Annotated in this window: 57 protein-coding genes and 1 other RNA gene (2 of these 58 running past the window's edge); 18 read left to right on the top strand and 40 right to left on the bottom strand. The window is 63.5% G+C overall.

All coding sequences use genetic code 11. The features are described from left to right. Nucleotides 1–302 carry the 3' end of a DUF1932 domain-containing protein gene (locus tag JQ574_RS15150; RefSeq protein ID WP_212207001.1) on the top strand. The gene continues 631 nt to the left of window position 1, outside the view, so only the last 302 of its 933 coding nucleotides appear in the window; its start codon lies off the left edge, out of view; its stop codon occupies nucleotides 300–302. A gap of 184 nt (nucleotides 303–486) precedes the next feature. Here JQ574_RS15150 and JQ574_RS15145 read toward each other — a convergent pair whose 3' ends face one another. Together JQ574_RS15145 and JQ574_RS15140 are read right to left on the bottom strand one after the other, a co-directional pair. Continuing rightward, nucleotides 487–2154, bottom strand: coding sequence for a sulfatase-like hydrolase/transferase (locus tag JQ574_RS15145; protein WP_312014664.1), 1668 nt, complete (start codon nucleotides 2152–2154; stop codon nucleotides 487–489). A gap of 101 nt (nucleotides 2155–2255) precedes the next feature. Further along, entirely contained in the window at nucleotides 2256–3968 is a 1713-nt protein-coding gene (locus JQ574_RS15140; RefSeq protein WP_212207000.1) for a sulfatase-like hydrolase/transferase, read from the bottom strand. 588 nt (nucleotides 3969–4556) lie between these two features. On the opposite strand from JQ574_RS15140, the gene JQ574_RS15135 reads away from it, so the two are divergent. Then, nucleotides 4557–4751: a hypothetical protein gene (locus JQ574_RS15135; RefSeq protein ID WP_212206999.1), complete on the top strand. Its 195-nt coding sequence runs from the start codon at nucleotides 4557–4559 to the stop codon at nucleotides 4749–4751. A 30-nt stretch (nucleotides 4752–4781) separates the two neighbouring features. Here the strand turns inward: JQ574_RS15135 and JQ574_RS35120 are convergent, their stop codons facing one another. Continuing rightward, a complete protein-coding gene (locus tag JQ574_RS35120) occupies nucleotides 4782–4883 on the bottom strand; it encodes a Cir/Yir/Bir family protein (RefSeq protein ID WP_249119361.1) in 102 nt (33 codons plus the stop codon). A gap of 13 nt (nucleotides 4884–4896) precedes the next feature. Next, a complete protein-coding gene (locus tag JQ574_RS15130) occupies nucleotides 4897–5121 on the bottom strand; it encodes a response regulator (protein ID WP_212383645.1) in 225 nt (74 codons plus the stop codon). Nucleotides 5122–5397: 276 nt separating this feature from the next. Here JQ574_RS15130 and JQ574_RS35115 point away from each other — a divergent pair, with 276 nt between their 5' ends. Together JQ574_RS35115 and JQ574_RS35110 are read left to right on the top strand one after the other, a co-directional pair. Then, nucleotides 5398–5781, top strand: a complete 384-nt coding sequence (locus JQ574_RS35115) for a Crp/Fnr family transcriptional regulator (protein WP_249119360.1) — start codon at nucleotides 5398–5400, stop codon at nucleotides 5779–5781. A 36-nt stretch (nucleotides 5782–5817) separates the two neighbouring features. Further along, entirely contained in the window at nucleotides 5818–6093 is a 276-nt protein-coding gene (locus JQ574_RS35110; RefSeq protein WP_312014665.1) for a helix-turn-helix domain-containing protein, read from the top strand. 30 nt (nucleotides 6094–6123) lie between these two features. Here JQ574_RS35110 and JQ574_RS15120 read toward each other — a convergent pair whose 3' ends face one another. The 3 genes from JQ574_RS15120 to JQ574_RS15110 form a co-directional block, all read right to left on the bottom strand. Beyond that, entirely contained in the window at nucleotides 6124–6366 is a 243-nt protein-coding gene (locus JQ574_RS15120) for a hypothetical protein (RefSeq protein WP_249119358.1), read from the bottom strand. Nucleotides 6367–6377: 11 nt separating this feature from the next. Then, the gene (locus tag JQ574_RS15115; protein WP_212206997.1) at nucleotides 6378–6560 is read right to left on the bottom strand and encodes a hypothetical protein; all 183 of its coding nucleotides are present in this window, start codon (nucleotides 6558–6560) and stop codon (nucleotides 6378–6380) included. Between the two features lie 145 nt (nucleotides 6561–6705). Beyond that, nucleotides 6706–7404: a TetR/AcrR family transcriptional regulator gene (locus JQ574_RS15110; protein WP_212206996.1), complete on the bottom strand. Its 699-nt coding sequence runs from the start codon at nucleotides 7402–7404 to the stop codon at nucleotides 6706–6708. Between the two features lie 111 nt (nucleotides 7405–7515). On the opposite strand from JQ574_RS15110, the gene JQ574_RS15105 reads away from it, so the two are divergent. Continuing rightward, a complete protein-coding gene (locus JQ574_RS15105) occupies nucleotides 7516–8136 on the top strand; it encodes a hypothetical protein (protein ID WP_212383643.1) in 621 nt (206 codons plus the stop codon). A gap of 33 nt (nucleotides 8137–8169) precedes the next feature. Here the strand turns inward: JQ574_RS15105 and JQ574_RS15100 are convergent, their stop codons facing one another. Both JQ574_RS15100 and JQ574_RS15095 read right to left on the bottom strand, forming a co-directional pair. Further along, on the bottom strand, nucleotides 8170–8409 hold the full coding sequence (locus tag JQ574_RS15100; RefSeq protein WP_212206994.1) for a hypothetical protein: 240 nt from the start codon (nucleotides 8407–8409) through the stop codon (nucleotides 8170–8172). A 7-nt stretch (nucleotides 8410–8416) separates the two neighbouring features. Further along, nucleotides 8417–9268, bottom strand: a complete 852-nt coding sequence (locus JQ574_RS15095; protein WP_212206993.1) for an SDR family oxidoreductase — start codon at nucleotides 9266–9268, stop codon at nucleotides 8417–8419. A gap of 570 nt (nucleotides 9269–9838) precedes the next feature. Between JQ574_RS15095 and JQ574_RS15090 the strand changes: the two genes are divergently transcribed. Continuing rightward, nucleotides 9839–10978 carry a DUF2336 domain-containing protein gene (locus JQ574_RS15090; protein ID WP_212206992.1) on the top strand — a complete coding sequence of 380 codons (1140 nt, stop codon included), beginning with the start codon at nucleotides 9839–9841 and terminating at the stop codon, nucleotides 10976–10978. A gap of 148 nt (nucleotides 10979–11126) precedes the next feature. On the opposite strand, the gene ilvC is transcribed toward JQ574_RS15090, so the two are convergent. From ilvC to miaA, 8 genes are all read right to left on the bottom strand, one after another. Then, a complete protein-coding gene (gene ilvC / locus JQ574_RS15085; RefSeq protein ID WP_192737974.1) occupies nucleotides 11127–12146 on the bottom strand; it encodes a ketol-acid reductoisomerase in 1020 nt (339 codons plus the stop codon). A gap of 146 nt (nucleotides 12147–12292) precedes the next feature. Next, nucleotides 12293–12895 carry a LysE family translocator gene (locus JQ574_RS15080; protein ID WP_212206991.1) on the bottom strand — a complete coding sequence of 201 codons (603 nt, stop codon included), beginning with the start codon at nucleotides 12893–12895 and terminating at the stop codon, nucleotides 12293–12295. A gap of 7 nt (nucleotides 12896–12902) precedes the next feature. Continuing rightward, nucleotides 12903–13793: an EamA family transporter gene (locus JQ574_RS15075; RefSeq protein ID WP_212206990.1), complete on the bottom strand. Its 891-nt coding sequence runs from the start codon at nucleotides 13791–13793 to the stop codon at nucleotides 12903–12905. 6 nt (nucleotides 13794–13799) lie between these two features. After that, nucleotides 13800–14498: a class I SAM-dependent methyltransferase gene (locus JQ574_RS15070; protein ID WP_212383641.1), complete on the bottom strand. Its 699-nt coding sequence runs from the start codon at nucleotides 14496–14498 to the stop codon at nucleotides 13800–13802. 3 nt (nucleotides 14499–14501) lie between these two features. Next, on the bottom strand, nucleotides 14502–15044 hold the full coding sequence (gene ilvN, locus JQ574_RS15065) for an acetolactate synthase small subunit (protein ID WP_192737977.1): 543 nt from the start codon (nucleotides 15042–15044) through the stop codon (nucleotides 14502–14504). Nucleotides 15045–15063: 19 nt separating this feature from the next. Then, a complete protein-coding gene (locus JQ574_RS15060; protein ID WP_212207169.1) occupies nucleotides 15064–16050 on the bottom strand; it encodes a threonine dehydratase in 987 nt (328 codons plus the stop codon). Between the two features lie 5 nt (nucleotides 16051–16055). After that, nucleotides 16056–17831, bottom strand: coding sequence for an acetolactate synthase 3 large subunit (locus JQ574_RS15055; protein ID WP_212206988.1), 1776 nt, complete (start codon nucleotides 17829–17831; stop codon nucleotides 16056–16058). A gap of 406 nt (nucleotides 17832–18237) precedes the next feature. After that, the gene (gene miaA / locus JQ574_RS15050; RefSeq protein WP_212207168.1) at nucleotides 18238–19167 is read right to left on the bottom strand and encodes a tRNA (adenosine(37)-N6)-dimethylallyltransferase MiaA; all 930 of its coding nucleotides are present in this window, start codon (nucleotides 19165–19167) and stop codon (nucleotides 18238–18240) included. Between miaA and serB the strand changes: the two genes are divergently transcribed. Then, nucleotides 19166–20059 carry a phosphoserine phosphatase SerB gene (gene serB, locus JQ574_RS15045; protein WP_212206987.1) on the top strand — a complete coding sequence of 298 codons (894 nt, stop codon included), beginning with the start codon at nucleotides 19166–19168 and terminating at the stop codon, nucleotides 20057–20059. The two genes, miaA and serB, sit on opposite strands and share 2 nt — an antisense overlap. Before the next feature lie 123 nt (nucleotides 20060–20182). Here the strand turns inward: serB and JQ574_RS15040 are convergent, their stop codons facing one another. The 17 genes from JQ574_RS15040 to JQ574_RS14960 form a co-directional block, all read right to left on the bottom strand. Then, nucleotides 20183–21373, bottom strand: a complete 1191-nt coding sequence (locus JQ574_RS15040) for an ABC transporter permease (RefSeq protein WP_212206986.1) — start codon at nucleotides 21371–21373, stop codon at nucleotides 20183–20185. Between the two features lie 2 nt (nucleotides 21374–21375). Further along, complete coding sequence (locus JQ574_RS15035) at nucleotides 21376–22536, bottom strand: ABC transporter permease (protein ID WP_212206985.1); 1161 nt, start codon at nucleotides 22534–22536, stop codon at nucleotides 21376–21378. Further along, nucleotides 22533–23213 (bottom strand): ABC transporter ATP-binding protein, encoded by a 681-nt coding sequence (locus JQ574_RS15030; RefSeq protein ID WP_212207167.1) that lies wholly within the window; start codon nucleotides 23211–23213, stop codon nucleotides 22533–22535. The genes JQ574_RS15035 and JQ574_RS15030 overlap by 4 nt, the downstream gene beginning before the upstream one ends. A gap of 50 nt (nucleotides 23214–23263) precedes the next feature. After that, complete coding sequence (locus JQ574_RS15025) at nucleotides 23264–24319, bottom strand: efflux RND transporter periplasmic adaptor subunit (RefSeq protein WP_212206984.1); 1056 nt, start codon at nucleotides 24317–24319, stop codon at nucleotides 23264–23266. A gap of 300 nt (nucleotides 24320–24619) precedes the next feature. Further along, the gene (locus tag JQ574_RS15020; RefSeq protein ID WP_212206983.1) at nucleotides 24620–24937 is read right to left on the bottom strand and encodes a hypothetical protein; all 318 of its coding nucleotides are present in this window, start codon (nucleotides 24935–24937) and stop codon (nucleotides 24620–24622) included. A 222-nt stretch (nucleotides 24938–25159) separates the two neighbouring features. Beyond that, a complete protein-coding gene (locus tag JQ574_RS15015) occupies nucleotides 25160–26677 on the bottom strand; it encodes a Do family serine endopeptidase (RefSeq protein ID WP_212206982.1) in 1518 nt (505 codons plus the stop codon). A gap of 160 nt (nucleotides 26678–26837) precedes the next feature. Beyond that, on the bottom strand, nucleotides 26838–27038 hold the full coding sequence (locus JQ574_RS15010) for a DUF2065 domain-containing protein (RefSeq protein WP_212000174.1): 201 nt from the start codon (nucleotides 27036–27038) through the stop codon (nucleotides 26838–26840). A gap of 92 nt (nucleotides 27039–27130) precedes the next feature. Further along, on the bottom strand, nucleotides 27131–28039 hold the full coding sequence (hflC, locus tag JQ574_RS15005; protein ID WP_212206981.1) for a protease modulator HflC: 909 nt from the start codon (nucleotides 28037–28039) through the stop codon (nucleotides 27131–27133). Beyond that, on the bottom strand, nucleotides 28036–29181 hold the full coding sequence (gene hflK / locus JQ574_RS15000; protein ID WP_212206980.1) for an FtsH protease activity modulator HflK: 1146 nt from the start codon (nucleotides 29179–29181) through the stop codon (nucleotides 28036–28038). The genes hflC and hflK overlap by 4 nt, the downstream gene beginning before the upstream one ends. A gap of 169 nt (nucleotides 29182–29350) precedes the next feature. Beyond that, entirely contained in the window at nucleotides 29351–29878 is a 528-nt protein-coding gene (locus JQ574_RS14995) for a dihydrofolate reductase (RefSeq protein WP_212383639.1), read from the bottom strand. Further along, complete coding sequence (locus JQ574_RS14990) at nucleotides 29878–30363, bottom strand: GNAT family N-acetyltransferase (protein WP_212383637.1); 486 nt, start codon at nucleotides 30361–30363, stop codon at nucleotides 29878–29880. Before JQ574_RS14990 ends, JQ574_RS14995 begins: the two co-directional genes overlap by 1 nt. Before the next feature lie 8 nt (nucleotides 30364–30371). After that, nucleotides 30372–31166 (bottom strand): thymidylate synthase, encoded by a 795-nt coding sequence (locus JQ574_RS14985; RefSeq protein ID WP_212206978.1) that lies wholly within the window; start codon nucleotides 31164–31166, stop codon nucleotides 30372–30374. A 182-nt stretch (nucleotides 31167–31348) separates the two neighbouring features. Then, nucleotides 31349–32335 carry a tripartite tricarboxylate transporter substrate binding protein BugD gene (locus tag JQ574_RS14980; RefSeq protein WP_212206977.1) on the bottom strand — a complete coding sequence of 329 codons (987 nt, stop codon included), beginning with the start codon at nucleotides 32333–32335 and terminating at the stop codon, nucleotides 31349–31351. Between the two features lie 117 nt (nucleotides 32336–32452). Continuing rightward, nucleotides 32453–34018 carry a tripartite tricarboxylate transporter permease gene (locus JQ574_RS14975; RefSeq protein ID WP_212206976.1) on the bottom strand — a complete coding sequence of 522 codons (1566 nt, stop codon included), beginning with the start codon at nucleotides 34016–34018 and terminating at the stop codon, nucleotides 32453–32455. Nucleotides 34019–34025: 7 nt separating this feature from the next. Further along, nucleotides 34026–34526 (bottom strand): tripartite tricarboxylate transporter TctB family protein, encoded by a 501-nt coding sequence (locus tag JQ574_RS14970; protein WP_212206975.1) that lies wholly within the window; start codon nucleotides 34524–34526, stop codon nucleotides 34026–34028. A gap of 105 nt (nucleotides 34527–34631) precedes the next feature. Further along, nucleotides 34632–35165 (bottom strand): chromate transporter, encoded by a 534-nt coding sequence (locus tag JQ574_RS14965; RefSeq protein ID WP_212206974.1) that lies wholly within the window; start codon nucleotides 35163–35165, stop codon nucleotides 34632–34634. Further along, nucleotides 35162–35782 (bottom strand): chromate transporter, encoded by a 621-nt coding sequence (locus tag JQ574_RS14960; protein ID WP_212206973.1) that lies wholly within the window; start codon nucleotides 35780–35782, stop codon nucleotides 35162–35164. The genes JQ574_RS14965 and JQ574_RS14960 overlap by 4 nt, the downstream gene beginning before the upstream one ends. Before the next feature lie 78 nt (nucleotides 35783–35860). On the opposite strand from JQ574_RS14960, the gene ssrA reads away from it, so the two are divergent. The 5 genes from ssrA (at nucleotide 35861) to JQ574_RS14935 (ending at nucleotide 39201) form a co-directional block, all read left to right on the top strand. After that, nucleotides 35861–36219, top strand: a transfer-messenger RNA (tmRNA) gene (ssrA, locus tag JQ574_RS14955). A 237-nt stretch (nucleotides 36220–36456) separates the two neighbouring features. Then, entirely contained in the window at nucleotides 36457–36984 is a 528-nt protein-coding gene (locus JQ574_RS14950) for an SspB family protein (RefSeq protein WP_212206972.1), read from the top strand. A gap of 79 nt (nucleotides 36985–37063) precedes the next feature. Next, nucleotides 37064–38482 carry a class II fumarate hydratase gene (gene fumC / locus JQ574_RS14945; RefSeq protein ID WP_212206971.1) on the top strand — a complete coding sequence of 473 codons (1419 nt, stop codon included), beginning with the start codon at nucleotides 37064–37066 and terminating at the stop codon, nucleotides 38480–38482. Between the two features lie 273 nt (nucleotides 38483–38755). After that, nucleotides 38756–38944: a DUF4169 family protein gene (locus JQ574_RS14940; RefSeq protein WP_192738001.1), complete on the top strand. Its 189-nt coding sequence runs from the start codon at nucleotides 38756–38758 to the stop codon at nucleotides 38942–38944. Continuing rightward, nucleotides 38941–39201: a ribbon-helix-helix domain-containing protein gene (locus tag JQ574_RS14935; RefSeq protein WP_212206970.1), complete on the top strand. Its 261-nt coding sequence runs from the start codon at nucleotides 38941–38943 to the stop codon at nucleotides 39199–39201. The genes JQ574_RS14940 and JQ574_RS14935 overlap by 4 nt, the downstream gene beginning before the upstream one ends. A gap of 78 nt (nucleotides 39202–39279) precedes the next feature. On the opposite strand, the gene JQ574_RS14930 is transcribed toward JQ574_RS14935, so the two are convergent. Beyond that, entirely contained in the window at nucleotides 39280–39873 is a 594-nt protein-coding gene (locus JQ574_RS14930) for a tetratricopeptide repeat protein (protein ID WP_312014666.1), read from the bottom strand. A 244-nt stretch (nucleotides 39874–40117) separates the two neighbouring features. On the opposite strand from JQ574_RS14930, the gene JQ574_RS14925 reads away from it, so the two are divergent. Beyond that, nucleotides 40118–41692, top strand: a complete 1575-nt coding sequence (locus JQ574_RS14925; RefSeq protein WP_212206969.1) for an ABC-F family ATP-binding cassette domain-containing protein — start codon at nucleotides 40118–40120, stop codon at nucleotides 41690–41692. Between the two features lie 100 nt (nucleotides 41693–41792). Here the strand turns inward: JQ574_RS14925 and JQ574_RS14920 are convergent, their stop codons facing one another. Further along, nucleotides 41793–45521, bottom strand: coding sequence for an AsmA-like C-terminal region-containing protein (locus tag JQ574_RS14920; RefSeq protein WP_212383634.1), 3729 nt, complete (start codon nucleotides 45519–45521; stop codon nucleotides 41793–41795). A gap of 171 nt (nucleotides 45522–45692) precedes the next feature. Further along, the gene (locus JQ574_RS14915) at nucleotides 45693–46925 is read right to left on the bottom strand and encodes a cytochrome P450 (protein WP_212206967.1); all 1233 of its coding nucleotides are present in this window, start codon (nucleotides 46923–46925) and stop codon (nucleotides 45693–45695) included. Nucleotides 46926–47065: 140 nt separating this feature from the next. On the opposite strand from JQ574_RS14915, the gene JQ574_RS14910 reads away from it, so the two are divergent. After that, entirely contained in the window at nucleotides 47066–47677 is a 612-nt protein-coding gene (locus tag JQ574_RS14910; protein WP_212206966.1) for a TetR/AcrR family transcriptional regulator, read from the top strand. 5 nt (nucleotides 47678–47682) lie between these two features. On the opposite strand, the gene JQ574_RS14905 is transcribed toward JQ574_RS14910, so the two are convergent. From JQ574_RS14905 to JQ574_RS14895, 3 genes are all read right to left on the bottom strand, one after another. Continuing rightward, nucleotides 47683–48975 carry an MFS transporter gene (locus tag JQ574_RS14905; RefSeq protein ID WP_212206965.1) on the bottom strand — a complete coding sequence of 431 codons (1293 nt, stop codon included), beginning with the start codon at nucleotides 48973–48975 and terminating at the stop codon, nucleotides 47683–47685. 151 nt (nucleotides 48976–49126) lie between these two features. Continuing rightward, nucleotides 49127–50104: an NAD(P)-dependent oxidoreductase gene (locus JQ574_RS14900; protein ID WP_212206964.1), complete on the bottom strand. Its 978-nt coding sequence runs from the start codon at nucleotides 50102–50104 to the stop codon at nucleotides 49127–49129. Between the two features lie 24 nt (nucleotides 50105–50128). Next, on the bottom strand, nucleotides 50129–52171 hold the full coding sequence (locus tag JQ574_RS14895; RefSeq protein WP_212206963.1) for an adenylate/guanylate cyclase domain-containing protein: 2043 nt from the start codon (nucleotides 52169–52171) through the stop codon (nucleotides 50129–50131). Between the two features lie 221 nt (nucleotides 52172–52392). Here JQ574_RS14895 and JQ574_RS14890 point away from each other — a divergent pair, with 221 nt between their 5' ends. The 4 genes from JQ574_RS14890 to JQ574_RS14875 all read left to right on the top strand — a co-directional run. After that, nucleotides 52393–53124, top strand: a complete 732-nt coding sequence (locus tag JQ574_RS14890; protein ID WP_212206962.1) for a cytochrome c biogenesis CcdA family protein — start codon at nucleotides 52393–52395, stop codon at nucleotides 53122–53124. A 146-nt stretch (nucleotides 53125–53270) separates the two neighbouring features. Beyond that, nucleotides 53271–53735 (top strand): DoxX family protein, encoded by a 465-nt coding sequence (locus JQ574_RS14885; protein ID WP_212206961.1) that lies wholly within the window; start codon nucleotides 53271–53273, stop codon nucleotides 53733–53735. Nucleotides 53736–53844: 109 nt separating this feature from the next. After that, nucleotides 53845–55638 carry a thioredoxin domain-containing protein gene (locus tag JQ574_RS14880; RefSeq protein WP_212383632.1) on the top strand — a complete coding sequence of 598 codons (1794 nt, stop codon included), beginning with the start codon at nucleotides 53845–53847 and terminating at the stop codon, nucleotides 55636–55638. Between the two features lie 21 nt (nucleotides 55639–55659). Further along, nucleotides 55660–56156, top strand: the beginning of a protein-coding gene (locus JQ574_RS14875; protein ID WP_212206959.1) for a hypothetical protein. The gene runs 679 nt beyond the window's last position; only the first 497 of its 1176 coding nucleotides appear in the window; it begins with the start codon at nucleotides 55660–55662; its stop codon lies off the right edge, out of view.

Genomic DNA, 56156 nt, shown 5'->3' with positions numbered 1-56156 from the left:
TGCTGGCGTCGCTCACAGAGACCTTTCCCGGCATCGACTGGGAAAAACAGGGCGCCTATTTCTTCCAGCGCGTGATCGAGCATGGCCGCCGCCGAAGCGAGGAGGTTCGCGAGGTGGCTGAAACCGTGCGCGAGGCCGGGCTCACGCCATGGTCGGCGGAAGGCACCGCGGAACGCCAGGCCTTTATCGCCGATCTCGCCGACGAAGGCCTGTTCGGCGCGAAAGGCACGGACGCGTTTGCCCGGAGCGCCGACTGGCGCGTGGAAGCCGACCGGATCCTTGCCGCCGTGAAGAAGAAATGAACAGCGCTGCCACGAACGTGAGAAGTTTCGCCAGGGTCTCCGTGCCCCCGGACGCAGCGCAGCGCGCTTGCGGTGCGCTGCAGAGCCGGGGCCCACATTCTAATCGCGCCTATCGCCATGGGTCCCGGCTCTGCGGAGCAGCGTAAAGAACGCTGCACCGCGTCCGGGACACGGAGCGTTCAGATTACAGCCCCCGCACCAGGCCGGCGTCGATCAGGAGGCGGTTGAAGCGCCTGGCTTCGGCGCCGTCCTTGCAGGCGTAGAACACGCCCTTGCAGCGCAGCATGATGCTCTTCTGCTCCCTGAACGACGGATCGAGCGGAACGCCGGCCGCGTCCTGGATGACGAGCGGAATGTAGGCGGCATCGAGGGTTGCGAGGGCCGACGACAGATCCGGCGGCTGGAAGTTGATTCCATCCAGCGCATAGTAGGTCGAGAAGTAGCGCGGATCCGCGCTCATCAGACGTTGCCCCAGCAGTTTCCGGTCGATGCCGGGCTCGAGCAGTTTCTGCGAGATTGCCGGTTGATGATCGCCGAAGCGCAGCACCAGGAACGACTGGTCCGGATAGTCGCGCGCCAGCCGTTCGGTGAAATCGCGGTAGTCCTTTGCCGTCATGCTCTGGCGGCGAATATACTCGTCGATCTCCGGCGTATTTCCCGGCGGCTTCCAGTCCGGCGTCAGATCGGGCCGGTAGACGCTGGTCCAGGGAAAATGATTGGCCGTGAGATACACGAACATGAAGACCGGCGACTGCGACGCTTGCTCGTCAGCAAACGCCTTCAAGGCCTGATCGAAGTAGAACTTGTCGGGCTGCATGTCCTCATCGACGCCCATGTCGGCCATGTCGATAAAGCGCTCGACGCCGACACCCTTCTGGAACGCCCGCGCGCTGAGGAAGTCGCCATAGGTCGGATAGAGCGAGACGGTCTTGTAACCGCAGCGCTGCAGCGCTTGCGGCAGGCCACGCTCGATGCGGTTCGCGGTGATCCTCGTGACGTAGAACTTCAGATCGCCGAACGATTTCGCCGACATGCCGGTCAGCACATTGAACTCGGTGTACCAGGTCGGGCCGCCCGTCGCCTCCGCGATCATGGTCCGTCGCTTGCCGTCAGCGGACTTGAAGTAGTCGGAATAGCCTGGCGGAACCTTGACGCCGGGTGCTGCGGTGATGTCGAAACTCGACTCGTCGAGCAGCATGATGATGTGCGGGCGCTTGGCAGTGGTATCGCATTTTTCGTCTGGCGGCAGCGCCGGCCGGGCTGTGGCGTGCGCTCCCGGGGCCAGGCCAAGCGAACCGCTCGCCGGCGGATCGGCCTCGATCCATCCGGTCGAGGCCAGCCGCGACACCGCGACCACGCCCGAGCGCGCGAGGTTGGAAATATGATTGATGCCCTGGAACGGCTCCCAGGGCTGCTCGGGCGCAGCGACCGATATCGCCGACATCGACACGGTCGTGGCGGCAAGAACCGCCAGCACCGGGCCGCGAGCTGCACGAAGCGGATCGGCGCGCCAGATCGCCCACAGCAGTGGAACGGCAATCACCGCCGCCACGATCAGCTGCGTCCGCAGCTGTGGAAACACCGAGAGCAGGAACGAAAGCGTATCGCGATCGACGATCAGGAAATCGAGGAAGGTCAGAGATAGCTGCAGAATGTCGAACTTGAAGCGCGACAGCACGATCAGCAGCACCACCAAAACCAGCGCCAGCGCCGCGGCGACGCCGGGCCGCCGCAGCACCAGCAGCAACAGGCAATTCACAAAAACCCACGCCAGCAGCGCGAGCGTGATCCCAACGAATCCGTATTCCGTGCTGAACAGGACAGCCAGGGCCGCCAGATGCAACGCGGCCACCACGCCGACGCCGGCATAGAACCAGACCCCGCGCGATGCCGTATCGCCGGTCCGGCTTGCTGCAGGTTTGGCGGAGGCTGGAATGCTGCCCTCCCTTGTTGCTAGAGGTTTTTCACGTAACCGGCGTCGATCAGGAGCCGGTTGAAGCGTCGGGCTTCCGCGCCGCCCTTGCAAGCATAGAACACGCCCTTGCAGCGCAGCATGATGCTCTTCTGCTCCGAAAAGGAGGGATCGAGCGGGATGCCGGCGGCCTCCTGGACCACCAGCGGCAGATAGGCCGCGTCGACGGTCTCCATCACCGCAGGGCTCTTGACCGGTTCGAAGTTGATGGCATCGATCGCATAATAGGTGGTGAAATAGCGTGGATCGTAACTCTCGAATTTCTTGCCGGCGGCGGTCTCGTCAATCCCGGGATCGAGAACGTGCGACGAGAATTCGGGCTGATGGTCGCCATAGCGCACGATCAGGAATGGCTGCGCCGGGAATTTCTTCTTCAAGCCGGCGACGAACGCCGAATAGTCGTTGGCGCTCATGGTCTGCCGCCGCACATATTCATCGACCGCGGGCGCGTTGCCGGGCTTCGACCAGGATGGCGTCAGGTCCGCACGAAACGGCGTCTCCCATGGGAAATGATTGGCGGCGAGATAGACGAAAATGAACTGCGGGTTCAATGCTGCGTTCTGCGACAGCAGGTTCAGCGCCTTGTCATAGAAGAAGCTGTCGGGCTCGATGCCCTTGGCGCCGAGATCGCGTGCATCGTAGAATTTCTGGATGCCGGTGGTGGTGTGGAAGCCGCGGGCGCTCATGAACGCGCCGTGGGCGGGATAGAGCGAGGTCGTGCTATAACCGCAGCGGCGCAGCGCCAGCGGCAAGCCGCGCTCGACGCGACCCGCTGCGATGCGGGTCACGAAGTAGGAAAAGCGGCCGAACGAGCGCGACGAAAGCCCGGCCAGCACATTGTATTCGGTGAACCAGCTCGCCCCGCCGCTGCTTTCGGCCACAAACTTGCGCGCCTTGCCGTCGAAGGAGTCGAAATGGCTGCCGTAGCCCGCCGGAACCTTGACGCCCTGTGCCTGGCGAATGTCGAAGCTCGACTCATCATGGACCATGATGATGTGCGGCCGCCGCCCCGCCGGGGCGCATGAATCCACCAGCGGCAGCTTGAGGCGACCGGCGGCGACGGCATCGGACTCCATGAAGCCGTAGTTGACGAAATCCGAGACCGCGGTAACTCCGGAACGGGCGAATTTGGACAGATAGCCGTCGGGATAGTAGCCGCGCCAGGCATCGTCCGGCCAGGCAAAGGCGTATCCGGTGAGCGCGGCAAGGCAGGCGAGCATTCCCGCCAGCGCCGGCAACCGGCGAATCCGGAACGGATCGAGCCACCACAGCGCATACATCAGCGGGATCGTCACAAGGCCCGCCGAGATCACCGACCAGCGCAGGTTCGGAAAGATCGTAAACAGGAATGCCGCACTGTCGCGATCGATCACCATCAGATCGACGAAGTTCGCGGTCATTTGCACCACGTCGTGCTTGAGGCGCGACAGCAGCACCAGCACCACCACCAGAGTCAGCGACAGCGCGCCCGACAGCGCGGGCCGGCGCAGCAGGGCGATGAACAGCAAGTTCAGGATGCCCCAGGACAGTGCGAAGCACAGGCGCGAGCCGAAATCGGCCTCTGTCTGCAGCATGATCGCCAGCGCGGCCATATGCGGTGCGGCGACGGCCGACAGCCGCCAAATGCCGATCGCGGCAATGCCGGCGGTAACCGCAGCGGTGGCAGAGGAACCTGGGTTTGGCGCGGGCGCCATGGGCGGGACGCAACACTACCCGGCGCAATGCAAATGCCTTGGCTGGCGACGGCCAGGAGACGCACGACGCAGCCGGAACCTGGATCGTGTCATGAAAACGTAGTGTAAACGTCATGAACACGCAATGAATTTGCCGTTGCGACACAAAGCTTTAGTGAATCGTCGGCCTCGCCACTGACTTCAGGCCAGCTCCTACCAAAGGCGGAGGACCGTCACGGGCGAAACCTGATTTTCGTGACTTTTTGGTCAGATATCAGACAGACAACCGTTTCTGGACGGCGGTATTTTTGGGCATGCCGAGGACCAGAGCTGATCCAGAGCTATTCCCGATCCACCGTCCGCGCTGCCCTGACTGCCAAACGCGGATGGTAACGGTTGCCGTGTCGGCGGGACCGGAAGGTTTCGAGCATCGAAATTATCAATGCCCGAAATGCGCCCACGCCGAAACCAGGATCGAGGCGATCGACCCGCTGGATACGACGGCCGTGGATGGGACAGTTCGCGAGCCGGGACGGTTGCCCCCGCAGGAAGCCGCGCCAGGCCCGGTCTTCGATAATCCGACCAAAACCCAGCCGAAGCGTTAGATCCATGGCCAGACCGATCAAGAATCCCCGCCCCAAGCTCGATCTCGAAACCGAAGCGCTGGCAGCGCTTGAAGCAGCCCGCACCATGGCCCCCGGCCCGGAGCGCACCGAGGCGATGAAACGCGCCGGCATTCTGCAAAACGCCGTGGACATGCGGGGCATGCTGTTTGCGAAGCGGGGCCGGCCACCGAAGACCTGAGCCAAGCCAGACCGTCAGCCACAGAAAACGTCAGCCCGCCCCGAGGAAAAACAGGATCGCGAAGAATATCGAGACGGCGATCACGATGGTCCACGCCGAGGCGCCCGCGACCCGGATCGCGATCTCCGTCAAGCTCAGGTCTTCATCAAACCGGCGGCCGGACATTGGTCGTCAGCCGCACGACGGCTTCCGATTTCAGCGGGTCGGCAACCGTCATGGTCTCGATCGCGTTGCATTTCGGGCATTCGAAAGTCCGCTCCTCCGACCCGTCAGGCAGAGGCGCTAATCGGGCCAGCATCATCCGGGTGAGGCACCTGCCGCAGCACGGGCGTTCGATCGAGGAAAGGGGGACGTCCGGCATTTTGGACATGATCCTTCCTTCATGCATATCTCGCCGGCTGAGTTTGATAGGGCCCTGCTCGTCCCGGCGCGCCAAGCGGCATCCTAAGGTTCCCGAGCCCGTTGTAATCCTGTCCGGATCGTTCGCCGAATGAGCTCGGGCGTCTGTCCGCTATCCGACATAGTGGGATTATTTCCTTACTATGTCCGGTAGTTGACGTACCGTCCGGCAATTATCGGGTATCCCGCGAAGGCACCGATAGCTGAGAGTAGTTCGCGCTCCCGCCTGTCAGCAGGAGCGCATTTCATGAACAATCAATTGCTCAGCCTTTTCCCGCCGTCCGACATGAAACTTCTCGGTCCGCATTTGAAGGCCGCACAATTCGACCAGCACCGGGTGTTGTTCGAGGCGAACCAGCGAATCCGCCATGTCTACTTTCCGACCAGCGCCGTGGTGTCGCTCGTGATCACGCTTTCGACCGGCGAAATGGTCGAAGCGGCCATGATCGGCAAGGACGGTGTGGTGGGTGCTTCCGCAGCGCTTGACGGGAAGATCGCGGTGAGCCGCGGCATCATTCAGCTCAGCGGTGAAATTGTCGTATGCGACATCGAAGCCCTGAAATCGGTCGCCATGCAAAGCCCAAAACTGCTTGCCCTGCTCATGCGGCACGAACAAACGGTCTACGCCTAGGCCCAGCAATCCGCGGCATGTTTTGCCACGCACCAGGTGGAAGCGCGGTTCTGCCGCTGGTTGCTGCGCGCGAGAGATTTGTCCGATAGTGACTACCTGCCGTTCACGCAGGAATATCTCGGTGAGATGCTGGGTGTCAGACGAACGAGTGTGACCGCGGTGGCCAGGACATTGCAGGAGACGGGTCTGATCAAATATGCCCGCGGCAAGATCCAGATCGTGGATGCAGTAGCACTGCAGGCGAGTGCCTGCGAATGCTACGGTTCGGTCAAGACGCATTACGAAAGGCTGCTCGGGCCTCTCAAGAAGTAACCGGCGGACTGATGCGTTGCGGATGCCGCTCTATTGGTTGCATGGCTTCAGCGTCTTGACCGCGGTTTCCGCCTCGGCTCGCGTTTTGTAGATCGTGTCGCTGGCCACCGTGATGTTGGGTGTATCGGTGCGAGGGGTCTTGTCGACCACCGTGCAGGTCTTCGTCAGCGAGTTCAGCACGACGTAGAATGCGGGGGCGTTTCGCGCCGGCTGGGCGAGACCGGCACCGTTTAGGGTCAGCACGAAGATCGCGCAGAACAGGCTTCGTTTCATGGCAGTCTCCGTTAGCCGCTTCCGAGACGAACAAGGCTCAGGACGAGCACCAGCAGAATCGCGCCGATAAGCCCGCCAAAGAAGATCCACTTTCTCAGCGGCGTATTGAGGATCACCTCGGCGCCCCGCGCCTTGTCGGCGGGATAGGATTCTTTTGGCGGTGGTGCGGGTTGCGCAGGACCTTCTCTGACCACGGGCGTCCTCCCGGTTCAGGATGCAGTCTTTAAATTGTGCAGCAGCGAACGGTGGCGGAACGCCTTGCCGCGCCTTGTCAACGCGCGGCGAGATTGCCGGTTCCGGCTTCCTGAGGGACGCGCGGCGGAAAGCTCCTCAAACGCATCAAGCGGATTTGCTGGGAACTTTGGCGATTCCTTCGATGAAGAGATCGAGGATAGCTTCGGCGGTTCGCTCGGCATCCGCGCCGGCGACGCCCCAGCGCGGAAAATGACCGTCGATATTCATCCGGGCGAAGCCATAGACCAGCGCCCGGCCGGCGATCTGCACCTGTTTCAGGTCCGCCGAGCGCAATTGCCCCTGTGCAAACGCCTCCGCCAGCGTGCGTTCGGCAAGGTCGATCAGTTCGGCATTGTCCTGCGAGACGCCGGCCGTCTTGTCATGATCAAAAAAACGGCGGCTGGAAATGATCTCGAAATGGGTCGGGTTCTTCATCGCCCAGCGCAGGTAAGCAAGCCCCAGGCAGCGGAACCGGCCCAAAGGATTGTTGGCCGGTGCCTCGGCCAGCGCCGCTTCGATCTCGGCCCGGAACCTGCGCTGCGCCTCCTCGGCGACCGCGTTCATGAGGGCGTCGCGGCTGGGAAAATGCCGGAACGGCGCCCCCGGCGACACCCCGGCGCGGCGGGCGGCCTCGCGGACACTGACCGCGTCAGGACCGCCCTCGCCGACCAGTTGCAGCGCGGCGTCGATCAGGACCCGGCGCAGATCGCCATGATGATAGGGCTTTGGCGCCGGCGCGCGCGCCGCGGGGCGGCGCGGCCTAGCCGGCAGTTTGGCGGACGGAGGCTTGGCCGAGGAACGCATCGTCTCTCCTAACATCACCCCCTTGTGAATGTAAGCATCGATTACACGGATTGACGATGCGTGACGCGCATATGTAACTGGTGATTACATTTACCTGCAGCGGAGCGCGCGATGTCGGAAAGTCGTCAAAACTGGTTCGAGGGCTGGCGGCTGTTTGCCGTGCTGGCGCTGACCCTGCTCGCGCTTAGCGTCTGGATTGCCGGCATGCGGCAATTCGAGGTCGATGGCGTGCGCATGGTGATCCGCTTCACGGCGCGGACCTCGCTGCTGTTCTTTTGTCTCGCCTTCAGCGCCGCCGCGCTGGCGCGGCTCTGGCCCAATGCCTGGACGCGATGGCAGCGCCGCAACCGCCGTTACCTCGGCGTGACCTTCGCTGCCTCGCACGGCATTCATGCGATTGCGATCGCCGCCTTCGCAATGATGGATCCCGCGGGCTATGCGGCCGCGACCTCGCCCGCCTCCTACATTTTCGGTGGCATCGGCTATGCCGTCATCATCGCGATGACGGCAACGTCATTCGATCGGTCAGCCAAGGCCCTCGGCGCGAGCGCCTGGCGCAGGCTGCATCTGATCGGCGGTTATTATCTGCTGTTTCAGTTCGCGGTCTCGTTCGGCAAGCGAATTCCCGACATGCCGCTATACGCGCTGTTCCTGATCCCGCTGCTGGCGGTGTTTGCCTTGCGGATGATCAGCATGGCCGCAGCGCGAACGCCGCGCACGCAGGCGGGATGACGGCCGCACCGCCTGCGCGCTTGTACGGCGATATCAGATCAGATGAAACGTGCGGCCCAATCGGCGATGAATCGTGATCACGGCGCGATCGACGTCGCTGATCAGGCTGTCGCCGAGCGCGACGCTCGGGATTTCCCAGTTGCGGCCGCCGCGGACGCCCGGCACCGGTTGAAGACCGGTGATGCGCGCCGTTTCGCATCCCGGTTGATCGCCAAGCGCCTCGTTGACGAGTTCGGTCAGTTCCGCGTTGGTCTTGCCGATTGTTTCTGTCACCGCGTCGTCATGCCTGCGGCGTCAGGCCGAGGCGCCTGGCGATGATCTTGTCGACGGTACGCTTGGGCAGCAGCGCCGCCGCCAGCACCTGAAGCGGATCGGGCACGATCGAATAGCGGACCTTGGGATTTGGCAGCGTCAGCGCGTCGAAGATCTTCGCGGCGATTTTCTCCGCGGGCAATCCGATCGAACCAAGCTGCAGCATGTAGGCGCGGACCTTCTGCAACGATGGAAAGAACGGCGAGTTCTTGTAGCCGGATATGTCGACTTCCTCGGCCTTGCTCCAGATCGGCGTTTTTACCGCGCCGGGCGCGATGATGATGACGTCGATCCCGAACAGCATCAATTCGCGGCGCAGGCTCTCCGACAGTCCCTCGATCGCGTGCTTGGAGGCGGCATAGGCCGACGTCATCGGGGCGCCATTTTTCCCCGAGACCGAGGAGATCATGACGACGCGCCCCTTTGGTCCCTTCAGTGCCGGATCGGCGCCGAGCAGCGGGCCGAACGCCTGCGTCGCGATAACCGGCCCGATCACATTGACCTCCATCTGGCGGCGGAATTCGTCGGCCGCGAGTTCAAGCACGGGACCCGCCACCGCGATGCCGGCATTGTTGACGAGGCCCGCGAGCGTTTCGCCATTCAATTGGGTGCGCACCTCGCGCGCGGCGGCCAGCACCGCGGCCTCGTCGGTGACGTCGAACCGAAGCGGCGCGAAACTGTCGCCGAACTCAGCCCTGAGGCGGTCCGCGTCGGCCTGCTTGCGCACACTGCCGAACACGCGAAAGCCACGATCGAGCAGCAGTTTCGCGGCAGCCCAGCCGATCCCGGTGGATGCACCGGTAATGACGACGGATCTCATGATTGTCTCCCCTCCGTGAGGCGGGGTTGATGTAATCCGGATCGAGAGAAGTGCAATGCGCGGCGGCGGCGGCCAAAATTCCCGTCACGACGGGGTGCGTGCGCTCCGTTCTTGCAGGAGGGGTTGAGGAACGCAGTCCGGCAGCGTTAACAGAATTCATCGTGAAAAAATCCTTAGCGCCGCGCGCGCATGGACCGCCTGCTCGACGGCGGACCAGGGCTTGATGGCCTGTTGTCGGAGCGCTTCGCCTGCGGGTTTTTCCGCAGAGGCCTGGGGAGGATAGCCGCCGGTGAAAACACCGGAAACGGCGCAAATCATGCGAATGTCGGCGGTTAGGCGCTGATCACGGCGCAATATAACGGCATGCAGCGTCGCGTGCGTGGTAAAGCAATCGGGAATGCAAAGCGGACAATGTTCTGCGGCGAATTCGCGACAATGGTTGCGAATTTCGCAATTGCCTGTTTTCAGTGCTGTCGTTCCGCATTTCTACGGGCTTTCGCCTTAACGCTCGCGAAAGACCGCGCTCGCCATTGTGCGTGCTGAAGTTGAAACAACAAACAGGCCGCCACAATGGCGCAACAGCCGGCTCACTCGATTATCGCCGAACTCGAAGATGCCGTAAGGGGTGGATCGCCAGCCCGGCGCGTCGAAACCCTGCGTCAGGTCACCGATCTCTTCCTCAATGACGGCGAACGCCTCAGCGAAGACCAGGTCAAGGTGTTTGACGACGTGCTCTGCCTCTTGATCGCTCGCGTCGAGACACGGGCGAGAACCGAGCTCAGCAAGCGGCTGGCACCGCTCGACTATGCGCCGTTCGAGGTCATTCAATACCTCGCATGGGACGATGAAATCGCGGTCGCCGGCGAGGTGCTCACCCATTCCAGCCGCATCAGCGTCGAAGCGCTGGTCGAGATCGCCAGCAGCAAGGGGCAGGACCATCTGCTCGCAATTTCGGCGCGCGACAATTTGCCGGAGGCTGTCACCGACGTGATCGTCGATCGCGGCCAAACCAAGGTCATTCGCAGGCTGGCGAAGAACGCAACCGCGCGGTTCTCCGAAGCCGGCTATTCCGGCATGGTGGCCCATTCCGAATCTGACGACGAACTGGTCGAGATCCTCGGCCTGCGCCTCGATCTTCCCGTCAAGTTCCTGCGCGACCTGCTGCGCCGCGCCAAGGACGCCGTTCGCACCCGGCTGTTGGCCCTTGCGCCCCCCGCACTCCAGGAAGAGATCCGGCGGGTGATCGAAGACATCGTGCGCGAGGGACCTCCGTCCGGACGCGACTTCCGCGTGGCCGAAGAACTGGTCAGGCTGATGATGGAATTGAAAGAGCTGGACGACGCGGCGGTCTATGGTTTCGCCGAGAGCAAAAAATTCGACGAGGTCATGGTCTCGCTCGCGGTCCTCAACGACGTGCCGGCCGAAATGATGGCCCGCCTGATCGAAGGGCCCCGCTCCGACCTCATCCTGATTCCCTGCCGGTCAGCCCGGCTGAACTGGCCGACGGTCGAGAGCATCCTGCGCAACCGCCCGGTGAAGCTGAAGATCGACGAACAGACGTTGGCCGTTGCCGAGCGGGACTACAGGAAACTGTCGATGGAAACCGCCCAGCGCACCGTGCGCTTCTGGCAGTTGCACAACCGGATCGAGAAGCAGCCGCACGATGCCCAATCTGGTGCGGCGCGTGCCCGAGGCGACGCCGGTCTGTAGGGTGGGCAAAGGCGCTCTTGCGCCGTGCCCACCATCTAAACCGAAATCCTAATGGTGGGCACGCTTCGCTTTGCCCACCCTACGATCCCATGAATGAAAAAGGGCCGCGCAATGCGCGGCCCGATTCCATTCCGATCCAACAGATCGATCAGTTCTTCGTCTTGTCGACCAGCGCGCCCTTCTTGATCCACGGCATCATGTCGCGGAGCTTGGCGCCGACTTCCTCGATCGGATGCTCGGCGAGCTTGGCGCGGGTGGCCTTGAACGAGGTCTGGTTGACCTTGTTCTCCAGCATCCAGTCGCGGGCGAACTTGCCGCCCTGGATGTCGGCGAGGACGCGCTTCATCTCGGCCTTGGTTTCGGCGGTCACGATGCGCGGGCCGGTGACGTATTCGCCGTATTCGGCGGTGTTGGAGATCGAGTAGTTCATGTTGGCGATGCCGCCTTCATAGATCAGGTCGACGATCAGCTTCACTTCGTGCAGGCACTCGAAATAGGCCATCTCCGGCGCGTAGCCGGCTTCCACCAGCGTTTCGTAGCCGCCCTTGATCAGTTCGACCAGGCCGCCGCAGAGCACCACCTGCTCACCGAACAGATCGGTCTCGCACTCTTCCTTGAACGTGGTCTCGATGATGCCGGCGCGACCGCCGCCGATCGCCGACGCGTAGCTGAGGCCGAGGTCATGGGCATTGCCGGAAACGTCCTTTGAAATCGCGATCAGGCAGGGCACGCCGCCGCCGCGTTGATATTCCGAGCGCACGGTATGGCCGGGGCCCTTCGGCGCGATCATCAGCACGTCGAGATCGGCGCGCGGGTCGAGCAGGTTGAAATGCACGTTGAGGCCGTGCGCGAACACCAGCGCCGCACCCTTCTTCATGTTGTCGTGCAGATGCTCGCGGTAGATATCGCCCTGCAGTTCGTCGGGGGTGAGCATCATGACGAGGTCGGCCCATTTGGCGGCTTCGGCGACTTCCATCACCTTGAAGCCGGCGGCCTCCGCCTTCTTGGCCGAAGCCGAGCCCTTGCGCAGCGCAATGGCCACTTCCTTGACGCCGGAATCCTTCAGGTTCAGCGCATGGGCGTGGCCCTGGCTGCCGTAGCCGACGATGACGACTTTCTTGCCCTTGATCAGGTTCAGGTCGGCATCACGATCGTAGTAAACTCGCATAGTCGTTTCCTCATCGGTGGCCAGAATGGGCCGGTTAATCAGGCATTTGGGTTAAGATGGAGCGCCGGTCGCCCGCGAATTTCCGGCGTTGTCTAGAGCATTTTCCGCTTCAGGGGAAACCCGTTTCTGCATGGCGCGGTGCGGCATCATGCGTCCATGAAGACCGGGTAGAGCGAGGCCAGCAGCAGCAACGCCATCACGATATTGAAGGCCCGCACGGCCCTCGGCGAGGTCAGGACCGGCCGCAGCGCGCTGCCGAACAGGGCCCAGGCGGTGCACGAAAGCACCCCCAGCAACAGGCTCAGGACGACCTGGATCGCGATGTTCCAGGGATAGGCCGCGATCGCCGCATAGGCCGTGATGGTGCCGATCACCATGACCCAGCCCTTGGCGTTGACCCATTGGAACATGGCCGCGCCCCAGAAGGTCATCGGCCCGCGGCGGTTGTCCTGGTCGGCCGAAACCGGACCGGACATCGCGATCGCGGCGGCAAGATAGATCAGGTAAACGACGCCGGCATATTTCAGGATCGTCTGCAGCACCGGATAGGCGATGAAAATGGTGCCAAGGCCAAGCCCGACCGCGCCGACCATGAAGGCAAAGCCGACCGTGATCCCGGCGATATGCGGGATGGTCGGGCGGAACCCGTAAGTCAGCCCCGAGGAAAGCAGCATGATGTTGTTCGGGCCCGGCGTGAAGAACATCACGGTGGCGAACAGCACGAAGGCGATCAGCAGCGAATGTGACATGGTGGCCTCACGCGATCTTTGGCAGAACTGTTTTTGATGAGGTTTGCGAACGTTTCGCCAGCAGCATGATGGCGATGCCGCCGACCACGGTGATCATGCCGGCAAGCCGCAGCGGCCCAAAGGTTTCGCCGAACACGACACTGGAAGCGGCGGATCCCACGAACGGCACCAGCAGCGCGAACGGCACCACCTGTGCTGCGGGATAATCGCGCAGCAGCCGGCCCCACAGCCAGTAGGCGACGCTGGTGGAGATCAGGCCGAGCGCCAGCACGCAGACGAGTCCGGTCAGCGACATGTGCGAGAGCGCCTGCCAGGTCGGCTGCGGTCCGTTGCTGACCAACGTCAGCGCGGACAGCGGAATGGCGGCGGCGAGGCACAGCCACGCGAACAGGTCGAACATCCGCACATCCTGCGCCCGCCGCAGCAGCAGATTGCCGGCCGCAAAGCTGAGCGGCGAGATCGTCAGAATGGCGAACGCCGCGATGCTGAAATCATAGCCGACGGTGCCGCAGATCATCAAAAGACCAAGCGTGGCGATCGCGATGCCGATGGTCTGCGTGCGTGACGGCAGTTCGCTGAACAGCAGCGCCGCAAAGCCGATGGTGAACAGCGCCTGGCTTTGCACGATCACGCTGGACAAGCCGACCGGCACGCCATCGGCGATGGCAAACGCCTGGGACAGGAACTGGCCGAGAAACAGCGTAAAACTGATCGCGATCAACAATGGCCAGGACACATCGGGCTTCTTCACGAACAGGCACGGCAGCGCGGCGATCGCAAAGCGCAGCGTCGTCATCAGCTCCGGCGAAAATTCGTTGAGCGCGATCCGGCTTGCGACAAAGGCAAGCCCCCAGATCACCGCTACCAGGACGGCGATGCAGACATCAGCCGGTTTCATTTTTTTCTAGCTCTGTTGGTGGTCCGGCTTCGGTTTGCGCAAAAGATACGTGCCGTGCAGCGGCGCGTGGTAATCGACCGATTCCAGCGTGAAGCCGACATCGGTCAGCAGGCGTTCGATCACCCAGCCGAAGGTCGAATATTCATCGCGCATATGGGTGACCACGCTCTCGCGCTCGAAATCGTGGTTCTTGATCGAGAAATCCGCCCACGCCTCGACGTCGCGATCGACGCCGTCGGGCATGCTGACAAAGACGATGTCGCGCAGGTAGAAATTCGCGCCGGGCTTCAGCGCGGCATGGATCCGCGCCAGCGCCACCGCCTTCCAGAAATCCGGCAGATGATGCAGCGTGAACTCGCTGACGATCAGGTCGTAGGAATTCGGCTGGTAGGCGAAGCTCAACATGCCCGCCGGCTGGGTACGGACCGCGACCTTGCGGTCGCGCGCCTGGATGTTGGCGAGCGCCAGCATCGCCGGCGAGATGTCGATGGCATCGACCTCGGCGCCCATCAGCGCCGCTTCGACGGCCAATACGCCGTTGCCGCAGCCGATATCGGCCACCCGCCAGCCGCTTTGGACGCCAAGCATGGTCAGCGCCGCGCGGGCGCGGATGTCGCTGTCGTCATGCCGGTCGTAGATCGAGGCGACCGCGGAATCGAGCCCGAGTTGCCGCCGTTGATTGTAATACCAGTCGCGCGCCAGCATGGTTCACATCCCCTCAGGCCCGCGTCCGATCGCGGCAACGCCGGTGCGCGACACTTCGACAAGGCCGATCGGTCGCATCAGGTCGATGAATTGACTGACCTTGGCGGAATTGCCGGTGATCTCGAACACGAAGCTTTCGGTGGTCGCGTCGATCACGCGGGCGCGGAACGCGTCAGCCAGCCGCAGCGCCTCGACGCGGTTGTCGCCGCCGCCGCGCACCTTGACCATGGCGAGCTCGCGCTCGATCGAGCGGCCGGTCAGCGTCATGTCGACGACGCGATAGACCGGAACCATGCGGTCGAGCTGGTGCTTGATCTGCTCGATCACCATCGGCGTGCCCGTCGTGACAATGGTGATGCGGGAGAGATGTTTCTGGCTCTCGGTCTCGGAGACGGTGAGGCTTTCGATGTTGTAGCCGCGGCCGGAGAACAGCCCGATCACGCGCGCGAGCACGCCCGGCTCGTTCTGCACGAGCACCGAGAGCGTGTGCGACTCGGTCGGATCGTGGCGCTCTTCGAGGAAGTAGGCGGATGCGGGCTGGTTCATTGTCGTTCCCAAATCTTGGCTACGCCAGTGCCTTGGCGGCGGTGACATTTTCGTTGCGGGCGACCCATTTCCAGAACAGATCGAAATCGATATTGCCGCCGGACAGGATCAGCCCGACCCGCTTGCCGCGGAGCTTCGGTTTCTCCTGCAGGGCTGCAGCAAGCGCGGCAGCGCCGGCGCCCTCGGCGAGATTGTGGGTATCGGTCCAGTAGGCCCGCACCGCATCGGCGATTTCGTCGTCGGTCACCTGCACGATGTGCGAGGCGCCGTCGCGAATGATCGCCAGCGCCTCGGCGTCGGGGACGCGGGTCGCCATGCCGTCAGCCAGCGTGTTGCTGCTGTTGGTCTTCACCACGGTGCCGGCAGCGAACGACAGCGCATAGGACGGCGCCTCCGTCGACTGCACGCCGACGATGTCAGTCTTCAGCCCGAGCAGATCACGCGCCAGGATGCAGCCGCAGATGCCGGAGCCCTGCCCGATCGGCACATAGAGGACATCGATATCATCAGCGGCGCGCAGCAATTCCAGCGCGTAGGTGGCAACGCCCATCACGAGGTCGCGGTGGAACGACGGCACCAGCTCGAGACCCTCGCGTTCGGCGTGACGCTCGCATTCTTCGCGGGCGGACTGAAAATCCTCGCCATGCTCGACGAGGTTGGCGCCGAGAGCGCGCATCGACTGGTTTTTCTCGAGCGAATTGCCATGCGGCACATAGATCGTCGCCGGCACGCCGAAACGGCGCGCGGCGAAGGCGAGACTCTGGCCGTGATTGCCGCGGGTCGCCGAGATAATTCCTGACGTCTGCGCCCGCTCGCGTTGCAGCCGCTCGACATAGACCAGCCCGCCCCGCACCTTGAAGGCGCCGATCGGGGTGTGGTTCTCGTGCTTGACGACCACGTCAGCCCCGAGCCGCTGCGCCAGCAGCGGCCACGCATGCGCCGGCGTCGGCGGCATCGCTGCCCCGACGATCCTGTGCGCGCGCTCGAGTTGCCCCAGATCAAACATCGCCGTCACACCAGCGCCTTGCCGCCGGCGAAGGCGGCCGCGGTCGCTTCGTCGGTCGCTTCCGCCGGCAACAGCATTTCATTGTGCGCCTTGCCGGACGGAATCATCGGGAAGCAATTTTCCAGCGCCGCGACGCGGCAATCGAACAGCACCGGGCGCTTGATTGAGATCATTTCCTTGAGCGCACCGTCGAGATCGCCGGGCTTGATCGCCTGCAGGCCGACGCAGCCGAACGCGTCCGCGAGCTTGACGAAATCCGGCAGCGCCTCCGAATAGGAATGCGACAGCCGGTTGCCGTGCAGCAGCTGCTGCCACTGCCTCACCATGCCCATGTACTGGTTGTTCAGAATGAAGATCTTGATCGGCAGTTCAAACTGTACCGCCGTCGACATCTCCTGCATCGTCATCTGCACCGAGGCATCGCCCGCGATATCGATCACGAGGCTGTCGGGATGCGCGACCTGGACGCCGAGCGCGGCCGGCAGCCCGTAGCCCATGGTGCCGAGGCCGCCCGAGGTCATCCAGCGGTGCGGCTCCTCGAAGCCGAAGAACTGCGCCGCCCACATCTGGTGCTGACCGACTTCGGTCGTGATGTAGGTGTCGTGCCCGCGCGTCGCCTCGAACAGCCGCTCGATGGCGTACTGCGGCAGGATGACTTCGCTGTTCTTCCGGTAGGCGAGCGAATTGCGCGCCCGCCATACGGCGATCTCCTGCCACCACGCCTTGATATCAGGTTTTTTCGCTTCCGCCTTGAACACCTGCAACAGGTCGCCGAGCACGTTGCCGCAGTCGCCGATGATCGGCACGTCGACATGGATGTTCTTGTTGATCGAGGACGGATCGATGTCGATGTGGATCTTCTTCGAGCCCGGCGAGAACGCGTCGGTGCGGCCGGTGATGCGGTCGTCGAAGCGCGCGCCGACGCACAGCATGACGTCGCAATCATGCATCGCCATGTTGGATTCATAGGTACCGTGCATGCCGAGCATGCCGAGCCAATTCTTGCCGGTCGCGGGATAGGCGCCGAGCCCCATCAGGGTCGACGTGATCGGAAAGCCGGTGACTTCGACCAGTTCGCGCAGCAATTTCGAGGCTTCGCGTCCGGAATTGATGACGCCACCGCCGCTATAGATCACCGGGCGCCTTGCGCCGGCGAGCAGCGCCACGGCCTTGCGGATCTGCGTCGCATCACCCTTGACCCGCGGCGTGTAGGAAACATGCACGTCGGACTTGCGCGGCGGATGATAGGTGCCGGTCGCGAACTGCACGTCCTTTGGCACGTCGACCACGACGGGACCGGGACGGCCGGTCGTGGCGACGTAGAACGCCTCGTGCAGCACTTTCGCGAGATCGTTGACGTCGCGCACCAGCCAATTGTGCTTGGTGCAGGGCCGCGTGATCCCGACGGTGTCGCATTCCTGGAACGCATCATTGCCGATCAAATGCGTCGGCACCTGCCCGGTGATGCAGACCAGCGGAATCGAATCCATCAGCGCGTCCGTCAGCGGCGTCACCATATTGGTGGCGCCGGGGCCGGAAGTCACCAGCACGACGCCCGGCTTGCCGGTCGAGCGCGCATAGCCTTCGGCGGCGTGTCCGGCGCCCTGCTCGTGCCGCACCAGGATGTGCTCGACCTCGCTCTGCTGGAAGATCTCGTCATAGATCGGAAGCACCGCACCGCCGGGATAGCCGAACAAATGCTGGACGCCATGATCGATGAGCGCGCGCACGATCATCGCGGCACCGGTCATCTGGTTCGGATCGTGGCTCTTGTCGGTCATGACGTTTTCCTTGGCTTGCTCCGGATGCGCAGTGTCTGCGCGGCTTCGTCGGCTTGGATTTGGGAAATAAAAAAGGGCCCCAGAGGCCCTATGCACACCGCCTGCAACTGGATGGCCTCAGCCATCCCGGGCGGTGCGCCAGGGTACGACTACGATAAGGAGTTTGGTAATAATATTACGCATCAGACGGCCCAGACTTCCCGAAGATTACGCGGGTTATAGCGACCGGACCCTGGAAGTCAAGGGAAGGACGCATTCAGCCCGATTAAGGCAGTGTAACGGGGTTCCGGCTGTTCGGCGAGTGCGAATTTGCTGTTCCCTGCCATGCAAACCACTCCTCGTCATCCAGGTCTTGCCTCCTTGCGGCAAAGACGTGGATGGCCGGGACAAGCCCGGGCATGACGGCCTAGACAGGGATCTGGTCCACCCACCCCCGCGCCGCCCCTGGCGCCACCCACTCAAATTCCGGCAATTGGTGCCGGAACCAGGTGAACTGCCGCTTGGCGTAGTGGCGGGTGTCGGCGCGGCCGGTCTCGGCGGCCTCCGCTTGGCTGATCTCGCCCTTCAAATGCCGGATCAGCGCCGGCACGCCATGGGCCTTCATCGCCGGCAGCAGCGGGTCGAGGTGTCGGGCGGCGAGCGCGGCCACCTCCTCCAATGCACCTGCTGCCAGCATCGCATCGAACCGCGCGTCGATCCGGGCATAGAGCTGGTCGCGCTCGGGCGCCAGAAATAGCGCGTGAAATTCGCCTTGCGGCAGCAGCGGCGGCAGACCTTCGCGGTGCCAGTCGGTCAGCGCGCGGCCGGTCGCCTCGACCACCTCGAGCGCCCGCGCGACGCGGGCGCGGTCGCGCGGTTTCAGGCGTTCCGCCGTTACCGGATCGCGCTGCGCCAGTTCGGCGTGCAGCGCCTCGACGCCATCGCGCTCCAGCCGCGCGCGCACGCTGTCACGCACTTCGGCCGGGATTGGCGGCACCGCCGACAGGCCGCGCGTCAGCGCCTTGAAATAGAGGCCGGAACCGCCGACGAAGATCGGCAGCCGTTTTGCGGATTGTGCTTCCGACAGCATCTTGGCGGCGTCCGCGACCCACGCGCCGGCGGAAAAATTCACGGCGGCATCAACATGGCCATAGAGCCAATGCGGCGCCTGCGCCTCTTCGGCGGGCGTCGGGCGGGCCGTGATGACACGGAGATCGCGATAGACCTGCATGGAATCGGTGTTGATGACGACGCCGCCGGTTTTTTGCGCCAGCTCAAGGGCCAGCGCCGACTTGCCGCTGGCGGTCGGCCCTGCGATAAGCACGGCCTTATTCCCCAAACGCGAATTCGCCTGCATGTCCCTCGTCGCCACGCTCATCTGCAATCCCGTCAACCCCGCGCTCGACTCCACCATCGTCGACGGCGCGCTGGCCGTCCTGCCCTCGCCCGGCACGGCTCAATGGCTGTTCGACGAAGTCGCGGTCGATATCCCCTTCACGGGCAGCGAGGATATCAAGGCGATCGAAGCGCGCCTGCGCCGGGCGCGCGGCGACCTGCCGATCGACATTGTGGTGCAGCCTGCCGCCTTCCGGCGCAAGAAGCTTTTTCTCGCCGACATGGATTCCACCATGATCGGCCAGGAATGCATCGACGAACTGGCCGATTTTGCCGGACTGAAGGCGCACGTCGCCGCGATTACCGAGCGCGCGATGCGCGGCGAGATCGAGTTCGAGCCGGCGCTGCGCGAGCGCGTCGCGCTGCTGAAAGACATGCCGGTCGGCGTGGTCGATGAAGTGCTGAAAAAGCGCATCACGGCGACGCCGGGCGGCCGCGAACTGGTCATGACCATGCGCGCCAACGGCGCCTACACCTGCCTGATCTCGGGCGGCTTTACGCTGTTCACCCATGCGGTCGCCGCGATGATCGGATTCCAGGAAAACCGCGCCAACGAATTGAAGGTATCGGGCGGCAAGCTCACGGGCGAAGTCATCGAGCCGATCCTGGGCCGCGCCACCAAACTCGCGACGCTGGTCGAACTCACCGAGTCCTTTGATCTCGACGACATCGACACGCTGGTGACCGGCGACGGCGCCAACGATCTCGGCATGATCGAGGCCGCCGGCCTCGGCGTCGCCTATCACGCCAAGCCGGCGGTGGCGGCGGCCGCCGCGGCCCGGATCGATCACGGCGATCTCACGGCATTGCTGTATGCGCAGGGCTATCGGCGCGATGAATTCGTGACGGCGTGAACCACCGACGCACCTGGACACAAAGCATTTAATTGCTTGTTCGTGACGACACGCTCGCGCTGGTGCGGCGGCTCGACACAAAATCGCGAAAACAACCCCATGCAAAGTAAGAATGGGGCTGCCCTAGTGCGCGTACAGGCCTTCGACGATCGGCAATCGCGCGGCCCGCAGGGCCGGAAACAGTCCGCCGATCAGGCCCACGATCAGCGCCAGCCCAACCCCCTCGGCGATCAGCCGGGGACTGAGCTTGAAGTCGAACACCACCTGGGTGAAGTTCCCGCCAAGGGTGGACGCCGTGACGCCGTCGAAAATCAGATAAGTGGCGGCGGCGCCGAGCAAGCCGCCTATGACGGCGAGCACCAGCGATTCGGCGAGCGTCCCGACGAACGCAGGAAAACCACCGAAGCCGATGGCGCGCAGCGTTGCGATTTCCGTCGCGCGGCTGGCAACCGACGAATACATCGTGTTGAGCGCGCCGGCGACCGCGCCCAGCGCCATCGCGATCGCCAGCGGCCAGCCAAGTTTCTGAATCAAATCGGAGGTCTGCGAGGCCTGTTCCGCGAAGTAAGCTGCTTCGGATTTGACATCGAGCTTCAGCCGCGGATCGTTGTCGCTATAGGTTTTGAGCTCATTGAGGGCGGCCGGCCCGGTGAGGCGCGCGCGCACGATCTGGACGATATTGTTGCGATTGAACAGGCTCTGCACCACGTTGAGATCGGCCCAAATCTCGGATTCGAACACGCTGCCGCCGGCGTCGAACACGCCGACCACGGTCCAGCGCGTGGCGCCGAAAGCCACGGTGCTGCCGAGGTCGAATCCCTCGAATTCCCGCAGCAGGGCCTTGCCGACCACCACCTCGTTGCTGCCCCGGTTGAACATGCGGCCTGCGGTGACGGTGATGCCGTTGCGCAGCGCGGCGCCCTGTTCCCCGATCCCGCGCAGCGGCAAGTTGGCCTTGGTCCCGGTCGAGCGTTTGATGCCGTCGACCACCAGATAGAGCTCCGGCGAGATCAGGGGCTTGCCGTCGCTGCCGCGCGCGATGCCGGGACCGTCCTCGATCAGCCGTACCTGATCGCGGCTCACGGTACTGTTGATTTCGGCCTGCGAGCCGGCCCGCAGCACGATTGCGATGTCATCGGCTCCGGATCCCGCGATGGTGCGCTGGAACCCGTTGGCCATCGCCAGGAACGCGAGCAGGACGATCACCACCAACGCGATCGCGATCACCGTCGAGAGCGAGAGCCAGCGCCGCTGCGCTATGCTCCTGAGGTTGATGGCTGTGACGGCGGCCACCTGAAGCCAGAGCGAACGCATGTCTATCCCCGTCCAAGCGCGGTTGCAATTTTGAGCCGCATGGCGTTGAGCGCCGGAATGATCCCCGTGATCAGCCCGAGCGCAATCATCAACGCCAGGCCCTGCATGATGATGGTCGGCGACACGGCAAAAGCGGGCGCGATGTTGGAGAGGCTCGAGCGCAGGGCCATGGCGATCAGCGCCGCAATCGCCAGCCCGGGAATTCCGCCGAGCAGCGCCAGCAATACGGATTCGCCGAGCACCATCCCAAGGATCCGCGGGCCCGAAAAGCCGAGCGTCTTCAGCACGCCGATCTCGCGGGTGCGCTCCCGGATCGACAGCGCCATGGTATTGCCGACGATCATCAGGATGGTGACGAAGGCGGCACCCACAACCAGCAATACGATCAGCGCGATGTTGCCGAACTGGGCCGCGAACGCCTTGCCGAAGGCCTTTTCGGTGTCGGTCGAGGTCTCGGCGGTAGAATTGGCGAACATCGCGTCGATCGTCTTTGCTACGCGAGGGTTGCTTTCGGGAGAGGTGGTCTGAAGGATCATCCAGCCGATGGTGTCCTTGCCGAACGAGCGGGTCTCGTCGAAGTAGGCGTATTGAAACAGCAGGAAGTTGGTGTCGACGTGCTCGGCCTTGCCCTTGACGATGCCGGCAATGGTGAGATCCCAGGTATGCCCGCCGCTCTTCTGGCTGAAAATATTGCTCGCAACGGGGATGCGATCGCCGATCTTCCAGCCCCACTTCTGCGCCAGGCTTTCGCCGACCACCGCGCTGCCGCGATCTCGCATGAAGGCTTGAAGCTGTTCGGGCGGAACTTCGAATTCGCTGCGGTACACGTCGAAATAGGTGCTCGGCTCGATCGCCAGCGACATCAGGAAATTCTTCGGGTCCTGATAGTAGCCGCCGAACCAGTTGGCGAAGGTCACCTGCCGCACGCCTTCCACCGCCCGCACCCGATTATAGTAGGCGATCGGCAGCGGCTGGGTGAAGTTGATCTTGTTGACGGTGATCATGCGGTCCGCGGCGGCGGCATCTTCGCCGGCGGTGAAGGCGCGGTAGAATCCAGCGAGCACGCCGAAGATCATGAAGGCGATCAGGATCGACACGATCATCAGGCTGGCGCGCAATTTGCGGCGGAACAGGTTTTTCCGGACCAGGTCGAAGTCGTTCACGCGGCGAGCTCCCGTTCGACGAAGCGGCCCTTGTCGAGATGCAGGACGCGCTTGGCATAGTTGGCCGCCGCCGGATCGTGCGTTACCATCACGATGGTCTTGCCGAGTTCGCCATTCAGCAATTGCAGGATTGAAAGGATCTCGTCGGCGGATTGCCGGTCGAGGTCGCCGGTCGGTTCGTCGCACAGCAACAGGTTTGGATCCGAGACAATCGCGCGTGCAATCGCCACGCGCTGCTGCTGGCCGCCCGACATTTCGCGCGGACGATGCTTGACCCGATCGGCGAGTCCAACCACGGACAGTGCGGTGTGAACGCGCGCGGCGCGATCCTTGCGGTTCAACCTGGTGAGCAACAACGGCAGTTCAACGTTCTGCGCCGCGGTCAGCATCGGCATCAGATTGTAGAATTGGAAGATGAAGCCGATATTGGCGGCCCTCCAGGCGGCGAGTTCACCTTCGGAGAGACCATCGATGCGCTGGTCCGCAACCGAAATTTCGCCGGCGTCGACGCGATCGATACCCCCGAGCAAATTTAGCAGCGTCGTCTTGCCCGAACCGGACGGTCCCATGACGGCGATGAAGTCGCCGCGCGGAATCGCAAGATCGAGATGGTCGAAGATCGAGATTGTTTCCTTGCCCTTGGTGAAACGCTTGGCTACGCCGGTAAGACGAACCATCGGATGCTCGGCTGTCACGCTTTTCTCCTCTCAAGGTTTCCGGCCGGAAGCTAGTTCGCGGCGGTGGTCTTGGTGGCGTCCTTCACATCGGCCAGGAAATTCACTTTCACCGCCATGTCGGGCAGGATGCGCGGATCCTTCTTGTCGAAGCGGATTCGAACCTTCACCGTGGCCTTCTCGCGGTTCGCCGTCGGCACTATGGCAATCACCGAGGCGGGAATCGTCCAGTCCGGATACGCATCCAGCATCGCGTTCACGGCGCCTCCGGCGACGACCCGGCCGATGAAGGCCTCATTGACGTCGACTTCGATCTCGATTGAATCCATGTCGACGATGGTGCAGATGCCGGTCCGCGTGTAGCCACCCACCGACATCGGCGAAATCATCTCGCCGGGCTGTGCGCTGCGGTCGATGACGACACCGGCGAAAGGCGCCCTGATCTGATGCTTGTCGAGCATCGAGGCGCTGCGCCTGGCGTCGATCTTGGCGGTCTCGAATTGCGACTGCGCCTGGCGCATTTGCGCGTTGAGCACGCCGACCCGGGCCTGCGCCTTGGTCAGATCGGCCTCGGTCGCAAAATTCTTCTGCGAGAGTGTTTGCACGCGCGTCATGATCCGGGTCGCGTCCTCCAGATCGGCGGCGATCGCGGCGATCGCCGCATTGGCCGTCTCGGCGCGCGAGCGGGCCAGCTCATAGTCCCGTTCAGCAAGCACGCTGTCGAGCCGCGCGACGACCTGCCCCTCGGTCACTGTCATGCCTTCGTCGATGAACACTTCGACCACCTTGCCGGTGATCTCGGCGGCAACGGTCGCCTTGCGGCGCGCCACCACATAGCCGGAGGCCGCCAGGCTGCCGGTCGCCTTGCTATTCGTTGGCGGCTGCTGTGGCGCCTGCGCTTGTGCGACGGGCTGCTGTGCGGTGCGCGATGCGCCCTCTTTGGTCGGGTCCTGCCTGTGGAACTCGAATGCGGCAAAGGCGGCGAATCCGACGACGCAGATGATAATCACCAATGAGATCGGCAACCAACGGCTGCCCGATCGCTCCGCCTTGCCGGCGCTGCGATCGATCGTAAGCGATCTCAGCAGTTTGCTCTTGTCTTCGGTCATTGTTCATTTTCATCCACCTGCTCGCTGCCGTTCCCGCGCGGTCGGCATCGTTCTCGCGCTAGTGGTCTCGCTCACAGCCGGTCTACGCGTCGCGTCATCTTTTGGGGCGGGCCCGCTTTCGGCGAGGCGGCAAACCCAGCTCGGTTGTAAATCCCGTTCAGCTCTCGCGAGCGCCAGGCGGCGCCCGTTCTTTCGACGAGGCGAATAGCGTGAATTTAAAGCTTAATGGCAACGGAAGCAATTGCTGGAACACCAAGAGTTGCATGTGGCCAGATGCTGCCATTTTTGGTATGCGGCGGTTCATCCAATAGCGATCGCCACTTTGCCGAAATGCGCGCCGCGCTCCATAAGGGCGAGCGCAAAGATCTTATCGATTGCCGGTTCCATGCGATTGGCCGAGATGGCGTCCACCATGCCTTGATGTCCTCGACCGATCCGTCGCCGGTTCTTCTTCAGCGCGGTCTGGCGTTTGGCCTTTGCGGATGCCATGTATCCGCAACAGAAAATCAGTAGGCGATGCAGCCGTTCGGTGACCGAGCGCGTCCCCAGCATCTGCGCCACCGCCAGTCGGGCGTTGAGGTGATCCCGCCGTTTTCCGAGATGCGGATCGTCGGCCATGGCCCCCGTCCAAGGAAGCAATTAATCGACATTGGACACGGGTAGGCGCGACGTGACGCAGGGTGCTTGCGCACGCCTGCCACGGGGTCGGGTCATCGCTTGATCGGATTTGGCTTGATTGGATTTGCTGTCAGGCGGCCGGTCGAGACACCGCCCGCCAACACAGCCGGCCCAAGAAAGGCCGGCGAACGGCAGCGAAAAGCGCCGCCGGTTCCAAGCTTCCTACTGAACGAGCAGCGGCACGAAGCGCAGTTCGCCTTCGCCGTTGGCAACCATCAGCAGGACCGACTTACGCCCGTCCTTCTTGATCTGATCGACCCGCTTCTTGACGTCGGCGGTGTTCGTCACCGCCTCCTGCGCCACTTCGACGATGACGTCGCCGGCGGACAGCCGCTTCTCGGCGGCATCGGACGCGTTGTCGACGCCGGTGATGACCACGCCCTTGACGCTGTCCTTGATCTTGTACTTGCCGCGCAGATCCTTGCTCAGCGCGGCCAGGTCGAGACCGAGCACCTTCTGCGTGACCGGCTTCTCGGCGGCAGGCTCGTCCTTCGACTTGGCGGCGGCCTGCTGCACCTTCTCGTTATCCTCGAGCCGGCCGAGCGTCACCTTCTTGGTTTCCTCCGCGCCCTTGCGGATGACGACGACTTCGACTTCCTTGCCGACCGCGGTGTCGGCGACCACCCGCGACAGGTCCTTCGGATCCTTGACGTCCTTGCCGTCGAACTTGACCACGACGTCGCCGGGCTCGATCCCGGCGGGCTTGGCCGGGCCCTTGTCGTCGATGCCGGCGACCAGCGCGCCGCGCGCCGGCTTGATGTTGAGGCTTTCGGCGATCTCGTCGGTGACCTGCTGGATGCGTACGCCGAGCCAGCCGCGGCGCAGCTCGCCGAATTCCCGGAGCTGATTGACCACGCCGATCACGGTCTTCGAAGGTACTGCAAAGCCGAGGCCGATCGAACCGCCGGTCGGCGAGATGATCAGCGTGTTGACGCCGACCACTTCGCCCTCGAGGTTGAACAGCGGACCGCCGGAATTGCCGCGGTTGATGGAGGCGTCGGTCTGGATGTAGCTGTCGTAGGGCCCCTGGCTGATATCGCGGTTGCGCGCCGAGACGATGCCGGCCGTCACCGAGCCGCCGAGGCTGAAGGGATTGCCGATCGCAATCACCCATTCGCCGAGACGCAGTTTGTCGGACTCGCCGAACTTGACCGCGACCAGCGGCTTCACCGGCTTGAATTTCAGCACCGCGATATCGGTCTTCTTATCGACACCGACCAGTTCGGCCCTGATCTTGGTGCCGTCGTTCATGATGATGTTGATCTCGTCGGCATCCGCGATGACGTGATTATTGGTGACGACGACGCCAGCGGTATCGATGATGAAACCGGAGCCGAGCGAATTGGTCTTGCGCGGCTGCATCTCGCTTCGCTCGCCGCCCTTGGGAGCGCCGCCGCGCCGGTTCTTGAAGAAGTCGTCGAAGAATTCCTCGAACGGCGAACCCGGCGGCAATTGCGGCGTGGCCTGCCGGTCGCCGCCACCACCACCACCCTTGGCCTCGACGTTCTGCGAGGTCGAGATATTGACGACGGCGTCGATCACCTTTTCAGCGATGTCGGCGATGCCGTCCGGGCCCCGCGCAAAAGCCGGCGCTGAAGCCAGAGCGCCGGCGGCGCCGAGTGAAATCGCAGCCCCCATCATGCGCAGGCGACGGCTCAAAGCGGGTCTGGCTCCGGTCATGTCAGCTTCTCTCCAGCGGGTCGATTTGGGGTCCACAGTGCGCCCGAACGGGTCTGAGGCGCAAGCATTTGAACCGGGCATTTCGGCGAAAAACCGGCCATCGGCGGCTCACGATTTCGTTGATTCCGCAGACGATTTGCCAAGGTCGGCACAGCCGGCGCTAGCGGCGAACCAGCCAGATCAGGAGCAGGCCCACGACCGCCGATCCGATGCCCACCACGCGCAGAATGTTGTCCGGCGTCGTCATCGCGCTCTTCATCGCCCGGCGCATCCAGGCCGGGCTTGCCGCGAACATCAGGCCTTCCAGCACAAACAGGATTCCCAGGCCGATGAGGAAGTCGGCAAACGCTATGGACCTCATCGGATGGCAACCTCCCGCTGAACGCAGTTCTTGCTTTTGTCGCAGGCGAAGCGGGGTCCGCTTCGCCTGATATGGTGTTGGCCGGCCGAGAGCTATTGCTTCGGCGTGGCTGGCGCGGGGGCGGCTGGCGGGTGGCCGGCCGAATTGGCGAAGAAGCGGAAGAACTCCGAATCCGGCCGCAACAGGAAGCGGGTGTCGTTGCTGCGAAGCCCGGTCTCATAGGCCGACATCGAGCGGTAGAAGGCGAAGAAGTCGGGATCCTTGCCATAGGCCTCGGCGAACAGCCGGTTGCGCTCGGCGTCGCCGGCACCACGCGTCTGTTCGGACGTCGAATTGGCTTCCGCGATGATGACGGTCGCCTCACGATCGGCCTTCGACCTGATCTCCTGCGCCTTCTGTCCGCCCTGGGCGCGGAACTCGGCGGCCTCGCGCGCGCGCTCGGTCTGCATGCGCTGATAGACCGCCTGGCTGTTCTGCTCCGGCAGATCGGCGCGGCGGATTCGCACGTCGACCACCTGGATGCCGTAACCGTCGGCTTCCTTGTCGAGTTGTTCGCGAATACGCAGCATCAGGGCTTCGCGCTCGTCGCGCACCACCGTGATGAAGGAGACCTCGCCCAGCACGCGGCGCAGCGCCGCGTTCAGCAACGTGGTGAGCTGGACGTTGGCGGCCTGGATCGAGCCGATGCTCTGATAGAAGCGCAGCGCGTTCTTGATGCGGTAGCGGGCGAAGGCGTCGACCACCAGCCGCTTCTGGTCCGAAGCGATCACTTCCTGCGACGGATTTTCCAGATCGAGGATGCGCTTGTCGATCGAGATGACGGTGTCGATGAACGGCGCCTTGAAGTTCAGGCCCGGTTCGGTGACGACGCGGATCGGTTCACCGAGCCGCACCACCAGCACTTGCTGGGTCTGGTCGACGGTGAAGACGGAGCTGTAGCCGAAGATGACGACGACGAACAGCGAGATCAGGAGGACAATGCCTGTGACGGGAGACCTCATCGGTTGCCTCCCTGCTGCTGCTGACCGGTGGCGGGCGGCGTCGGCGTTCGCCGCGGCGACAACTCGTTGAGCGGCAGATACGGCACCATGTTCTGTCCATTCGGGCCGCCGTCATAGACGAGCTTCTCGGCATTGGCGAGGATACGTTCCATTGTCTCCAGGTAAATCCGCTGCCGCGTCACGTCTTTCGCCTTGTTGTATTCGTCATAGACCTTCAGGAAGCGCGCGCTCTGGCCCTTGGCCTCGGCGACCGCCTGTTCCTTGTAACCTTCGGCGACCTGCAGGATCTGTGCGGCGCGGCCGCGAGCGTCCGGAACGACGCGGTTGGCGTAAGTCTGCGCTTCGTTCTGCAGACGCTCGAGGTCGGCGCGGGCGGCCTGCACGTCGCGGAACGCGTCGATCACCTGCGCGGGCGGATCGACCTTCTGCATCTGTACCTGTGTGATCTGGACGCCCGAACCGTAATTGTCGAGCGTCTTCTGCATCAGCTCCTGCACGCCGGCTTCCGTGGTGGTGCGGGCACCGGTCAGGATCGGCTGGATGTTGGAACGGCCGATCACTTCGCGCATCGCGCTTTCGGCGACCGCCTTCACGGTGCCTTCGGGGTTCTGGATGTTGAAGAGGAAATTGCCGACGCCGTCCGGCTTGATCCGCCACAGCACCGTGAAATCGACGTCGACGATGTTCTCGTCGCCGGTCAGCATCAGGCTTTCTTCCGGCACGTCGCGCATGGTGCGGCCGCGCCCGCTCGGATCGCTGATCAGCGTCATGCCGATCGAGATAGTGGAAACGCGCAGCGCCTTCGGCAGCAGCACGGTCTCGATCGGATACGGCAGATGGTAGTTCAGGCCGGGCTGCACGGTCTTGATGTGCTTGCCGAAGCGCAGGATCACGCCGAGTTCTTCCGACTGAACGCGGAAGAAGCCCGACAGGAACCAGATCGCCAGCGCGCCGATCAGAACCAGTGCGATGCCCATGCCGCTGAAATGGCCGCCGGGCAGAAGATTCTGCAGCTTGTCCTGGCCGCGGCGCAGAAGGTCCTCGAGATCGGGCGGGCGTGGTCCAACCGATTGAGGTCCGTTGCCCCACGGTCCCTTCGGACCCGAGCCCCACGGGCCCCCGCCTTGATTCTTCCACGGCATATTAAAGTCTCCTCCGCGGGCCCGGGTCCGCCTGATTGGGCAAAATGCCCGGCCTCGCATGTCCGACCGGCTTTATAGGGGACCGCCCGGGCCCTTACAACGCAAGCTTATGATCTGAAACAGCTATGATTGGGGCCATAATTGTCAATGCAAACATTGGCTAGCGAGGTTAATGCGACAATTGACGCGTGCCGCGCCGACGAAATGTCACATAGGAGAACTCGGCGCTGTCGTCGGGTCCGGCCGGATTCCGCACGCGCGCGACCTCTTCCCAGTCCGAAGCCGCAATTGCGGCGAAACGCGTGTCGCCGTCGGGCCGGGCATGCACCTCGGTGATTTCCAGCCGATCGGCACGATCGATCCAATGCGCGTAGATTTCCGCGCCGCCGATGATCGCGATCTCAGTGGCGAAACGTCGCAGCGCATCGCCGGTGGCGATCGCCTCGGCGTCGGCAAGGGAAGTGGTGACCACGGCGCCCTCCGCGCGGTAGGCGGCATCGCGCGTCACCACGATGTTGGTCCGCCCTGGGAGTGGCCGGCGCGGAAACGACTGGAAGGTCTTGCGGCCCATCACGATCGGCTTTCCCATCGTCATCGCCTTTAACCGCTGCATGTCGGATTTCAGCCGCCACGGGATGGCGCCATCGGCGCCGATCACGCCGTTCTCGGCGACCGCGACCACGAGGACGATCTCCATCAGCGCGCGCCCCGCGCCAGCGCCGTCAGCGCCGGACCGCTCACCCGGCATACCGTCCACTCGTCCATCATGACTGCACCCAGCGATTTGTAGAATTCGATCGACGGCGTATTCCAGTCCAGTACCGACCATTGCAAGCGCGACCAGCCGTTGGCCACACATTGCTTCGCAAGCTGCGACAGCAGCGCGTTGCCGATGCCTTTGCCGCGCTGCGCCGGCCGGACGAACAGATCCTCAAGATAGATGCCGGACCGGCCGCTGAACGTTGAGAAATTGACGAACCAGACCGCGAAGCCGGCCGGCTCCCCCTCCCATTCCGCAATCTCGCAAAACAGCCGCGGATGGCTGCCGAACAGCGCGGCGTCGATGTCAGCTTCGGTGGCCTCGACCTCGTGAAGCAGCTTTTCGTACTCGGCGAGTTCGCGAACCAGGGACAAGACAAGCCCGGCTTCATCGGGACGTGCGCGGCGGATAGCAAGGGCCATTCAATCGCTCACACCGCGACCGCAGCCTTGATATGCGGGTGCGGATCGTAGCCTTCGAGCACGAAGTCCTCGTAACGGAACGCGAAGATGTCCTTGACGTCAGGATTGATCTTCATGACCGGCAGCGGCCGCGTCGGGCGCGTCAGTTGCAGCCGCGCCTGTTCGAGATGATTGGAATACAGATGCGCATCGCCGAGCGAGTGCACGAAATCTCCCGCCTTCAATCCCGTCACCTGCGCCACCATCATCGTCAGCAATGCGTAGGACGCGATGTTGAAGGGCACGCCGAGGAAGACGTCGGCGGAGCGCTGATAGAGCTGGCACGACAGCTTGCCATTGGCGACATAGAACTGGAACAGGCAGTGACAGGGCGGCAGCGCCATCTTGTCGACGTCGGCCGGATTCCACGCGCTCACGATCAGGCGCCGCGAATCCGGGTTGCGCTTGATCATGTCGATGAGATTGGAAATCTGGTCGATGCGGCGGCCGTCGGGCGCCGGCCATGATCGCCATTGCGAACCATAGACCGGGCCGAGATCGCCATTGGCGTCGGCCCATTCGTCCCAGATCGAAACGCCGTTATCCTTGAGGTATTTGATGTTGGTGTCGCCGGCCAGAAACCACAGCAATTCGTGCACGATCGCCTTCAGCGGCAGCCGCTTGGTGGTCAGCATCGGAAACCCGGCGCTCAAGTTGAAGCGCATCTGATGACCGAAGATCGACAGCGTACCGGTGCCGGTGCGGTCGTGCTTCTCCGCGCCGTCGCTGAGGATCCGTTCGAGCAGGTCGTGGTACTGATTCATGGCACTTCTTGGCGTCGGTTTCGCAAGCTTTTGGGAAGGCGAATTTAGCGGCCTGAAGCGGCAATCGACAGCGCCGATTCGGCGACGCCCCGATTATACCCGGAAAAATGATGCGCCTTCCGTGAAACAACAAGGGGCGGAACCTGCGTTCCGCCCCTCACCTATCTACTTGATCGGATTGATCAACCTGCCGGCTTGAGAACCGGCGTCCACTTCGCGATTTCGCTCTTCACCAGCGCGGCCAGCGCTTCCGGCGTGCGATCCTTGGGGCCCGGGATCACGCTGCCGAGCTCAAGCAGGCGCTTTTTGACGGTCTCGTCGTCGAGTGCCTTGACGATCGCCTCGTTCAGCTTGGCGACGATCGGGGCCGGCGTTCCCTTCGGCGCGAAAATCGCATTCCACGCCTGGGCCTGGAAGGCCGGCAGGCCGGCCTCCGTGGTGGTCGGAACATCGGGCAGCGACGGATTGCGCTCGGCGGTCGCAATCGCATAGGCCTTGATGGTGCCGCCATTGATCTGCGGCACGGCGTTGACGATCTGGTCGCACATGTAGTCGACCTGTCCGGCCACCAGCGCGTTCATCGCAGGCCCGGTGCCGTTGAAGGGCACGCCGACCGGCTTGACCCCCAGCACCGAGTTCAGCAGTTCGCACGACACGTTCGAGACCGAGCCCACGCCGGCATGCGCCGCATTGATCTTGGTTTCGTTCGCCTTGACGTAGGTGATGAATTCCTTGAGGTCCTTGGGCGCGAAATCCTTGCGCGCCAGGATCAGGATCGGCGTGCCGGCGAGCAGCCCGACCGGCTCGAAATCCTTCTCGGGATGATAGGCGAGTTTGGGATAGAGCGGAACCGACGCCGCATGCGTGCCCATATGCCCGGTGATCAGCGTATAGCCGTCATTGGCGGCCTTCGACGCGCGGGTCGTGGCGGTGGTGCCGCCGGCGCCGACCACGTTCTCGATGATGATGGCCTGGCCGAGCGTCTGGGCCATATGGCCGGTGACGATGCGCGCGATCACGTCGGTCGGACCGCCCGCCGCAAACGGCACGATCATGGTGATGCTACGCGTCGGATAGTTTTGCGCCTGGGCCGGCGCGGCAAGCGCGACCAGCCCGGCAAGGATGGCCAGGCAACCACCCGCCACAGAGCGACGACCATATAGTTTCATCTAAGTCTCCCAGCTAAAGCCGTTGAAGCAAATGCCGGCCCGATCGGCCGGCATTTCCATTTCACGAAATAACGCGCGAAGTCGAGTCGACTTCGGGCTGTGGCGAGCCGACGCAGGTCAGTTCTCGGACTCCACGAACACCTCGTCGCGCTTCTTTCGTAGCGAAGGCAGCACCGCCAGCACCAGCAGGGCTGCAGCGATAGCCATCAACAGCGCCGATAGCGGACGCGTCAGGAACACTGACCAGTCACCGCGCGAGATCAGAAGCGCCCGGCGCAGGTTCTCTTCCATCAGCGGTCCGAGCACCATCCCGAGCAGCAGCGGCGCCGGCTCGAAATCGTGCTTGATCAGCCAGTATCCGACCAGCCCGAATGCGCCGGCGAGCATGACGTCCGTCGGAGCATTGTTCACCGAATAGATGCCGATCGAGCAGAAGACCACGATCGAGGGGAACATCAGCCGATAGGGCACACGCAACAGCCGCACCCAGATCCCGACCATCGGCAGGTTGATGATCAGCAGCATCAGATTGCCGACCCACATTGAAGCGATCATGCCCCAGACGAGGTCGGGTTGCTTCTGCATCACCTGCGGTCCCGGCACGATGCCGTGAATGGTCATCGCGCCGACCATCAGCGCCATGACGGCGTTCGGCGGAATGCCGAGCGTCAACAGCGGGATGAACGAGGTCTGCGCCGCCGCGTTGTTGGCGCTTTCCGGCGCCGCCACGCCTTCGATCGCGCCGCGGCCGAACCGCGATGGGGTCTTGGACAGCTTCTTTTCCATCGTATAGGCCGCGAACGATGCGATTGTCGCACCGCCGCCCGGCAGAATTCCGAGCATCGATCCCAGAACCGTGCCACGCCCGATCGCAGGTGCAGAAGCAATCAGGTCTTTCTTGGTCGGCATCAGGCCGGTCACCTTCTGCTGCACCAGCTGGCGGTCGGTTTCACCGCCCGCATCGAGATTGCGGATGATTTCGGCGAAGCCGAACAGGCCCATCGCGACGGTGGCAAAGCCTAATCCGTCCGCGAGTTCGGGGATGTTGAAGGCCATCCGCGACGCACCGGTCTCGATGTCGGACCCGACCATCGACAGCAGCAAGCCGAACACGATCATCGCGATCGCCTTCAGCACCGAGCCCTTGGCGAGTACCACCGCGAAGATCAGGCCGAGCACCATCAGCGAGAAATATTCGGCGGGCCCGAACGCCAACGCGATTTTGGTCAGCGGCGCGCCAAGCAGCGCGATCAGAACGGTCGCGACGCAGCCCGCAAAGAACGAGCCGATCGCCGCGATCGCCAGTGCCGGACCTGCCCGGCCCTGCTTGGCCATCTGAAAACCGTCGAGCGCGGTCACCACGGAGCCCGCCTCGCCCGGAATGTTGACCAGGATCGAGGTGGTCGAACCGCCATATTGCGCACCGTAGTAGATGCCGGCGAGCATGATCAGCGCGCCGACCGGCGGCAGGCCGAAGGTGATCGGCAGCAGCATGGCGACCGTGGCGATGGTGCCGATGCCCGGCAGCACGCCGACCAGCGTTCCGACCAATGCACCGATCAGGCAGAGCAGAATGTTGACGGGAATGGGAATGGATACGCCGCCAAGAAAAGCGGGGGTCCACTGCACCAGCTGGAATACGACGCCGAAGCCGAGACCAAGGTTTGAAAAAATGTCACCCATCACACCCTCACCGGATCATAAATTTGGGCAGCATCTGCAAGGGCAGACCAAGCGCGTAGGGAAACAACAGGCTGCAGAACGCCGTCAGGCACACGGCGACGATGATGGTTTCCGTCCATTTCGTTTCCGGCGTCCCCAGCGCTGAAATCAGGAAGCTCGAGAACGCCGTGACGATCAGGCCCATCGGGCGGATCAGGAACGCAAAGGACAGGATCGCCAGCGATACAAAGAGCGGGCCCCGCCAATGGTATTTCGCCAGGTGCGCGCCCTCGGTGACGATGCCGACGAGCATCACCGCAACGCCGAGGCCAAGCAACAGAAAGGCGAACATGCGCGGCGCTGTCCCGGCTCCGAACGAGAACCCCCGCATGCCCTGCAGATCGCTCGACGCCCACAGGGCGAACACCGCGATCGCCACCAGCGCGAGTCCGCCGATAAAGTCCTGCGGACCGCGAATCCATTTCGGCAAGATGGAATTGACCGGCGCGTGGCTCGGCGTATCACTCATCGATATCTCTCCCCCCGACAGGGCTTCCCGCCCGTTCTGATTGGATGGCGTTTCTGATTGGATGGCGTTTGTGCACAGTCCCAGGGTCTTGCCTAGCGATTTTCCTCAGATAACGCCAGCAAAACCCAAAGCACCTCCGGCCAGCAATATCCAGACCGGATTGAGCCGCGTCGCAAATGCCAGAACCGCGGCGGCTGCCGTAATCAGGCCGGCCACCCAGCTAAGGTCCGAACTCAGCGCCAAAATCAGGCCACTGGCGCCCATCAGGCCGATCGAAAGCGGAACAAGGGCCGCCTGGATAATGGCGGGCCAGCGGGATTGGCTCGACCGCTGCAAAAGGCGGCTCACATAATAGGCAAGGACGGCGGTCGGGCCGCACATCGCCAGCGTCGCCGCCAGCGCACCGCCCACCCCGGCGACGGAGTAGCCGATCAGGGTCACGATCAGCACGTTCGGCCCGGGCGAGAGCTGGGAGATGGCGAAGATGTCGGCGAATTGCTTGTCATTCATCCAGTGGTGAACGTCGACCGCGATCCGGTGCATCTCGGGTATGGCCGAATTCGCGCCGCCAACCGCAAACAGCGACATCAATCCGAAAGTCCAAACGAGCGTCGAAATCGGATTGCCCTCCGAATTCATGCGGCCACCCGCTGGCGCAGAAAATAGGTAATGCCGAGGCTGAGCGGGACCGCCACCAGCAGCACCGTCTGCAGCGGCAGCCGCAGCACGCCGATGGCAATGAATACCGCAAGCAGGATCACGAGCCCGACCATGTCGCGCTTTTTGATCAAGGGCATCATCATTTTGAAGACGACCGCGATCAGAAGCCCGACCGCCGCGCAGGAAACGCCGGCCAGGATCCGCCGCAGCGCGTCGATCTCGCCGTAGCGCGCGTACAGCGCCGCGAGGATCGTGGCGATCACCATGGGCGGACCGACCAGCCCGGCAAAGGCCGCGATGCCGCCGGCAATGCCACGAAAGCGCGAGCCGAACACGACCGACAGGTTGACGATATTGGGCCCCGGCAGAAAATGGCACAGCGCGAAGGTCTCATTGAATTCTTCCGCCGTCATCCAGCGGTGCTGGTCGACGATACCGCGCCGAGCCCAGACCAGCACCCCGCCGAAGCCGGCCAGCGACATTTTGGCGAACGCCACAAACAGCTCGAGCAGACCGGGCTGGTTTGGCGGGTGCGATGCAGGAAGATCCGGCGCCGTGACAGGGGCCGGCGGGGATTCCGAAGCCGGGGATTTCATGGTCCAAAACCTAGAACGGCGGCACCGCCAGGGCCAATCCCAATTCGGCCGGTTCCCGCGCTTTCCACGCCTATCCCGGCACTATTTTTCTCAGCCTTTGCCCCCTATATTAGGGGTGCCGGTTCGCCGGCTATGGAAATAAATTGCCGTCGCAATAAACCATTCGGACCCGGGGGCAGTACCCGGCGCCTCCACCCAAGCCCACCCCCTTGAAGGCGGGTTTCGGCGGGGGCGAAACAGGATCGACGAGGGCGTAAAGGGCGTGTTTTTTCTCGGTATGGTTCCGCCGTTATCGGGCTATGCAATAGTTGCAAACGACAACTATGCTCCGGTTGCTCAGGCTGCGTAACGCAGTTTGAAAAACCAAGTCTAAAGTCCTAGTGGGTTAAGCTCCGCTAGGCGGGGTTCGGAGGCACCTGGCAACAGAAGCCTCCACTTTTATTTGCTCCCGCTTTTCCTGCGAGATTTCTTGTGAGTTTTCTCGCCAGTTTTCTTGCCGGTTTTCCTGCCGGTTTTCCTGCCGGTTTTCTTGCGATTTGCCGCTCGGCGGAACGCTGCTGCCGGAAATTCGATCGATGACGCCTGCTGACCTGCGGCCGCCGCCGGGGTAGCATGGGTCAAATGGCGAGTCGGGCGACCGGCAGCGCCACCCTTCTCAACCTGACAGGACCACCATGGCGACCGACCACATCCGTTATGACGTGCTGGCGCGTGACGCGCTGCGCGGGGTGCTGCGCCGCGTGCTGACCGACGCCGCCGAGCACGGCCTGCCCGGCGAGCATCATTTCTTCATCACCTTCCTGTCCACCGCCGACGGCGTCAAACTGTCGCCGCGGCTGCTGGCGCAATATCCGGAAGAGATGACCATCATCCTGCAGCACCAGTTCTGGGATCTGGTGGTGAGCGAGGATCGCTTCGAGGTCGGCCTGTCGTTCGGCGGCATTCCCGAGCGGCTGGTGGTTCCGTTCGCGGCGATCAAGAGCTTCCTCGATCCTTCGGTGAAGTTCGGGCTGCAATTCGAGCCGTCCGACGAGGCCGCCGAAACGCCCACTGCCAATCTGCCCACCGTTCCCGCAGCTACCAGCCTGCCCGTTCCTGCACCGGCGACAGCCGCCGAAAGCAAGGATGAGAGCAAGGATGATCCGGCCAAGCCAAGCGAGGGCGCGGAAGTGGTGCGGCTGGATCGTTTCCGCAAGAAATAACTGGAGACAATCTACGCGCGGGAAAATCCGCGGCGCGCTAGAATGACCGTTCCGCATCCAAGCGTAACGGAATTCATTGATGGCCCGACGAGCGACACCCAAGCGATCCAAGTCCACCCGCAGCGAAACCGACAGTTTCGGGCCCATCGACGTTCCCGCCGATCGCTATTGGGGCGCGCAGACCGAGCGCTCGCGGCAGAATTTTCGTATCGGCCATGACCGCATGCCGACCGCGCTGGTCCATGCGCTCGGCATCGTCAAGCTCGCCGCCGCGCAGACCAACCGCGACCTCGGCCTGCTCGACGCGCGCCGCGCCACCGCCATCTCCCGCGCCGCGCGCGAGGTGATCGAGGGCAAGCTCGACGACCATTTTCCTCTGGTGGTCTGGCAAACCGGTTCCGGTACCCAGACCAACATGAATCTCAACGAGGTGATCGGCAACCGCGCCAACCAGATGCTCGGCGGCGAACTCGGCGCCAAGAAGCCGGTTCATCCCAACGATCACGTCAATATGAGCCAGTCGTCGAATGATTCATTCCCGACCGCGATGCATATCGCCGCCGCCGGGCGCATTATTGACGATCTGATCCCGGCCCTGAGCGAATTGCATCGCGAACTGCGCAGGAAGGAAAAGGCGTTCGCTGGGATCGTCAAGATCGGCCGAACCCATACCCAGGATGCGACGCCGCTGACGCTGGGTCAGGAATTTTCCGGCTACGCCGCACAGGTGGAAAGCGGCATCGCACGGCTGCGCGTGGCGGTGAAGGATCTGTATCCGCTGGCGCAAGGCGGCACCGCTGTCGGCACCGGCCTCAACTCGAAACCGAAATTCGCAAGGACATTCGCAAAACACGTCGCCAAGATCACGAAACTGCCGTTCACGAGTGCCGCCAACAAGTTTGAGGCGCTGGCTTCCAACGACGCCTATGTGCTGGTGCACGGCGCGATCAACTCGGTGGCAACCGGCCTGTTCAAGATCGCCAACGATATTCGCTTTCTGGGATCGGGCCCGCGCTCCGGCCTCGGCGAATTGATCCTGCCCGAAAACGAACCGGGTTCGTCGATCATGCCGGGCAAGGTCAACCCGACCCAATGCGAAGCGCTGACGATGGTTTGCTGCCAGGTGTTCGGCAACCAGACCGCCGTGACCGTCGCCGGCAGCCAGGGCCATTTCGAGCTGAACGTGTACAAGCCCGTGCTGGCATATTGTATGTTGAATTCCATCCAATTGTTGTCGGACGTGGTTCGCTCCTTCACCGAGCATTGCGTGGTGGGAATACGCGCCGACGAAAAGCGCATCCGCGATCTGATGGAGCGTTCACTGATGCTGGTGACGGCGCTCGCGCCCAAGATCGGTTACGACAACGCCGCCAAGGTCGCCAAATCGGCGCATGCGCGCGGAACCACGTTGAAAGAAGAGGCTGTGCGGCTTGGGTTCGTTACTGCGGCCGAGTTCGATCGCCTGGTCCAGCCCGACAAGATGACACACCCGGGCTAATGGTCGCGCGCCCCCGGTAAACTACGGACGTGCAGGACTTGATATAGATCATAACTCCAAAGAATGAGTTTGCTCATCTATCGCCATCTCGCGGACACATGGTACGAGCACAAAATATTTGGTTTTCGCAGAGCGAAACTTATTTATTGATGCTATCAGAGAGCGCTACACGGGGATTCTGATGACGATCGATTTTGCACGCGCGCGGCGTGATCACGTTTGCATACGTAACGGATTTTCACACCTTCAAGTCGCCGGATGATGGAGGCGAGCATGGGGGACGTGGTCAACCTGAAGCGCTTCAAGAAGCGCAACGAGCGCGAAGCCTCGGCCAAGCAGGCCGACGCCAACCGCGCGCGGTTCGGCCGTACCAAATCCGAACGCGCGCTCGACGAGCAGGCGAAGGATCGCGCCGGGAACTTGCTGGATCAACATCGCATCGACGGCGGAGACGCATCATGAAGTCGCCGGTCGTCAAGCGCTCGATCGTGGTCGCCGGCCACAAGACCAGCGTCAGCCTCGAAGAGGCGTTCTGGAACGGCATGAAGGAAATCTCGGGCCTGCGGAACATGACGCTGTCCGAACTGGTCGGCGAGATCGACAGCAATCGCCAGCAGGGCAATTTGTCCTCGGCGATACGTCTGTTCGTGCTGGACTATTTCCGCACCCGCGCGATGCCGGCGGCCGCAGCTGCGCCTGAGGCCAGACCGCAGAGCTAGAACGCATGTCGTCGGGCTCAAACTAGCCGCAGGCGTTCCTCGCAAGGGAATTCGCCCGCGGCGATCGTCTCGCACACATTAATAGACGAGGCTCGAACCGGGCGGCTTCTCAAGCGCGGCCGCGAGCGAACGATACTCCGTGCAGTCGGTGCCGCAGATCGCAGCGATCCGGCTCAGATGATATTGCGCAGAATCACGGTTGCCCTGCTCGATCTGCCATAGGCCGTAGTACTGCCACGTCAGCACGTGGTTCGGATCCGCCTTGAGCGCGCGCTCGTACCAGGCTTGCGACAGTTTGTAGTCGCCGAGCTTGCGATAGGAGTAGCCGATCAGATTGGCCACCTTGGGATGGTCGTCGTGGCCAAGCGCCTTCAACTGCTCGATGGCGCCGGCATACTCGTTGCGGTCATAGATCGTCGCATAGGCCGCACGATACCCCTGGATAAAGGCGGGGTCGCCGAGGCTGGTTTCCTTGGCTTTCTTCTTGGCCTTTTGGGTGCTGCTTCTGGCGGGCCGCGGCGCCGACCTGGTTTCCGGCGCTGGGGTCGTTGCCATCGGTGAATCGGCGCCGCCGCCACCTCCGGCGGCAAAGGCTGGAACCGGCGGTGACGCAACGGCCAGCGCCATCAAGGGCATTGCCAGTGTTACTAACCTGATCACGGATTTGACCACGCGCACCTCCTGCTCTCGAGGGTAGAAATTCCTCCAGCCGTATCCATCAACCCCGCCTTGCACCGTACATTCCCCGACTTCGTCAGAGCCTCCTCACAAATCGGAGAGACCGGCGAGGACGCCCTTGCCTTCGGGCCGGCAAGTTTCTAGGAAATGCCGATCCAGCCACACGGACACATGGAGAGAGCAATGGACATCGCAATGCACACCGCGCCGCGATCCCTGTTCATTTCGGAAGCTCTTCATGCCCGCCTTTCTCATTCTGGATTCGATTTCCCTCAATACACCTGACGGCCGGCCACTGTTCGACGGACTGACGCTTGCGCTTGGGCGCGAGCGAACGGGGCTCGTCGGCCGCAACGGTTCCGGCAAATCCACACTGCTGCGCCTGATCGCAGGCGAGAGCGAACCTGCCGGCGGATCCGTGCAACGCATCGGCTCGATCGGCATGCTCGCGCAGCTGGCGGATGACCGGCAGACGGTCGCGCAAGCGCTCGGTGTTGCCGGCGACCTCGCCCGCCTGCGCCGTCTCGAACGCGGCGAGGGCTCGCTCGACGATGCCGCGGATGCCGACTGGACGCTGGAAGCCAGATTGCAGACCGCACTGGTCGAAACCGCCCTGCCCGCGATGCCGCTGGATCGTGCGATCGCCTCGCTAAGCGGTGGCGAACGAACGCGCGTCGCGCTGGCGCGCCTCTTGATCGAGGCGCCGGACTTGTTGTTGCTCGATGAGCCCACCAACAATCTCGACGCCGATGGACGGCAAGCGGTGGCGCAACTGCTCGAACGCTGGCAGGGCGGCGCACTCGTCGCCAGCCACGACCGCGCGCTGCTGGATCGCGTCGACCGCATCGTCGAACTGACGCCGGTCGGCATTACCGTGTTTGGCGGCGCGTGGTCCACCTTCGCCGAGGCGCGCGATACCGCCCGGGCACGCGCGGGAGCCGAGCTCGAGCGCGCGTCGGACGCGCTGCGCGACACCGAACGCTCTGTACAGAAGGCGCGCGAGAAGAAGGCACGCCGCGACAGCGTCGGTCGCGCCTACGCACGCTCGGGCAGCCAGGCAAGGATAATGTTGGGTGCCCAAAAGCAGATCGCGGAAGCGAGCAGCGCCCGCGAGGGTCGTCTTGCCGATCGCCTGCTCGGCGACCGCACCGACGCGCTGGAAGAAGCCCGCGCCAAAGTGGAAGTCCTGACACCGCTTTCGATCGACCTGCCCAAGACCAACCTGCCCGGCGGGCGCGAACTCATCGCCTTCAGGGATGTAACGATGTCCTTTGAGGACCGCCGTTTGTTCGGCCCCCTGTCGTTCGAGGTCCGAGGGCCTGAGCGGATCGCGATCCGCGGCGCCAACGGCTCCGGCAAGACCACGCTGTTCCACCTGATCACGGGAGAACTGAAACCTGCGAGCGGTGAGATCCGCCGCCTGACCGATCGCATCGCCGTGCTCGACCAGCATGTCGGGCTGCTCGATCCGGCTTCATCGATCCTCGACAATCTCCGCCGCCTCAATCCGGAGCTGACCGCGAATGAAGCGCATGCCGCCCTCGCCCGCTTTGCCTTCCGCAACCGCGCGGCGCTGCAAATCGCCGGCACCCTGTCCGGCGGCGAGCGGCTGCGCGCGGGAATGGCCTGCGTGTTTGCAAGACCTCAACCGCCCTTCATGCTGCTGCTGGATGAGCCGACCAATCACCTCGATCTCACCTCGATCGAGGAACTGGAAGCTGCGTTGAAGGGCTTCGACGGCGCGCTGATCGTGATCAGCCACGATCAGGCGTTCTTGCAGTCGTTCGGGATCCAGCGCGAGATCGTGCTCTAGATTCTTGTTTGACGCGTTTTCTGCCGCAGATAAGTCTACGCAATCTGCGCAAACAGATTGCTATGCGAACCGGTAGCCACTTCGCTTGAAAACGCTTTGGTTAGTTATTCTGCAGCGCCGGCCGCTGCGGAGGCGGATTGGCGACCTGCGGTGTCAGCGACAGCGGCGGCCTCGGCCTCGGCTTGGCTACCGGCGCAGCACCGGGCGCCGGCCTGACTTCGATCGGCGGCGGCAGCGGTGCAAGCTGCGGCTGGCTCGCCAGCGGCGCCGGCGGATTTGGCGCGGGCGCTGTCGCAATCGGTGCCGGTGGGCGCGGCGGTGTGGCGGCCTTTGGCTTGGCTGCCGGCGGCCGCCGCGGATCGCGGCCGGGCACCGGCACTGGCGACAGCGCCTCGCTCGGCGACGCCGCTTCCGGCGTTAATGGCACCGCCGCATCCGGCGGCAACGATATCGGGGCCGGCATCGGCGGCGGCGGTTCGCCACGCTCGATCGCATCCAGCCTTCGTGTTTCGTGATCAATCGTCCGTACCGCCAGCCAGGACGACAACGCCGTCACGTCGACGCTGCGACTGAGCGCATCGGGCGTGCCCACGGCAAACAATTGAATTTCGGGGCGGCCGGTCGCAGGCCCCACCATCGTCAGCGCCAGCGCGGCGCGGATGTCGGCCTGATCGGCCGGAATGTCATAGCCGCCGGAGACGGTGGCGCGCACACCATTGGCGTCGAGCGTGGTGGCGCCGACGCGCAGCCGGCCATCCCGGATGTTGAACGGGATTTGCGCCGAGCCGACCGCCAGCGCGCCGGCCAGCAGCGCCGGTTCGACGATTTGCTTGAGCCGCGCATCGTCCTTGGCCTGGCCGCCATCGCTGGCGCGAACCGCCACCTCAAAGGCGCGCGGGTCGAGCCCGGCAATCCTTGCGGATTCCAGCGTCACGGTTCCGCTGCCGGAGAGTGCGCCGGTCAGCGCCGCCGCGCTGCGGCCCTGGCTTGCCAACGCCATCTGCAGCGACGCACGGCCCGCGGGCATCGAGAGATTGCGATAGCGCAGCGCCGTGCCATCGACGCTACTGAGCTGCACGCTCGCGTTCAGCGCAATGCCATTTGGGCCCTGCCTGGCATCGATCGTGGTCGTGGCCTCGCCACCGCCGATCTTGCCCTTGATGGAATCGAAGGTCAGCGACTGGCCGTCGCTTTTCACAATCCCGCTCACCGGCTGCAATTCGCTGCCGCCCGGCAGCAAGCCACGCAATGCCTGGAATGCGACCTTGCCGCGCCAGCCCTTGACCAGCCCCGCGGTCAGCGGCTCCGCCGCATCGTGTCCGGCAGCCCCCATCGCCAACGAAAAGGCCGGCGCCAGCGCGATTTGGTCGAGACCGATTTCGCCTTCGATATTTTTTTCCTCGCCCAGGGTAACCGCGACGTGTCCGCGCAGCCGTGAACCGGCAATGCTGCTGTCGAGATCGTCGAACGTGAGCTTGTTGCCTGCGAGCGACACGCGCGAGGACAGGCCGATATTCTGTGCCAGCGTGTCCGTCGGCTTGAGGTCGAGCAACGGTCCGAAATCGGCGCTGCGAACTTTCAGGGAGAAACTGCCCTTGGCCTCCTGCGCCCATGGCTCCGCCGTACCGTCGGCATCGGCGTCCAGACCCTTTCCGGAGATCTTCGCCTTGAGCCGCAGCGATCCACCCCATGCCCCCGTCGCCGAGCCTTCGAATTGCGCCGGGCCGTCGCCGGCGGTCATCGTGCGATCCAGTCCCAGCAGCGCCAGCAAGGCACGGCCCTGCCCCGACGACATCTTCGACTCGATGCCGATTTCGCTGCGCCCCAGCGCCTGCAGATCGATGCCCTGGATCGCCGTCACGGCCGGCTTTGCGGTGATCGTGGTGATCCCCTTGAGCTGCGGCGCCTCGATGTCGATCACCGCGCGCGCGTTCGCATGATCGGCCTGCCCCCCGCTCTTGTTGAGTTCGAGCGCGAGTTTGACGCGCGCTGGCCCCGGGCTCGCCCCCATCGCGTTGAGCCGCGCAGCCAGCGACGGCGCAAACGGCGCCACCAACGCGGTGATCTGGCCAAACGACGACGCCGTCGAATGAAGCTCCAGCTTGCCTATCGACGCGAAGCGATCGAAACGGCCGACGCCTTCCAACGCGACCTTGTCAGGCTGACCAATATTCAATTGGTCGAGCGAAAACGCCTTCGGTCCATAACCAAGCCTGGCCACCAGCGGCCGCAACTCCTGGCCGGCGGAAATAGCGCGGCCGATATCCAGTGACAGCCGCCCTTCGTCCGGCCATTCGGCCTGCGGGCCGGCCAGCGAACGCGCCAATGCCGTGGCCGCATCAAGGTCGAGGCGCTCGGCCTTCAACTCTGCCGTGATCTTCGAGCCGCTGCTTGGCTGCCGGTGTGACACCGCGATACGGCCTTCGACGGCGCCGCCATCGATCTCGGCCTTCATCGCATCGATGGCAAATCCATCAGGCGCGATGGTGACGTCGCCGCGCAGCCGCAACGGCTTCTGGCTGCGAAAGCCGATGTCGCCGCGGCCCTGCAGCCAGGTCATCAGCGCGTCGGGATCCGACGATTCGACGTTGAGCGCGGCCTTGAACTGATCCGGCGCCGCGCCTTTGGCGATCGCCTCACTCAGCGAGACCCGCGTCGTACCCGGCGCGCGAAACTCCAGCTTGCGTACGCTCCAGGATTTCGCATCGCCATGCAGTTCGGCCGCGATGTCCTGCAACGGACGGCCGCCCAGCATCACCTGTTCGGAGGCCAATCCGATCTGCGCCGCGATCGGGACTTGCGGAAGGCCCGACATCAGCGTGCGCACCGCCGGCAACACACGGACCGGCTCAGTGGCGGTAACGTCCTTGCTGTCCTTGGCGAAGAATCTGTCGGCATCGAGCTGGCGCGCGGCGAGCGAAGCCCGCAGCAACGGCGCGGCGCCGAAGCGCAGGTCGCCATTGCCCGCCAGTTTCAGCGCGCGCTCGTCCGCGCCATACGTCACTTCGAGCGCATCAAGCCGTGCGGTTGAGTAATCGGCCTTGACGCGGGAGCTGACACGCCAGGATGGCGGCGACGTGTCGAAGTCGTCTGCCTTTGGGCGCGGCGGACTCGCCAATACCATTGTGCCCTCGAAGCGCGGCGCCCGCGCCTCGAAAAACAATAGACCGTCGAGATCGGCCGAAAGCGTCTTCGGACCGGGATCGATATTCAAATGCACACGGGTGCCGTTGCCGTCGGCGGTCTGGCCGGAAGAAACTCGAAACGGATAGCGCGTGCCCAACAGCACGAAATTGCCGTCGCCACGGATCGAGCCCGCCAGCGAACGCACATCGCCGGAAAAGGCGATGTCGTTCAGTTCGAGGGTGCTGCGGCTGGCGGCGTCGTGCAGCGCGATCCGGCCGGTGAGATTGAGCCGATCGATCGCCAGCGAGCCCGGATTGAGTGTTCCGGTCGAGGCCGGCCAGTCGATCCGGCCCTTTGGATCGAGCCCGAGATCGAGCGACATGCCGTTGATGGAAAGTTCGGTGGCGCGCACTTCGCCGCGCATCAGCGAACCCAGGCTGAATTCGACGTCGAGCTTGTCGGCGCGCACCTTGCCGAGGTCGTTGGCGCCGCCGACCGTTACCGCCCGCAGCTGCAACGACGGTGCCGGCAACAGCCGCGCGTCGAGCTTGCCGCCGACGCGCACCGGCGCGCCGATGATCCGGCTCGCCTCGGCCTCGAATTGCGGCCGGAATTGATTCCAGTCGATGAAATACGGCCCGACAAGCGCGGCCACCAGCGCAATGATAAAGGCGATTGCCAGGCCGAGCAGCGTCGTCTGCACGGTGTCTCCCCATGAACCGCTCCAGCACAGACCGCGCCACGCGAACTCAGGGCCGGAGCAGCCCAATATATAGAGAGAAGTATGGCGAAGTCACAGCGGCATCAGCGCCATAGCCCCGCCGGTTCCGATTTATTCAGAACCTGAGGCCTCGTTGATGTCGAGGCGATATGGTTACCAGCTCGCCGGCAGATGCTTCAGGCCCCGGAGCACGAAGGTCGGCCGCCATTCCGGGTTCACCGCGTCATCCAGCCGCAGGTCGGGAATCCGGCGCAGCAGCGTGGAAAGCGCGATCTCAGCCTCGATGCGCGCCAACTGGGCGCCGAGACAAAAGTGGATGCCCCCGCCAAAGGACAGCGGCTTCACATTGGGTCTGGTAATATCGAGACGCTCGGGATGATCGGGATAGACCGCCGGATCGTGGTTGGCCGAGCCGAGCAGGCACAGCACGGTCTCGCCTTTCGGAATCCGCTTGCCGCCGAGGTCGTCGATGTCTTCCAGCGCCACCCGGCCGGTCAGCTGCACGGAGGAATCGTAGCGCAGGAACTCCTCGACCGCATTGGTCATGAGCTCGGGCCTGGCCTTGAGCAGCGCCAATTGGTCCGGATTGCGATGCAGCGCCAGCAGGCCGTTGCCGATCAGGTTGACGGTCGTCTCATGGCCGGCGCCAAACAGCAGGATGATGTTGGCCGTCAGCTCCTCATTGGAGAGCTTGTGACCGTCTTCCTCCGCCTGCACCAGCTGCGTGGTCAGATCGTTGCCGGGGTTCTTTCGCCGCAACTCGAACAATTGCTGGAAATACATCTCGGAAATCATCGTGCCTTCGTTGGCCTGCTTGATCTCCTCCGGCGACAACGGCACGGGATCGAGAATGCGGCCACCCGCACGCGCCCTGGTGTAAAACGCCTCGCGATGCTCTTCGGGAATGCCGAGCATGTCGCAGATGACGGTCACCGGCAGGCGGAAGGCGAAATCCTCGATCAGGTCCATCTTCCCTTGCGGGATGATCCGGTCGAGCGTCTCGTCGACGATTTGCTGGATGCGCGGACGCATGTCCTCGACCCGGCGCGCGGTGAAAGCCTGCACCACCAGCCCGCGCAGGCGGGTATGGTCGGGTGGATCCTGCTGCAGCATCATCAGGCCCAGGCTGCGAAAGGCCGGCTCCTCCATGATGTTGGGCCCATAGCGCCGGATGGTGCGTTCGACATGCTGCTTGCCAAAGCGCTTGTCGCGGATCACCAGGCTGGCTTCGGCGTGCCGGCTGGCGACATAAAGGCCGAGCGGCGTCAGATGCACGGGATCGGTGGCGCGCATCCGCGCGTAGTGCGGATAGGGATTGCGGATGAATTCCGGTGACAACGGATTGAAAAGCGGTTCGCTCGTCGCAGCCTGAACGTGCTCGTTCATGATGACCTCGATTGGTTTCCACACCGCAGTTTTTATTAGTCTATCAGCACATCGCATGCTCTGATGCCGGCTCTTCCATCCGGGTCTCTGCAACTCGATACACTGTTGTATTGAGTTGCATTCTCACCTAAATTGCGCCGATGTCAAGGTTGCGAACCAGACCGACAAGGGACGATACCCGCGACAAGCTGTTCGAGGCGGCGGCGCGGGTGTTCGAGGAACAAGGTATCGGTGGCGCCAGCATCGAAACCATTGCCGCCGCGGCCGGCTTCTCGCGCGGCGCATTCTATTCGAATTTCACGAGCAAGGACGAGTTGATCATCGCCATGCTCGAGAATCACGTCGAGCAATCGATTCTGCGCCTTCACGATCTGCTGGCGAAACACAAAAGCCTGCCGGATTTCATCGACGCGCTGAAGACCATGGACCGCAGCCAGCAGGATCCGCTCGGCCGCTCGCCATTGCTGCACATGGAGATGATCCTGTTCGTGGCGCGCGCCGAAAAGCGCCGGCCCGAACTCGCCAAGCGGCTGCGCGCGCGCCGAAAATTGATCGCCGACATTGTCGAGACCACGGCGAAGAACAGCGGCAAGGATTCGGTGCTCGATCCGGCATGGTGGGGGGCTATCGTTCTGGCGATGGAAGACGGCTTCCGCCTGCATCGGCTGATCGATCCGGATACCACGCCCTCAGACAGCTTTCTGCGCGCAATCAGCGATCTGGAACGCGTGATCGGCGTGGCGTCCAAGTAAATATTCTAACCGTCGCCTTGCATCTTATGCAGCTGACCCGCGACGGCGCGGATCTTGCGCGGTGAGGCCTGCCAGATCGCGAACGCCGACAAGGCGCTCACGGCGACGCCGATCGCAAAGGCCAGCGTGTAGCTGCCGTAGCGGTCGAACAAAAACCCGGTCGCCCACGGGCCGGCCGCGCCGCCGGCCAGCGCCGCCAGCATGATGGTGCCGAAAATGCTGCCATATTGCTTGCCCTGGAAGATTTCGAGCACCACCGCGCCCATCACAGAGGTCAGGCCGTAGCCGAGCACGCCCTGGGTCACGATCATCAGATAAACCAGCGGCAACACAGGCGCGAATTTCAGCCCGATCAGCGCCGCAAAGCAGATCGCAAAACCCAGGCAGCTGATCGCCCAGATCCATTCACGTCCGACCCGGTCGGAGAGATGCCCGAGCCAGATCTGGCCGGGAATGCCGAGCAGGCTGACCACGCCGAGCGCCCAGACCGCGACGTTGGCCGAGAATCCGATATCGAGCAGGAACTTGGTCTGGTGCACCTGCACCGCGTACCAGACGTACAGGCCGCAGAAATAGCCGAGGCAGATCCACCAGAATCGCGCGGTGCGCAGCGCACGCCGCAAGGTCCAGTCGGTAGCGGCCCAGACCGGATCGACGATGTTCGAGATCGGCTTTGCTGAAGTCGCCGTCGGCGCGGCATCACCATCCGGCAGTAGCCCGATATCTTCGGGGCGCATCCGCAGCAACAGATTGATCGGCGCCAACACGACGAGGACGACAATGCCCATCGCGGTGCAGGCGGTGCGCCAGCCGGTCTGCTCGATCATATGCTGCACCCAGGGCAGCAAGGTCACCGAACCGATCCCGACGCCGGCAAACGCCAGCCCCATCGCGAGGCCACGGCGGCGAATGAACCAGTTCGGTACGAACAGCGATTGGCCGGAATAGCCGAGACACACGCTTCCCGCGCCGACCAGCACGCCGATGGTGAGATAGAGATGCCAGGGCTGCGTCGTCAGCGGCGCCAGCAGCAGGCCCGCGCCCATCAAGGCGACGCCGAGTTCCATCACCGCGCGCGGGCCGTGGCGGTCCATCAAGCGGCCGATCAATGGGCTGACGCCGCCGGAGACCACGAAGCCGAACGAGAAGGCGCCCGCGGTGACGCCGCGTTCCCAGCCGAATTCGGAGATGATCGGCGGAAAGAACAACGAGAACGCGGTCCGCGCATTGACGCCGATCGCCATGGTGACGAACGTCACCGCGACGATCATCCAGCCGTAAAAGAAGGGAAGGCGCATTGGCATGTCATTCCGGGGCGCACGAAGTGCGAGCCCGGAATCTCGAGATTCCGGGTCTGGTCCTTCGGACCATCCCGGAATGACGGGGTCAAGAGCTTTTGAAACTATACAAGCGCCAGCTCGTCTGGTCAGCCATGAATGCTGCAGGGCATCAAGGACGTCGCGTCCAGCTGATGGCATTCACGGCGCCGACCGGAATCTCGCTTGCGATGATCTTCTCGACCTGCCGCACCGTTTCCAGCGATTGGTACTCGATCGCCGGCGGCGTCAGGCCGCCGATATGCGGCGTCGCGATCACGTTCGGCAGCTTTGCCAGTTCCGGCGTCGGCATCTGGTCCAGGGCCCGGCCGACATCCATCGCCGCGCCAGCGATGCGGTTCTCGTGCAGGGCCGCGGTCAGCGCCGCCTCGTCGACGAGATTGCCGCGCGACAGATTGATGAAGAACGCATGCGGCTGCATCCGCGCCAGCGCCGCCTGCCCGATCAGATTTTCCGTCGCCTCATTGGCGACTGCGAGGCAGACGACAAAGTCCGAACGCGCTAGCAGATCGTCGAGCGGCAGATGCCGGATGTCAGGCTCGCTCACACTCGCAAAGGGATCGGCGACCAAAACTTCCATGCCCAGCACTTTGGCAATCCCGGCAAGGTAGCGGCCGATGCTGCCATATCCGATAATGCCGATGCGGCTGCCGGCCAGTTGTCGGCCCATCATCACTTTGGGCTTCCGCCCGGCATGATAGTCGGCGCTGGCACGCGAGACGCCGCGCGATAGGTCGACCATGAATCCGAGCGCAAGTTCGGCGACCGACTGGACGAAACCGGGTCCGGCCCGGGTAACCAGCACGCCCGCGCGCGAAGCCTGCTCGACGTCGATGTTGCGAATGTCGACGGCGCAGCGAACGAAGGCGCGCAGCTTTGGCAGCCGCGCAAATATCTCGCCGGGTCCGGCGGTGAGCCGGTCGGCGACGATAATCTCGACGTCACGTGCGGCGTCGATCAGGCCGAACGCATCCAGCGCGTCGTTGCCCTCGTGCAATTGCACCTGCGCGATCGCCTGCAATCCGCTCAGGCTGCGCTCGCCGTAATATTGCGCCCTCGCTTGCGGCGGATGGGTGAGCAGGACTTTCAAATCAACATCTCCGCCTGTTAGCACCTACTTGGATTTGGCGACTGAAGTGCCGTCCCAATCCTGGTCGCTCGGATTCTCGAGTTGCTCCCTGCAGCGCGCGATCATCACCGATGCCGCCGCATCATCCTTGACCTTCTTCACCTCTTCGAACGCCGTGATCGCGGCCGTGAATTCGCGCGCCCGCCAGCATGCGAGGCCGGCTTCATAGGCCCTCACCCAGTCGATCGCACCGCCGGCCTCGTCCGCCATCGCAAGCAATTCGTAGATTTGCAAGCCCCCGGCGCGGCCGTAGACCGCGAGGCGATCGAGTTCGCGCACCACGATGCGGTCGCCCGCGAGACGCCGCGTTTCGGGACCGATGATGATGGTCGAGCCGTAGACCTTGTTGGTGCCCTCGAGCCGGCTCGCGATGTTCACGGCGTCGCCGATCACGGTGTAGTTCAGCCGCACTTCGGACCCGATATTGCCGACCAGCATGTCACCGGAATTAATGCCGATGCGGATTTTGACCGGCTGGCCATGGTCGTCGACCAGACCGACCTCGGTCATCGCGCGCTGGCAGGCCAGAGCCGCACGGCAGCAATCGACGGCGTGTTCGGGGTTCGGCGCCGGCGCACCCCAGAACGCCATCACGGCATCGCCGATGAATTTGTCGATGGTGCCGCCCTGCGCCTGGATCTGCACCGAGACGGAATCGAAATAACGCGACAGCAGCGGGATGATGCGGTCGCCGAGCCGCTCCGAGATGCCGGTGAAGCCGGCGAGGTCGATGAACATCACGCTCATCGGCCGCACCGCGCCGCCGAGGCGCGCGCCGTTACCGTCGCTGATCAGCCGCTTCACGAGATCCGCGGGAATGTATTTTCGGAACGCCGCCAGCCCCTGCGCCATGTCGCCGATGGCGCCGGACAGGTTCTCGATCTCGGTCAGCCGCGACGGATGCCGCTCGACCTTGTCCAGATCGAAGCGCTCGACATGCCTGATCTCGCCCACCACCTTGATCAGCGGCGCCGCGATCAGGCGCTGGGCGAGCCATGCCGACAGCAGCCCGGCGATCACGATCAGGATCGCAAGTCCGATCAGCAGGTTCCGGATCGTCATCTGTACCGGCCCCAGAAATTCCGACTCCGGCACCACTGTCACCAGCGACCAGCCCGGAAACGAGATCGGCGTCAGCACCGCCTGATAGACCTTGCCGTCCCGCGTCACCTGGCGCTTCAGCGGCTCGCCCTCGCCGGGATTGTAGGCGGTGCCGGCCTTCTTCATCGCGTCCACCGCGACCGCAAACAGCGGATGGCCGGTCTTCAGCGGCGTCACTTCGCTGGCATCCGGATCGGGCGCCGCGACCACGCCGCCCTCGCGATCGAGGATGAAGGCGCCGGCCGATTTGCCGACCGTCAGCTGCGACAGGAAATTCGAGACCCGCGTCAGTTCGATGATGATGGCGATGACGCCGGCGGGTCCTTGATCGATCTGGATCGGCGCCGCGAAGGCGGCCGCCAGACGTTCGCCGTTGGGATGCTTGGTCAGCGTCGACCAGTTTTCGTCGTTGGAGCTGGCTACCTCGCGGAACCATTCCTGATCGGTGACGGAATAATTGGTGTCCTCGACGCGGCTGGACTTGAGCAGCGTGTCGCCACCTCCGAATTCATAACGGTTAATCTTCGCCTTTCGATCGCCCGCGATCTCGATCATCTCGATGACGCCATTGCCAAGCTTGTGCCCGCCAAAGAACGTTCCGTCCGGCCATCCGAACGCTACCCAGGAAATGGTCGGTTGCGACCGCAACTGCGATCGGATGACGACCTCGCGCATCTCGGCGTCGCGCGCCTCGAACACTTTTCCGAGCAACAGGGTGCGCACCGCCGACATCGACGATCGCGCTTCCGAGGTGATCGATTGCAGTTCGTCGCCGACCGCGGAGACGATCTGGTCGTTGATGGTGTCGGCAAGGGTCTGGCTGACCTGCTGGGCGGTGCGCCACCACAACAGGTGCACGCCGACGGCGCTGACGACGATCGAAGTCAGCACGAGGGCCGAGATGGCGTTGCGAATGCCGATGCGCATTGCGGGGTCCTGGTTCGCGGGATCGGTTACCGCAATACGGAATGATACTAGCGTCTGTTTCACCGGCGAGGCTATCCCGGCGCCTTCCATATGCCTTGTCATACCCTTGGACACGGCTCTGTGACCAGAGTTGAGCCGGAAGCCGACGAAACTTACCGATTGCCTGTTCCGTACAAGCCAAGACGGCGCTATGCCTTGCGGCAGTTCTCGAAGGTCATGCAATGCACGATGTTTCCATCCCGGCGGCCCTGATTGCCGGACTTGTCAGCTTCCTGTCGCCCTGCGTGCTGCCGCTGGTGCCTCCGTATCTGATCTACCTGACCGGCGCGACCATCGAGCAGGTCAACAATGACGGGGCGACGAAGGCCTCGAAACGCGCGGTGATGGCCGCGGCGCTGATGTTCGTGCTCGGCTTTACCACCGTGTTCGTGGCGCTCGGTGCCAGCGCTTCGTTCGTCGGCGGCCTGATCCGGGCCTGGTCGGCGGAGCTCTCGATTCTCGCCGGCATCGTCATCATCATCATGGGCCTGCACTTCCTGGGGCTGACCCGCATCGGGCTGTTGATGCGCGAGGGACGGCTGACCGCGCCGAAGCCGGTCGGGCTGTGGGGCGCCTATGTCATGGGGCTTGCGTTTGCGTTCGGCTGGACCCCCTGCATCGGGCCGATCCTGGCGGCGATCCTGTCGATCGCGGCCGCCGAAGCCACGGTGACGAAGGGCGCGGGCCTGCTCGCGGTCTACTCCCTCGGGCTTGGAATTCCGTTCCTGCTGGCCGCCTTCATGATCGAACAATTCTCCGAGCTGTTCGCGCGGATGAAGCGGCATCTCACCACCGTCGAGCGCGCCATGGGTGTGTTGATGGTCATTACCGGCATCGGTTTCCTGACCGGCGCCGTTACCAGCGCCAGCATCTGGCTGCTGGAAACGTTTCCCGCACTGCAAAATTTCGGCTAACGCCCCGTAACAAACGGGCTATCCGTTGCGAAACTCCTGCCATGACCAAATTGCCGCCCTGCGCGGCCGCAGCGTTTTCGTGCGCACTTGATTTGAGAGGCCGCCGGTGCGGCCTCGCGTCACGATAATAATCGGAGGGGGCCCGCATGAATTTTATCGTCAATCTTCTCATCCTGTTGCCGGCGCAGATCGGCTCATACTTCTCCTGGGCCGGCCCGCTGATCATGCGGCTGGTCGTCGGCTACACCTTCATGCTGGCCGGCTGGGGCAAGCTCACCAATTTGCCGCAGGTCACCGAGAATTTTATCGGCTGGGGCATCCCGTTTCCGACAATCCTCACCCCTTTCGTATCGGGCGTCGAGTGCTTTGGTGGCGCCATGCTGATCCTCGGCCTGTTCACCCGGATCCCCGCCGCGATGCTGGCGGTGGTCATGCTGGTCGCGATCAAGTCGGCCAAATGGGATGACGTCGATTCGCTGCAAACGCTGCTCGGCTTCGAGGAAATGACCTACTTCGCCGCCTTCACGTGGCTCGCCATCGCAGGCCCTGGTGCCGCGTCCCTCGATCGGCTGCTGATGAAATCTGCCGGGTACAACAAAGTGCCGGCCTGAGCATCGGCAGCCCCCGCGCCCTCACAATGCCGTGACATCGCGGATGAGTCTGAGCCCGGATTTTGGCGCGCGCGTAGCTGTCGAGACACCAGCGCTTCCGGGAGCCGCCATGAAACTCGTCCGCCTCGCCGCCTTCGCCATTGCCGCGCTCGCGGCCGGTTCCGCCCACGCATCCGATGGCGTCAAATGGAGCGAATGGAGCGATGACCTGTTCACCCGCGCCGCCGCCGAAAAGCGCTTTGTGATTCTCGATCTCGAGGCCGTGTGGTGCCACTGGTGCCACGTCATGGAAAAGACCACCTATGCCGATCCGGAGGTCAAAGGCCTGCTGGCGTCGAAATATCTGCCTGTACGTGTCGACCAGGACGCCAATCCGGATCTGTCGAGCCGCTATGGCGATTGGGGCTGGCCGGCGACCATCGTGTTTGGACCCGACGGCACCGAGATCGCCAAGCTCCGGGGCTATATCGAGCCGGAACGGATGCGGGCGCTGCTCAAGGCCATCATCGACGATCCCTCACCCGGGCCTTCAGTCGGCGAGGCCTTTGAAGTCAAACCTTCAGCATCGGCCTTCCTCAGCAAGCAGCAGCGCGCGGACCTAACCAAGATTGTCGACGAGTCCTACGACGAAAAGCTCGGCGGTTGGGGCGAGAACCAGAAATTCATCGACGCCGACAGCCTGGATCTTGCGATCACCCGTGCAGAGACCGGCGATGCCCTTGCGATCAAGCGCGCGCGACAGACGCTGGACGCTGCAATCGCACTGATCGATCCGGTGTGGGGCGGCGTGTATCAATATTCCGAAGCGGGCTCCTGGACCCATCCGCATTTCGAAAAGATCATGTCGTTCCAGGCGCAGTATCTGCGGCAATACAGCCAGGCCTATGCGCTGTGGAAGGACCCGAAATATCTCAAGGCGGCCCGCGATATCGAGCGCTATCTTGCGGCCTTTCTCTCGGGTCCCGAGGGCGCCTTCTATGTCAGCCAGGATGCCGATCTAGATCACGACACCGACGGCCACAAATATTATGCGCTAGGCGATGCCGGGCGCCGCAAACTCGGCATGCCACGCATCGACAAGAATCTGTATGCGCGCGAGAACGGCTGGGCGATCTCGGCTCTCGCCGCCTATTACAGCGTCACCAACGACGTAAAAGCGCTGGCGATTGCCGAGCGTGCTGCGAAATGGGTCAACGCCAACCGCGCGCTGCCGGGCGGTGGGTTCCGCCATGGCGAGAAGGATCGCGGCGGACCCTTCCTCGGCGACACGCTGGCGATGGGCCAGGCATTCCTCGATCTCTATGCCGCCACCGGCAACCGTGACTGGCTCACCTCCGCGGCCAAAGCCGGCGATTTCGTCGCGACTTTTCGCGACGAGGCCGGTGGCTTCGTAACGTCGAGGAAAGCGGAAGGCAAAACGGGCGTATTGGCAAAACCGGCAAAACTGCTTGATGACCAGGTGCAGGTGGCGCGCTTCATGAACCTGCTCAACCGCTACTACGGCGACGAAACCTATCGCGAGCACGCCTCACATGCGATGCGCTATGCGAGCAGCGCCTCGGCCGAGATGATGCGCCCGTTGCCCGGCGTGCTGCTCGCCGACGAAGAACTCGCGATCGAGCCGACCCATATGACGATCGTCGGCCACAAGGATGCGCCCCGCGCGCAGGCCCTGCATACCCTCGCACGGGCGCTGCCGGCCCGCTACAAGCGCCTGGAGTGGCTCGACCTGCGCGAGGGCAAGCTGCCCAATCCCGACGTCGAATACCCCGATCTCGGCGAGCCCGCGGCGTTCGCCTGCAGCAACCGGATCTGCTCGTTCCCCTCGTTCAATGCCGAAGAGCTGCAGGCCACGGTGAAACAGATGGCAAAGTTGAAACCTTCGCGCGCCGCGATGAACTAGGCGCCGTTCATAAGACGGGCGATGCGCGCCCGCAGCCCCGCGACCCATCCCGCCAAGCGGGAAGCGCCCCTCTGTGACCGGCATCACAGCGCCTCCACCCGCTTCAAGCGACAAACGGCCAACAGGAATGAACCGGTGTTGGTCGTCATGGCTTTCTCAACATATGCTTGCTGGTCGAATGTGGCGCGCGGCTCGCTTGCAGCGATGCTGCTGGCCGTTTCGCTGTTTGCGGCCGGCCCTGCCGGCGCCGAGATTATCAGGAAGGAAGACACGCTGCGCGGGATCACGATGACGCGCGAAGAGTGCGCCGCGAAACCGCAGACCTTCTGGCTCAACGTCTACAGCCAGGATTTCTGTGTCCGGTATTATCTTTCCACCGCCGGAGGCCAGGGCTCGCGCCCGGTCATCATTCTGAACGGCGATCACAACGGTCCGGTTGATCCGACCCGTTGGACCTGGGCAGATCCGTCCAAGGCCAGTGACGTCAACACCGACAAACTCGTCGCTATCGCCGACCA

The organism is Bradyrhizobium sp. AUGA SZCCT0158, assembly GCF_018130065.1.
In the GTDB taxonomy this organism is placed as follows: Bacteria; Pseudomonadota; Alphaproteobacteria; order Rhizobiales; family Xanthobacteraceae; genus Bradyrhizobium.
Note: the sequence above shows the minus strand (reverse complement) of the source record. Positions and strands in the feature narration are given on the sequence as shown.

Bases quoted from the DNA above. Each gene is read 5' to 3' on its own strand.
- JQ574_RS14995 (WP_212383639.1), bottom strand. From the start codon at position 29,878: ATGGAGATCGTCCTCGTGGTCGCGGTCGCCGAGAACGGCGTGATCGGC.
- JQ574_RS15110 (WP_212206996.1), bottom strand. From the start codon at position 7,404: ATGCGTTCCTCGGCCAAGCCTCCGTCCGCCAAACTGCCGGCTAGGCCG.
- JQ574_RS14940 (WP_192738001.1), top strand. From the start codon at position 38,756: ATGGGGGACGTGGTCAACCTGAAGCGCTTCAAGAAGCGCAACGAGCGC.
- hflK (WP_212206980.1), bottom strand. From the start codon at position 29,181: ATGCCGTGGAAGAATCAAGGCGGGGGCCCGTGGGGCTCGGGTCCGAAG.
- JQ574_RS14970 (WP_212206975.1), bottom strand. From the start codon at position 34,526: ATGAGTGATACGCCGAGCCACGCGCCGGTCAATTCCATCTTGCCGAAA.
- JQ574_RS15090 (WP_212206992.1), top strand. From the start codon at position 9,839: ATGGCGCAACAGCCGGCTCACTCGATTATCGCCGAACTCGAAGATGCC.
- JQ574_RS14950 (WP_212206972.1), top strand. From the start codon at position 36,457: ATGGCGACCGACCACATCCGTTATGACGTGCTGGCGCGTGACGCGCTG.
- JQ574_RS14985 (WP_212206978.1), bottom strand. From the start codon at position 31,166: ATGAATCAGTACCACGACCTGCTCGAACGGATCCTCAGCGACGGCGCG.
- JQ574_RS15075 (WP_212206990.1), bottom strand. From the start codon at position 13,793: ATGAAACCGGCTGATGTCTGCATCGCCGTCCTGGTAGCGGTGATCTGG.
- JQ574_RS15030 (WP_212207167.1), bottom strand. From the start codon at position 23,213: ATGGTTCGTCTTACCGGCGTAGCCAAGCGTTTCACCAAGGGCAAGGAA.
- JQ574_RS15070 (WP_212383641.1), bottom strand. From the start codon at position 14,498: ATGCTGGCGCGCGACTGGTATTACAATCAACGGCGGCAACTCGGGCTC.
- JQ574_RS15120 (WP_249119358.1), bottom strand. From the start codon at position 6,366: ATGAAACGAAGCCTGTTCTGCGCGATCTTCGTGCTGACCCTAAACGGT.
- JQ574_RS14935 (WP_212206970.1), top strand. From the start codon at position 38,941: ATGAAGTCGCCGGTCGTCAAGCGCTCGATCGTGGTCGCCGGCCACAAG.
- JQ574_RS14990 (WP_212383637.1), bottom strand. From the start codon at position 30,363: ATGGCCCTTGCTATCCGCCGCGCACGTCCCGATGAAGCCGGGCTTGTC.
- JQ574_RS14965 (WP_212206974.1), bottom strand. From the start codon at position 35,165: ATGAATTCGGAGGGCAATCCGATTTCGACGCTCGTTTGGACTTTCGGA.
- JQ574_RS15140 (WP_212207000.1), bottom strand. From the start codon at position 3,968: ATGGCGCCCGCGCCAAACCCAGGTTCCTCTGCCACCGCTGCGGTTACC.
- JQ574_RS15095 (WP_212206993.1), bottom strand. From the start codon at position 9,268: ATGAGATCCGTCGTCATTACCGGTGCATCCACCGGGATCGGCTGGGCT.
- JQ574_RS15105 (WP_212383643.1), top strand. From the start codon at position 7,516: ATGTCGGAAAGTCGTCAAAACTGGTTCGAGGGCTGGCGGCTGTTTGCC.
- ilvC (WP_192737974.1), bottom strand. From the start codon at position 12,146: ATGCGAGTTTACTACGATCGTGATGCCGACCTGAACCTGATCAAGGGC.
- JQ574_RS14960 (WP_212206973.1), bottom strand. From the start codon at position 35,782: ATGAAATCCCCGGCTTCGGAATCCCCGCCGGCCCCTGTCACGGCGCCG.
- JQ574_RS35115 (WP_249119360.1), top strand. From the start codon at position 5,398: ATGAACAATCAATTGCTCAGCCTTTTCCCGCCGTCCGACATGAAACTT.
- JQ574_RS15060 (WP_212207169.1), bottom strand. From the start codon at position 16,050: ATGTTTGATCTGGGGCAACTCGAGCGCGCGCACAGGATCGTCGGGGCA.
- JQ574_RS15020 (WP_212206983.1), bottom strand. From the start codon at position 24,937: ATGGCCGACGATCCGCATCTCGGAAAACGGCGGGATCACCTCAACGCC.
- JQ574_RS14925 (WP_212206969.1), top strand. From the start codon at position 40,118: ATGCCCGCCTTTCTCATTCTGGATTCGATTTCCCTCAATACACCTGAC.
- JQ574_RS14980 (WP_212206977.1), bottom strand. From the start codon at position 32,335: ATGAAACTATATGGTCGTCGCTCTGTGGCGGGTGGTTGCCTGGCCATC.
- fumC (WP_212206971.1), top strand. From the start codon at position 37,064: ATGGCCCGACGAGCGACACCCAAGCGATCCAAGTCCACCCGCAGCGAA.
- JQ574_RS14915 (WP_212206967.1), bottom strand. From the start codon at position 46,925: ATGAACGAGCACGTTCAGGCTGCGACGAGCGAACCGCTTTTCAATCCG.
- hflC (WP_212206981.1), bottom strand. From the start codon at position 28,039: ATGAGGTCTCCCGTCACAGGCATTGTCCTCCTGATCTCGCTGTTCGTC.
- ilvN (WP_192737977.1), bottom strand. From the start codon at position 15,044: ATGAACCAGCCCGCATCCGCCTACTTCCTCGAAGAGCGCCACGATCCG.
- JQ574_RS15055 (WP_212206988.1), bottom strand. From the start codon at position 17,831: ATGACCGACAAGAGCCACGATCCGAACCAGATGACCGGTGCCGCGATG.
- miaA (WP_212207168.1), bottom strand. From the start codon at position 19,167: ATGCAGGCGAATTCGCGTTTGGGGAATAAGGCCGTGCTTATCGCAGGG.
- JQ574_RS14890 (WP_212206962.1), top strand. From the start codon at position 52,393: ATGCACGATGTTTCCATCCCGGCGGCCCTGATTGCCGGACTTGTCAGC.
- JQ574_RS15040 (WP_212206986.1), bottom strand. From the start codon at position 21,373: ATGCGTTCGCTCTGGCTTCAGGTGGCCGCCGTCACAGCCATCAACCTC.
- JQ574_RS15080 (WP_212206991.1), bottom strand. From the start codon at position 12,895: ATGTCACATTCGCTGCTGATCGCCTTCGTGCTGTTCGCCACCGTGATG.
- JQ574_RS15015 (WP_212206982.1), bottom strand. From the start codon at position 26,677: ATGACCGGAGCCAGACCCGCTTTGAGCCGTCGCCTGCGCATGATGGGG.
- JQ574_RS14885 (WP_212206961.1), top strand. From the start codon at position 53,271: ATGAATTTTATCGTCAATCTTCTCATCCTGTTGCCGGCGCAGATCGGC.
- JQ574_RS15010 (WP_212000174.1), bottom strand. From the start codon at position 27,038: ATGAGGTCCATAGCGTTTGCCGACTTCCTCATCGGCCTGGGAATCCTG.
- JQ574_RS14910 (WP_212206966.1), top strand. From the start codon at position 47,066: ATGTCAAGGTTGCGAACCAGACCGACAAGGGACGATACCCGCGACAAG.
- JQ574_RS14880 (WP_212383632.1), top strand. From the start codon at position 53,845: ATGAAACTCGTCCGCCTCGCCGCCTTCGCCATTGCCGCGCTCGCGGCC.
- JQ574_RS15135 (WP_212206999.1), top strand. From the start codon at position 4,557: ATGGCCAGACCGATCAAGAATCCCCGCCCCAAGCTCGATCTCGAAACC.
- JQ574_RS14905 (WP_212206965.1), bottom strand. From the start codon at position 48,975: ATGCGCCTTCCCTTCTTTTACGGCTGGATGATCGTCGCGGTGACGTTC.
- JQ574_RS14975 (WP_212206976.1), bottom strand. From the start codon at position 34,018: ATGGGTGACATTTTTTCAAACCTTGGTCTCGGCTTCGGCGTCGTATTC.
- JQ574_RS15130 (WP_212383645.1), bottom strand. From the start codon at position 5,121: ATGTCCAAAATGCCGGACGTCCCCCTTTCCTCGATCGAACGCCCGTGC.
- JQ574_RS15025 (WP_212206984.1), bottom strand. From the start codon at position 24,319: ATGACCGAAGACAAGAGCAAACTGCTGAGATCGCTTACGATCGATCGC.
- JQ574_RS14895 (WP_212206963.1), bottom strand. From the start codon at position 52,171: ATGCGCATCGGCATTCGCAACGCCATCTCGGCCCTCGTGCTGACTTCG.
- serB (WP_212206987.1), top strand. From the start codon at position 19,166: ATGTCCCTCGTCGCCACGCTCATCTGCAATCCCGTCAACCCCGCGCTC.